Annotated in this window: 54 protein-coding genes (2 of these 54 running past the window's edge); 23 read left to right on the forward strand and 31 right to left on the reverse strand. The window is 64.8% G+C overall.

The window, feature by feature from the left end:
- The 3 genes from DL891_RS13580 to DL891_RS13590 all read left to right on the forward strand — a co-directional run.
- Positions 1–714 carry the 3' portion of an ROK family transcriptional regulator gene (locus tag DL891_RS13580; RefSeq protein WP_111720985.1) on the forward strand. 537 nt of this gene lie to the left of the window's left edge, so only the last 714 of its 1,251 coding nucleotides appear in the window; its start codon lies off the left edge, out of view; its stop codon occupies positions 712–714.
- A 112-nt stretch (positions 715–826) separates the two neighbouring features.
- Positions 827–1,666, forward strand: a complete 840-nt coding sequence (locus DL891_RS13585; RefSeq protein WP_304598469.1) for a FadR/GntR family transcriptional regulator — start codon at positions 827–829, stop codon at positions 1,664–1,666.
- Positions 1,659–3,113: an alpha-hydroxy acid oxidase gene (locus DL891_RS13590; RefSeq protein WP_304598470.1), complete on the forward strand. Its 1,455-nt coding sequence runs from the start codon at positions 1,659–1,661 to the stop codon at positions 3,111–3,113. The genes DL891_RS13585 and DL891_RS13590 overlap by 8 nt, the downstream gene beginning before the upstream one ends.
- Positions 3,114–3,148: 35 nt before the next feature.
- On the opposite strand, the gene DL891_RS13595 is transcribed toward DL891_RS13590, so the two are convergent.
- Both DL891_RS13595 and DL891_RS13600 read right to left on the reverse strand, forming a co-directional pair.
- Positions 3,149–4,003 carry a hypothetical protein gene (locus tag DL891_RS13595; protein WP_111720986.1) on the reverse strand — a complete coding sequence of 285 codons (855 nt, stop codon included), beginning with the start codon at positions 4,001–4,003 and terminating at the stop codon, positions 3,149–3,151.
- A complete protein-coding gene (locus DL891_RS13600) occupies positions 3,979–4,506 on the reverse strand; it encodes a hypothetical protein (protein WP_157962512.1) in 528 nt (175 codons plus the stop codon). Before DL891_RS13600 ends, DL891_RS13595 begins: the two co-directional genes overlap by 25 nt.
- A gap of 275 nt (positions 4,507–4,781) precedes the next feature.
- On the opposite strand from DL891_RS13600, the gene DL891_RS13605 reads away from it, so the two are divergent.
- A complete protein-coding gene (locus DL891_RS13605) occupies positions 4,782–6,512 on the forward strand; it encodes a DHA2 family efflux MFS transporter permease subunit (protein WP_111720988.1) in 1,731 nt (576 codons plus the stop codon).
- 9 nt (positions 6,513–6,521) lie between these two features.
- Positions 6,522–7,085 (forward strand): DUF2269 family protein, encoded by a 564-nt coding sequence (locus DL891_RS13610; protein ID WP_111720989.1) that lies wholly within the window; start codon positions 6,522–6,524, stop codon positions 7,083–7,085.
- 19 nt (positions 7,086–7,104) lie between these two features.
- Here DL891_RS13610 and DL891_RS13615 read toward each other — a convergent pair whose 3' ends face one another.
- The 3 genes from DL891_RS13615 to ddaH (DL891_RS13625) all read right to left on the reverse strand — a co-directional run bounded on the left by DL891_RS13615 (position 7,105) and on the right by ddaH (DL891_RS13625) (position 11,268).
- Positions 7,105–9,072: an AarF/ABC1/UbiB kinase family protein gene (locus DL891_RS13615; RefSeq protein ID WP_111720990.1), complete on the reverse strand. Its 1,968-nt coding sequence runs from the start codon at positions 9,070–9,072 to the stop codon at positions 7,105–7,107.
- Positions 9,073–9,148: 76 nt separating this feature from the next.
- Complete coding sequence (rocD, locus tag DL891_RS13620; RefSeq protein ID WP_111720991.1) at positions 9,149–10,411, reverse strand: ornithine--oxo-acid transaminase; 1,263 nt, start codon at positions 10,409–10,411, stop codon at positions 9,149–9,151.
- Positions 10,408–11,268: a dimethylargininase gene (gene ddaH, locus DL891_RS13625; protein ID WP_111720992.1), complete on the reverse strand. Its 861-nt coding sequence runs from the start codon at positions 11,266–11,268 to the stop codon at positions 10,408–10,410. Before ddaH (DL891_RS13625) ends, rocD begins: the two co-directional genes overlap by 4 nt.
- Positions 11,269–11,660: 392 nt before the next feature.
- Between ddaH (DL891_RS13625) and DL891_RS13630 the strand changes: the two genes are divergently transcribed.
- Together DL891_RS13630 and DL891_RS13635 are read left to right on the forward strand one after the other, a co-directional pair.
- Entirely contained in the window at positions 11,661–12,143 is a 483-nt protein-coding gene (locus tag DL891_RS13630) for a TlpA disulfide reductase family protein (protein ID WP_111720993.1), read from the forward strand.
- Entirely contained in the window at positions 12,140–13,114 is a 975-nt protein-coding gene (locus tag DL891_RS13635) for an NAD-dependent epimerase/dehydratase family protein (protein WP_111720994.1), read from the forward strand. Before DL891_RS13630 ends, DL891_RS13635 begins: the two co-directional genes overlap by 4 nt.
- Before the next feature lie 222 nt (positions 13,115–13,336).
- Here DL891_RS13635 and ddaH (DL891_RS13640) read toward each other — a convergent pair whose 3' ends face one another.
- Positions 13,337–14,176 carry a dimethylargininase gene (ddaH, locus tag DL891_RS13640; protein WP_232819188.1) on the reverse strand — a complete coding sequence of 280 codons (840 nt, stop codon included), beginning with the start codon at positions 14,174–14,176 and terminating at the stop codon, positions 13,337–13,339.
- 156 nt (positions 14,177–14,332) lie between these two features.
- Between ddaH (DL891_RS13640) and DL891_RS13645 the strand changes: the two genes are divergently transcribed.
- Positions 14,333–14,770: an Lrp/AsnC family transcriptional regulator gene (locus DL891_RS13645; protein WP_111720996.1), complete on the forward strand. Its 438-nt coding sequence runs from the start codon at positions 14,333–14,335 to the stop codon at positions 14,768–14,770.
- A gap of 130 nt (positions 14,771–14,900) precedes the next feature.
- On the opposite strand, the gene DL891_RS13650 is transcribed toward DL891_RS13645, so the two are convergent.
- The gene (locus tag DL891_RS13650) at positions 14,901–16,289 is read right to left on the reverse strand and encodes a DUF2252 domain-containing protein (RefSeq protein ID WP_111720997.1); all 1,389 of its coding nucleotides are present in this window, start codon (positions 16,287–16,289) and stop codon (positions 14,901–14,903) included.
- 180 nt (positions 16,290–16,469) lie between these two features.
- The gene (locus tag DL891_RS13655) at positions 16,470–20,096 is read right to left on the reverse strand and encodes a bifunctional proline dehydrogenase/L-glutamate gamma-semialdehyde dehydrogenase (RefSeq protein ID WP_111720998.1); all 3,627 of its coding nucleotides are present in this window, start codon (positions 20,094–20,096) and stop codon (positions 16,470–16,472) included.
- Between the two features lie 140 nt (positions 20,097–20,236).
- Here DL891_RS13655 and DL891_RS13660 point away from each other — a divergent pair, with 140 nt between their 5' ends.
- Both DL891_RS13660 and DL891_RS13665 read left to right on the forward strand, forming a co-directional pair.
- Positions 20,237–21,211 (forward strand): LysR substrate-binding domain-containing protein, encoded by a 975-nt coding sequence (locus tag DL891_RS13660; RefSeq protein ID WP_111720999.1) that lies wholly within the window; start codon positions 20,237–20,239, stop codon positions 21,209–21,211.
- A gap of 239 nt (positions 21,212–21,450) precedes the next feature.
- On the forward strand, positions 21,451–21,996 hold the full coding sequence (locus DL891_RS13665) for a DoxX family protein (RefSeq protein ID WP_111721000.1): 546 nt from the start codon (positions 21,451–21,453) through the stop codon (positions 21,994–21,996).
- A 77-nt stretch (positions 21,997–22,073) separates the two neighbouring features.
- On the opposite strand, the gene DL891_RS13670 is transcribed toward DL891_RS13665, so the two are convergent.
- The 6 genes from DL891_RS13670 to DL891_RS13695 are packed head-to-tail and all read right to left on the reverse strand — an operon-like array spanning position 22,074 to position 27,836.
- Complete coding sequence (locus tag DL891_RS13670) at positions 22,074–23,102, reverse strand: acetamidase/formamidase family protein (protein ID WP_111721001.1); 1,029 nt, start codon at positions 23,100–23,102, stop codon at positions 22,074–22,076.
- Between the two features lie 5 nt (positions 23,103–23,107).
- Entirely contained in the window at positions 23,108–24,181 is a 1,074-nt protein-coding gene (locus tag DL891_RS13675) for a branched-chain amino acid ABC transporter permease (RefSeq protein WP_111721002.1), read from the reverse strand.
- A complete protein-coding gene (locus DL891_RS13680; RefSeq protein WP_111721003.1) occupies positions 24,181–25,074 on the reverse strand; it encodes a branched-chain amino acid ABC transporter permease in 894 nt (297 codons plus the stop codon). The genes DL891_RS13675 and DL891_RS13680 overlap by 1 nt, the downstream gene beginning before the upstream one ends.
- A 1-nt stretch (position 25,075) precedes the next feature.
- On the reverse strand, positions 25,076–25,810 hold the full coding sequence (locus DL891_RS13685; RefSeq protein ID WP_111721004.1) for an ABC transporter ATP-binding protein: 735 nt from the start codon (positions 25,808–25,810) through the stop codon (positions 25,076–25,078).
- Complete coding sequence (locus tag DL891_RS13690; protein WP_198668910.1) at positions 25,807–26,622, reverse strand: ABC transporter ATP-binding protein; 816 nt, start codon at positions 26,620–26,622, stop codon at positions 25,807–25,809. Before DL891_RS13690 ends, DL891_RS13685 begins: the two co-directional genes overlap by 4 nt.
- Entirely contained in the window at positions 26,619–27,836 is a 1,218-nt protein-coding gene (locus DL891_RS13695; RefSeq protein WP_198668911.1) for an ABC transporter substrate-binding protein, read from the reverse strand. The genes DL891_RS13690 and DL891_RS13695 overlap by 4 nt, the downstream gene beginning before the upstream one ends.
- A 377-nt stretch (positions 27,837–28,213) precedes the next feature.
- Between DL891_RS13695 and DL891_RS13700 the strand changes: the two genes are divergently transcribed.
- The 3 genes from DL891_RS13700 to DL891_RS13710 are packed head-to-tail and all read left to right on the forward strand — an operon-like array spanning position 28,214 to position 31,940.
- Complete coding sequence (locus DL891_RS13700) at positions 28,214–28,897, forward strand: TetR/AcrR family transcriptional regulator (RefSeq protein ID WP_111721006.1); 684 nt, start codon at positions 28,214–28,216, stop codon at positions 28,895–28,897.
- Between the two features lie 9 nt (positions 28,898–28,906).
- On the forward strand, positions 28,907–30,511 hold the full coding sequence (locus DL891_RS13705) for an NAD(P)/FAD-dependent oxidoreductase (protein WP_111721007.1): 1,605 nt from the start codon (positions 28,907–28,909) through the stop codon (positions 30,509–30,511).
- 40 nt (positions 30,512–30,551) lie between these two features.
- Positions 30,552–31,940, forward strand: coding sequence for an FAD-binding oxidoreductase (locus DL891_RS13710; protein WP_111721008.1), 1,389 nt, complete (start codon positions 30,552–30,554; stop codon positions 31,938–31,940).
- Between the two features lie 110 nt (positions 31,941–32,050).
- Here DL891_RS13710 and DL891_RS13715 read toward each other — a convergent pair whose 3' ends face one another.
- Positions 32,051–32,980, reverse strand: a complete 930-nt coding sequence (locus DL891_RS13715; protein WP_111721084.1) for a DNA-3-methyladenine glycosylase — start codon at positions 32,978–32,980, stop codon at positions 32,051–32,053.
- 251 nt (positions 32,981–33,231) lie between these two features.
- Complete coding sequence (locus DL891_RS13720) at positions 33,232–33,789, reverse strand: thioesterase family protein (protein ID WP_111721009.1); 558 nt, start codon at positions 33,787–33,789, stop codon at positions 33,232–33,234.
- A 225-nt stretch (positions 33,790–34,014) separates the two neighbouring features.
- On the opposite strand from DL891_RS13720, the gene DL891_RS13725 reads away from it, so the two are divergent.
- The gene (locus DL891_RS13725; RefSeq protein ID WP_111721010.1) at positions 34,015–34,398 is read left to right on the forward strand and encodes an META domain-containing protein; all 384 of its coding nucleotides are present in this window, start codon (positions 34,015–34,017) and stop codon (positions 34,396–34,398) included.
- 95 nt (positions 34,399–34,493) lie between these two features.
- On the opposite strand, the gene DL891_RS13730 is transcribed toward DL891_RS13725, so the two are convergent.
- Both DL891_RS13730 and DL891_RS13735 read right to left on the reverse strand, forming a co-directional pair.
- Entirely contained in the window at positions 34,494–35,618 is a 1,125-nt protein-coding gene (locus DL891_RS13730) for a bifunctional 2-methylcitrate synthase/citrate synthase (RefSeq protein ID WP_111721011.1), read from the reverse strand.
- A gap of 134 nt (positions 35,619–35,752) precedes the next feature.
- Positions 35,753–37,297, reverse strand: coding sequence for an MmgE/PrpD family protein (locus tag DL891_RS13735; protein WP_111721012.1), 1,545 nt, complete (start codon positions 37,295–37,297; stop codon positions 35,753–35,755).
- A 185-nt stretch (positions 37,298–37,482) separates the two neighbouring features.
- On the opposite strand from DL891_RS13735, the gene DL891_RS13740 reads away from it, so the two are divergent.
- Positions 37,483–38,166: a hypothetical protein gene (locus DL891_RS13740; RefSeq protein WP_111721013.1), complete on the forward strand. Its 684-nt coding sequence runs from the start codon at positions 37,483–37,485 to the stop codon at positions 38,164–38,166.
- A gap of 43 nt (positions 38,167–38,209) precedes the next feature.
- Here the strand turns inward: DL891_RS13740 and DL891_RS13745 are convergent, their stop codons facing one another.
- Positions 38,210–38,770: a YbhB/YbcL family Raf kinase inhibitor-like protein gene (locus DL891_RS13745; RefSeq protein ID WP_111721014.1), complete on the reverse strand. Its 561-nt coding sequence runs from the start codon at positions 38,768–38,770 to the stop codon at positions 38,210–38,212.
- A 164-nt stretch (positions 38,771–38,934) separates the two neighbouring features.
- Between DL891_RS13745 and DL891_RS13750 the strand changes: the two genes are divergently transcribed.
- From DL891_RS13750 to DL891_RS13765, 4 genes are all read left to right on the forward strand, one after another.
- Positions 38,935–39,936 carry a rhodanese-related sulfurtransferase gene (locus tag DL891_RS13750; protein WP_111721015.1) on the forward strand — a complete coding sequence of 334 codons (1,002 nt, stop codon included), beginning with the start codon at positions 38,935–38,937 and terminating at the stop codon, positions 39,934–39,936.
- Between the two features lie 58 nt (positions 39,937–39,994).
- Positions 39,995–40,897: an ATP-binding cassette domain-containing protein gene (locus DL891_RS13755; protein ID WP_111721016.1), complete on the forward strand. Its 903-nt coding sequence runs from the start codon at positions 39,995–39,997 to the stop codon at positions 40,895–40,897.
- Positions 40,894–41,715, forward strand: coding sequence for an ABC transporter permease (locus tag DL891_RS13760; RefSeq protein WP_111721017.1), 822 nt, complete (start codon positions 40,894–40,896; stop codon positions 41,713–41,715). Before DL891_RS13755 ends, DL891_RS13760 begins: the two co-directional genes overlap by 4 nt.
- A gap of 159 nt (positions 41,716–41,874) precedes the next feature.
- Positions 41,875–42,795: an MDR family oxidoreductase gene (locus tag DL891_RS13765; RefSeq protein ID WP_198668919.1), complete on the forward strand. Its 921-nt coding sequence runs from the start codon at positions 41,875–41,877 to the stop codon at positions 42,793–42,795.
- A 43-nt stretch (positions 42,796–42,838) separates the two neighbouring features.
- Here the strand turns inward: DL891_RS13765 and DL891_RS13770 are convergent, their stop codons facing one another.
- From DL891_RS13770 to DL891_RS13785, 4 genes are all read right to left on the reverse strand, one after another.
- A complete protein-coding gene (locus DL891_RS13770) occupies positions 42,839–43,240 on the reverse strand; it encodes a hypothetical protein (RefSeq protein ID WP_111721018.1) in 402 nt (133 codons plus the stop codon).
- Between the two features lie 4 nt (positions 43,241–43,244).
- On the reverse strand, positions 43,245–45,452 hold the full coding sequence (locus DL891_RS13775; RefSeq protein WP_368665635.1) for an MMPL family transporter: 2,208 nt from the start codon (positions 45,450–45,452) through the stop codon (positions 43,245–43,247).
- 285 nt (positions 45,453–45,737) lie between these two features.
- The gene (locus DL891_RS13780) at positions 45,738–46,565 is read right to left on the reverse strand and encodes a uroporphyrinogen-III synthase (RefSeq protein WP_111721019.1); all 828 of its coding nucleotides are present in this window, start codon (positions 46,563–46,565) and stop codon (positions 45,738–45,740) included.
- Positions 46,552–47,577 carry a hydroxymethylbilane synthase gene (locus tag DL891_RS13785; RefSeq protein WP_157962513.1) on the reverse strand — a complete coding sequence of 342 codons (1,026 nt, stop codon included), beginning with the start codon at positions 47,575–47,577 and terminating at the stop codon, positions 46,552–46,554. Before DL891_RS13785 ends, DL891_RS13780 begins: the two co-directional genes overlap by 14 nt.
- Positions 47,578–47,864: 287 nt before the next feature.
- Between DL891_RS13785 and DL891_RS13790 the strand changes: the two genes are divergently transcribed.
- On the forward strand, positions 47,865–48,437 hold the full coding sequence (locus DL891_RS13790; protein ID WP_111721021.1) for a TetR/AcrR family transcriptional regulator: 573 nt from the start codon (positions 47,865–47,867) through the stop codon (positions 48,435–48,437).
- On the opposite strand, the gene DL891_RS13795 is transcribed toward DL891_RS13790, so the two are convergent.
- The 5 genes from DL891_RS13795 to DL891_RS13815 all read right to left on the reverse strand — a co-directional run bounded on the left by DL891_RS13795 (position 48,438) and on the right by DL891_RS13815 (position 52,625).
- A complete protein-coding gene (locus tag DL891_RS13795) occupies positions 48,438–49,424 on the reverse strand; it encodes a sigma-70 family RNA polymerase sigma factor (protein ID WP_232819180.1) in 987 nt (328 codons plus the stop codon). It lies immediately after the preceding gene.
- 344 nt (positions 49,425–49,768) lie between these two features.
- A complete protein-coding gene (locus DL891_RS13800; protein ID WP_111721022.1) occupies positions 49,769–50,182 on the reverse strand; it encodes a DUF3618 domain-containing protein in 414 nt (137 codons plus the stop codon).
- On the reverse strand, positions 50,172–50,585 hold the full coding sequence (locus DL891_RS13805; RefSeq protein WP_111721023.1) for a phage holin family protein: 414 nt from the start codon (positions 50,583–50,585) through the stop codon (positions 50,172–50,174). Before DL891_RS13805 ends, DL891_RS13800 begins: the two co-directional genes overlap by 11 nt.
- A gap of 49 nt (positions 50,586–50,634) precedes the next feature.
- A complete protein-coding gene (locus DL891_RS13810) occupies positions 50,635–50,925 on the reverse strand; it encodes a hypothetical protein (RefSeq protein ID WP_111721024.1) in 291 nt (96 codons plus the stop codon).
- Between the two features lie 98 nt (positions 50,926–51,023).
- The gene (locus tag DL891_RS13815; protein WP_198668912.1) at positions 51,024–52,625 is read right to left on the reverse strand and encodes an NAD(P)/FAD-dependent oxidoreductase; all 1,602 of its coding nucleotides are present in this window, start codon (positions 52,623–52,625) and stop codon (positions 51,024–51,026) included.
- A 111-nt stretch (positions 52,626–52,736) separates the two neighbouring features.
- Here DL891_RS13815 and DL891_RS13820 point away from each other — a divergent pair, with 111 nt between their 5' ends.
- The 3 genes from DL891_RS13820 to DL891_RS13830 all read left to right on the forward strand — a co-directional run bounded on the left by DL891_RS13820 (position 52,737) and on the right by DL891_RS13830 (position 54,262).
- Positions 52,737–53,360 (forward strand): GNAT family N-acetyltransferase, encoded by a 624-nt coding sequence (locus DL891_RS13820; protein WP_232819181.1) that lies wholly within the window; start codon positions 52,737–52,739, stop codon positions 53,358–53,360.
- Between the two features lie 17 nt (positions 53,361–53,377).
- Positions 53,378–53,878, forward strand: a complete 501-nt coding sequence (locus DL891_RS13825) for a glutathione peroxidase (RefSeq protein ID WP_111721026.1) — start codon at positions 53,378–53,380, stop codon at positions 53,876–53,878.
- Between the two features lie 120 nt (positions 53,879–53,998).
- Positions 53,999–54,262, forward strand: a complete 264-nt coding sequence (locus tag DL891_RS13830) for a DUF6458 family protein (protein WP_111721027.1) — start codon at positions 53,999–54,001, stop codon at positions 54,260–54,262.
- A 48-nt stretch (positions 54,263–54,310) separates the two neighbouring features.
- Here the strand turns inward: DL891_RS13830 and DL891_RS13835 are convergent, their stop codons facing one another.
- The 3 genes from DL891_RS13835 to DL891_RS13845 form a co-directional block, all read right to left on the reverse strand.
- The gene (locus DL891_RS13835) at positions 54,311–55,696 is read right to left on the reverse strand and encodes a glycine--tRNA ligase (RefSeq protein ID WP_111721028.1); all 1,386 of its coding nucleotides are present in this window, start codon (positions 55,694–55,696) and stop codon (positions 54,311–54,313) included.
- A 95-nt stretch (positions 55,697–55,791) separates the two neighbouring features.
- Positions 55,792–56,694, reverse strand: coding sequence for a serine hydrolase (locus DL891_RS13840; RefSeq protein ID WP_111721029.1), 903 nt, complete (start codon positions 56,692–56,694; stop codon positions 55,792–55,794).
- Positions 56,694–57,231: the 3' end of a M13 family metallopeptidase gene (locus DL891_RS13845; protein ID WP_111721030.1), read on the reverse strand. Its footprint extends 1,478 nt past the window's final position; only the last 538 of its 2,016 coding nucleotides appear in the window; the start codon falls outside the window, past its right edge — the gene reads right to left on this strand; it ends in the stop codon at positions 56,694–56,696. The genes DL891_RS13840 and DL891_RS13845 overlap by 1 nt, the downstream gene beginning before the upstream one ends.

The raw sequence follows: 57,231 nt of genomic DNA on the forward strand, positions 1-57,231 counted from the left end.
GGCACTGTCGCCTTCGCGCCCCACCTGGGCTGGCGCAACGAGGAGTTCGCCGACGCGCTCGAGAGCGCACTCGGCGTTGACGCAGCAGTCGGCAACGATGCCAATCTCGGTGCGATTGCCGAAGGTCTGTATGGTGCGGGGCGCGGAGCCGCTGACTTCGTTTACCTCAATGGCAGCACGAGCGGGATCGGCGGAGGTGTCTTCTCCGCCGGTCACCCACTGTTCGGTGCACACGGGTATGGTGCAGAGCTCGGTCACACCCGAGTCAACGCTTCGGGGCGGGCCTGCCACTGCGGCCGCACCGGATGCTTCGAGACCGAGGTGAACATCAGGCGCCTTCTCGCGCCGATCGAGCTTCGCTCAGTTGATCTTGACGAACTGGATGCCGTTCTCCGAGGTCCGCACAGCAGCCGCCTCCGCCCCGAGGTGACCAGACAGCTTGATGTCATCGCCGAGAAGATCGTTGACTTCATCAGTATCTTCGACCCCGAGCTGGTCATTCTCGGTGGCCACCTCGGCTCACTCTACGACGTCGCGGCCAGCTATCTGGATTCGTGGCACGCGTCGATGTCGTTCGCTTCACTCGAGCGAACGGTCACGATCAAACGTGCACAGTTGGGCCCAAATCTGCTGCTGATCGGGGCGGCCGAGATCGCGTTTGCCCGACTTCTGGCAGATCCGTCATCGATTGCTTCTCTGGAGATTTTGGCCTGAGGAGAATGCGTCAGGAGCGCGCGCGACCCTCCGACGCCGAAGGCACGTCCTTTCTTCGCAGCGTGGGATCGCATAGTATGTGGTCAGACCACATAGATCAGGACGGGCAGCAGTGACCGCAGACCAACGCGCATGGCGCATCGTGCTCGAGACGATCGAGCGCGATCTGCTGAGTGGCGCGCTGAAGCCAGGCGATCGCCTGCCCGGCGAACGTGCACTCGCCGCTGAACTCGGGGTCGGGCGTTCCAGCGTACGAGAGGCACTGCGCGTGCTCGAGGTGCTCGGGCTGGTCCGTACCAATACCGGCTCGGGGCCTCTCGCCGGCGCCATGATCGTCGCGACCCCCGCCGGTGGCATGTCGCAACTGATGCGCCTTCAGGTGGCCGCGACGGGATTTCCGGTCGCAGCCATCGTGCGAACCCGACTGGTGCTCGAGACCGCGGTGGTCGCCGAGTTGGCGCTGGCCGCGAAATCTGCGCCACTTGATGAAGCACAGCAACTGCTCGACGCGATGGGCTCGCCCGCGCTCACCCCGGCCGAATTTCTTGCTCTGGATGCCGCGTTTCATGTCGCCCTGGCCGAAGCATCCGCAAATCAGGTGATCACCGCGATGATGGCTGGGCTGCGAAATTCGATCGAGGGTTATGTGCTCGCGGGGGTCGCGCGGCTGCCCGATTGGGCTTCCTCCGTCGATCGGTTGCGGGCAGAACACAGTGGCATCCTCGCAGCGATTCGGGTGGGAGACGCTGACCTCGCCCGCACCCGGATGCACGACCACATCGCCGGCTATTACGCCGAGACCAAGCTCACCGATGATCACGTCGACCGTGACGATGACGACCTGACCGCCTTCGCCCGGCATCCCCGACGAATGCCGGCCCAAAAGACCCCGCTCCAACAGACCCCGCCCCAAAAGACCCCAGACCAAAAAAGAGAGCCCCACCATGGTTAAGCGCCAGTTTCCGAAACCCCGCGACCTCGCCCCACTGATGAAGTTCAAGAAGGTGGAGCTGAACGCGAAGAAGCGTCGACTCGCCTCGGCCCTGACGATCTACGACCTGCGCCGCATCGCCGCCCGCCGAACCCCGAAAGCCGCGTTCGATTACACCGAGGGCGCAGCCGAGGCAGAGCTCTCCCTCGCCCGCGCCCGTCAGGCGTTCGAGGACATCCAGTTCAATCCGGCCATCCTGCGCGATGTCTCCACCGTCGACACGAGCCGCACGGTACTCGGCGGGCCGGTCTCTATGCCGTTCGGTATCGCCCCCACCGGCTTCACCCGCATGATGCAGACCGAGGGCGAGATCGCCGGGGCGCGCGCCGCGTTCCGGGCGGGCATCCCATTCTCACTGTCGACCATGGGCACCGCGTCGATCGAAGACGTCAAGGCGGCGAACCCGGGCCGCAATTGGTTTCAGCTCTACATGTGGAAAGACCGTGACCGCTCGATGGCGCTCGTCGAACGTGCGGCGGCCGCAGGGTACGACACTCTGCTGGTGACCGTCGACGTTCCCGTGGCTGGCGCCCGACTGCGCGATACTCGAAACGGCATGTCGATCCCGCCTGCGCTCACACCGAAAACAATTGTCAACGCCATCCCTAGGCCCGAGTGGTGGATCAACTTTCTTACTACTGAACCGCTCGCGTTCGCGTCACTGAGTCGTTGGTCGGGCACCGTCGGCGAGATGCTCGACGCCATGTTCGATCCGACCGTCACTTTCGAAGACCTCGCCTGGATCAAAGACCAGTGGCCCGGCAAGCTCGTGGTCAAGGGCGTGCAGAATGTGGACGATGCCCGCAAGCTCGCGGCCATGGGCGTCGACGGAATCGTGCTCTCCAACCACGGCGGGCGCCAGCTCGACCGCGCGCCGATCCCATTCCACCTGCTGCCCGAGGTCGTGCGCGAAGTCGGTGGCGACACCGAGGTGCTGCTCGATACCGGCATCATGGCCGGGGCAGACATCGTGGCATCGATCGCGCTCGGTGCCCGCTTCACCCTCGTCGGCCGCGCCTACCTCTACGGGCTGATGGCCGGCGGTGAGGCGGGGGTTGACCGCATGATCCAGATTCTCTCGGAGCAGATCACCCGCACGATGCGGCTGCTCGGCGTCAATTCCCTCGACGAGCTCGAGCCTGGTCACGTCACCCAGCTGGCCCGGCTCACGCCGATTGCTCGCGAGCCAACGGATGCGGCCTCCACCGCCTCATCGAAGGCATCCTTACCGAAGACAGCGTCCGTCAAGACAGCCCCAGCGAAGACAGTTCCGGTTAAGACAGCCTCCGGCAAGACGGCCATTCGCAAAACTGCCTCATCCAAACCGGATGGGGCCAAGGCCGCGAAGCGCGAATCTTCGTCGGCCGAATCCAGCCCGACCAAGATCAAGGCAGAAGGCAAGAAGTAGGGTGTGGCTCGGCGGGTCTGGCTCGCAGTCGAGCATCAACAACCAGGTCCGCGCGGGTTCTCCAGACAGGTGCGGTCGACGAGGACGGTCTTCGCCTCGCCGGCCACAGCGGTGATGCGGTTGCCATCGGAAGTCACCGTGCCCGCGACCTGGAGCCAGTCGTAGCCGACGAAGCGATACTCGGCAGAATAGGCCAGCTGCACGTCGATCGAATACGTTCCACGGTCACGGTAGACGTGGCTGGTGGCGGTTGGTGAGAACTCCGATTGGCTCAACTGCGCCCAGGTCGCCCCACCCGTCGCTGTCGACGCGTAGGTGCTGTCGCCGTACGACCAATGAAAAGTATCGGGCGCATACCGCACCTCGATCGGCCAGCCCAGCAACTCCCCGGTGAGCGTGTGGGCGGATGCCTGCGCCACAAAGTTCGTGTCGAGGCCCACCAGGATCCAGCCCTCGGGCTCCATCGTGACGTCAGGGATCGCGGGCCGGAACGTGGCCAGGTCGCTCAAGGTCACTGTCGGCGGCTCCACAACCGGGTCTGGTTCTGCGGGCGTGGTGTCGCACGCAGCACCATCCGCGCAACCGACGTTGGGCAGCCCCGGACCAGCGGCGTCGGGCGCACTATCGCCGTGGGGCGCGGCGTTGTTTGTGCCGGATTCATCAGGTTGGTTCGGCCCGGGAGCAGGGTTGTCGATCGTCGCCCAGATGTCGGTCTCGCCGTCGTCACTCTCGGCGCCGGAGGATGGTGGTTCGCAACCCCCGATCTTGGCAAGCTCTTCAGAGCACTCTGAAGACGGCCCCGCGACAACCGCGCTCGGGCCGGAAACAATGCCGGCGGCAACACCGATTGCGACGAGTGTGACCGCTAGCAGAAGTTTTTGCCGGACCATACCTTGGACTCCGATAACAAGATTGGACCCTTTTGATTACTCTGCTGAAAGACGACCTGTAGCGGCAACCGCAACACACGATCCGGTTCGACGACCGACGCCCCAGTCGAATCCAAAACATCAGTTTCGGACACATCGAGACAGACTAAGGTTCGGATTTCATGCTCACCCGGCTGGACGAAACCAAAGGTTTGGATGGCCATAGAGTCGTGTGTTAATCGCCCAATGCTTGTCCATCCTTCAGAGTCATACAATTCAGCGACTTCCACTACTTGACGATGAAGCTCACCAATACTGAGGGCTTGATAGGCCGCTCGGGCCTCAATAGCTCCGTCGGCCGCTCGATCTGCGGCCGCAAGGTACGCCGTGTACGTCTTGTGGGCTGCGGCCAGCGCCTCTTCGTCTGACGCGAACCACGCACCATCAGGCACGGGCGGCACGGGGATCGGTGTCGGCGCCACGGCCTCGGGAGTGCATCCGCCGAGGAGCAACGTGGCGAGCATGGCCAGACCAACAGCCGCTGCGACGCACGGGGCCGCAGAATGCCTGCTCAGGCGGGGCAACGATGAGCGCACCATGCCCCTACGTTAGGCCAGATTCGAGTTTTGCCCCGTAAGTTATCCACATGACCCGGCGGTGGGGCCATCTGCGGTGACCCGCAGACCACCGCCCGTTGACCCACAAGTACAAACTTTTGGGGGATGACCCAGAAATCTCACTGAATACGCTCGAAAGTGAGGCACCCACAGGCGCCCACAACAGCAGGGATGAGACGAGAATGACTGCGTCCAAGATCAATGCCCAGGCCCGATCGGGCCTGCTGGCAGCACAGCAAGACCGCGGGAACATCGCACCCGGAAGCCAAGATCCCGCCCCGACATTCGGCCGACGACGCTGGGTCGGTCTCGGCGTTCTGGCTGCGGGCCTGTCGATGATCGTGCTCGACGGCACCATCGTCGGGGTCGCCCTACCCGTGTTGATCGACGACCTGCATCTTGACCTCAGCGACGCCCAATGGGTGAACGGCATCTACTCGGTCGTCTTCGCCGCCCTCCTGCTGACCGCCGGCCGACTCGGCGACCGGTTGGGCCGGCGCCGCATGTTCGTCATCGGCATCGTCGTCTTCGTCATCGGGAGTCTTCTCGCCGCCATCGCCACCGGCGCCGGCACCCTGATCCTCGCCCGCGTGGTGCAGGGCCTCGGCGGTGCGTTGATTCTGCCGGCCACCCTCTCCACGGTGAACGCCACGTTCCGCGGTCGCGACCGCGCCATCGCCTTCGGCATCTGGGGCGCAGTCATCGCCGGTATGGCTGCGTTCGGCCCGTTGCTCGGCGGTTGGCTGACCACATCCTTCAGCTGGCACTGGATCTTTCTGGTGAACCTCCCCTTCGGCATCCTCATCCTCATCGGAGCCCTCTTCGCCGTTGAGGAAACACGCAGCAGTGACACCACTCCGGGGTTCGACGCCGGAGGCCTGGTTCTCAGCGCTCTCGGATTCGGCGCCATCGTGTTCGCAATGATCGAGGGCCGCACCCTCGGCTGGTGGACTCCGGATGCCGCTCTCAACATCTTCGGCTTCACCTGGTCAACAGCCGCCCCGCTCTCACCGATCCCGGTGGTGGGCGCGGTCGGCCTCGCCGCACTTGTTCTCTTCGTGTTCTGGGAGCGCCGCCGGGCCCGAGTGAACCGCTCCGCCATCCTTGACCTGAACCTGTTCTCGATCAGTACCTTCACCTGGGGCAACCTCACCGCGCTCTGCGTCGCCATCGGCGAGTTCGGGCTGCTCTTCGTGCTTCCGCTGTTCATTGTCAACGCGATGGGCCTGACCACGCTCGGCGCCGGCCTCGTACTGGCCGCGATGGGTGCGGGTGCGTTCGCGTCGGGAACCGCCGCACGGGCACTCTCCGAGCGAATGGGCGCCCCTTCCGTCGTTCTGTTGGGCCTTGTCATCGAGATCGTCGGTGTGGTCGTGACCGCCTTCGTGATACGCCCCGGAATCTCGCCGTGGCTTCTCGCACTGGTGCTGGCCGGCTACGGTCTGGGGCTCGGTCTGGCTTCCGCCCAGCTCACCGGTACGGTGCTGCGCGACATTCCCACCGAACAGTCCGGGCAGGGCTCGGCGACCCAGTCGACCGTGCGCCAAGTGGGCGCCGCTCTGGGCACTGCTGTGATCGGCGCAGTGTTGGCTGCTGGCCTGGCGGGTGGGCTGGCGGCCCAACTCGACAACGTTCCGGGCATCGCACCGGCGGCCGCCCAGCAGTTGGTCAACAGCACCTCGCTGTCAGCCGGCGGCACCATTCCCGTCCTGCGAGCGCAGGGAGTGACAGGTGATCTTGGAGCAAACGGCCCGGTCGCGGCAGCGGCCCTCTCCGCCGGTTTCGCCGATGCAACCCGCATCTCGATGTTCACCGCTGCCGGCTTCCTCGGTGTGGGCCTGAGCTTTGCAGTGCGACTGCGCTCTCGAAGCGATTCGGCAGATCACGCAACGAAAAGCCGGGCCGGGGCCTAGGCTTGGGCCATGGATACGATCATGGTCACTCTGCACGTTGTCGCTGCCGTCTTCATCATCGGCCCGATGGCGATCCTGCCAATGACCGGAATGCGCGCGATCAAAGCCGGTCAGGGCGGCCAGGTCGCCGTTCTTGCCAAGTCGACGTTGATCTTCAGCCTGCTCTCCCTGCTGGTGATCATCTTCGGATTCGGCATCATCGGAATGCGCAGTATGCCAATCACCCTGTGGTGGATTCTGCTCTCACTGGTCCTCTACGCGATTGCCCTGATCCTGACCCTCGTCGTTGTCGTTCCAGCGTTGCGCCGCGCGTCACGCCGGTTGTCGCCTGCGCTGCCACCGGAGCGCCCGGCGGCATCTGCACGGGGCACCGGCCCCGCCACCGTTTCCGGCGGAACACCGGGTGCCCCTGCACCGGGCGCAGCGCCGGCGCCCAGCACGGCCCCGACCCCGGCCGCCACCGCCTCGGGCACCGAGAACAACGAATACACCCTGGTGGCCATGGGTTCAGGGATCTCATCGGTTCTGTTGCTGGTCACCGTCGTCCTGATGGTCGTCGGGGCGTCGTCGTAACCCCTGTCACCGACCGAGGTCAGGGCCTTCGGAAGATGTCGAGCACCGCCCGCATCACCAGCACAAGGGCGACGGCGCCCAGAGTGTAGGCGAACAGCTGGTACAGGCTGATGGTCGGCGTCACCTCGGGGCCGCCGCCGCTGACCAGCAGTATCGTGGCCACCACGGCCGCGATGCCGCCCAGAAAGACCAGCAGAACCTGCTGGATCAGTGATGTGATGTAACGCCGGTCACGCTCGTCGGCCAGAATGCGCATATTGAAACTCAGCCGTCCCGCCTCCAGCTGGGCGGTGATCTGGTCCAGGCGTCGAGGGAGCCGTCGCAGAATGGGCATCATCGTCGTCATCTCGTCGGTGACCGAATTCTTCATGGATGACGGCTTGAAGGCGTCAGCGAATCTGCTTCGGGCAAAGTCCTTGGCCCCGTTGAGTACGTCGAAATCACCGTCGAGCAACCGCAACGTGCCTTCCGCCACCGCAAAAGCGCGGAACGCCGCCGCTATCTCCCCGGGGATCGCCATGCCGTGCTCACCGAGTGTCTGCACCAGATCGCTGAACATCTGCATACTCACCGCAGCGCCAGGGCCGAGATTGAGGGCGACAAACCGGCCGAGCGCCCGCCTCAGGGCCGGTTCGTCGAAATTATCGGGCCGACTCATCAGCTCGAGCAGGCCGTCGGTCATCTGTTGGGCGTCGCCCCGATCGAACGAGAGCATCAACTCGCCGATGGCGCGCCGCATGGTCGAATCCAGTCGGCCGACCGAACCGAAGTCGACCAGGGCCAGCCGGTTTCCTGCAAGCAGCATGACGTTGCCGGGATGCAGGTCGGCGTGGAACACTCCGTCGACAGTGATCTGGCGAACAAGGGAGCGAAACAACTCGTCGGCGAGTTCGGTGCGTCTGGCCTGTGAGACCCCCGTCAGTGCATCCGGGTCGCTCAGCGTCTTACCGGTGAGCAGGGTCATCACCAACACGCGATCAGTGCACAAGTCGACCCGGTGGCGGGGGATGACCAATCGCTCATCTTCGGGGCGATTCGCCTGCACCGCGCGAAGCGCAGCCATGTTGGCGGTCTCGACCCGGTAGTCGAGTTCGCCGCGCAGGGCGTCGACAAAACCGGTCATTATCTCTATCACGCCGACCGAGCGCGCCCATGCGGTGGATTTCTCGAGAGTGCGAGCCAGACGCAGCAGAATGTCGAGGTCGCGGGTCACCACCGGCACGATCCCGGGCCGCTGCACCTTCACCGCGACAGCCTCACCGGAGTGCAGCCGCGCCCGGTGCACCTGCCCGATCGATGCTGCGGCTATGGGAACCGGGTCGAACTCGGCGAACACGTCGTCGATGGATGCCTGCATTTCGGCTTCGAGCACTACCTTGACATCAGCCCACTCGGCCGCGGGCACGCACTGCTGCAGCAACGAGAGTTCGGTAGTGAACTCGGCCGGCACCAGGTCGATCCGGGTCGACAGCAGCTGACCGAACTTGACGAAGGTCGGCCCTGCCTCTTCGAGCGCCACCCGGAGCGACCGGGCCTGTTTCGCACGCTGCCTGGACGCCTCACCGCCAGGCCCGTGCGCCGGTACCTTGATCGGCAGCAGGCCGTTGCGCATCGCGATCCGGGTGATCTGGGAGTACCGCCTGGCCCGCTGGAACTGGCGGCGGATGGCCGGCAGCCAATCGTTCGGCGGCGGTACGGTGCCGGTCGGAACAACCAACTCGGCCAGCACCAGGAAAGCCATAGCGACCAGCACGACGATGCCGATCTGCACCGGCACCAGCGCAAACATCGGGCCGGGCTGGTTCCAGACGAACCGGGCCTCGAAGAACAATTCGGCCACCAGTGCGATGACCCCGGCCAGAATGATTCGAATCAGGCCGACCGGCACCCCGAGCAGCCGGCGCACCACGGCCGCGAGAACAATGATGAAGACGATCGTGGCCGCCACATCGACGGCAACGCTCAGAAGAATCTGACCAGCGTTCACGTGTCCTCGCCTTCAGTCCGGGCCCTGTATCCGCAGCCCAACGCTATCGCTCACCGCCTGCAGGAGCACAGCCGTTTCAGGCTGAAAGTTGTGCGAGCACTTCCTCCAGCTGGTCGACGGCCCAGTCCAGGTCGCCTTGCTCGATCACGATCGGTGGCGCAAGGCGGATGGTCGACCCGTGGGTATCCTTCGCCAGCACCCCGCGCTCCATCAGCATCTCGCAGACGGTCCGGCCAGAGGCCAGCCCCGGGTCGATGTCGATTCCGGCCCACAGGCCCACGCAGCGCACCTCGAGCACACCTCGGCCACGGAGGGCATGGAGGCGGTCCGCGAGGCGATCTCCAAGCATCCGCGCCCGGTCGGTGAGGCACCCGTCAATCAACAGCCCGATGGTTGCGGCGCCGACGGCGGCGGCCAGCGGGTTGCCGCCGAACGTCGAGCCGTGCTGGCCCGGCTGCAACACACCGAGGATGTCGCGGTTTCCGACAACGGCGGACACCGGAACAATACCGCCGCCCAGGGCCTTGCCGAGCAGATAGAGGTCGGCGGTGACGCCGACCAGGTCGCAGGCGAACCGGGTGCCCGTGCGGCCGAGGCCCGACTGGATCTCGTCAGCAATGAGCAGCACGTTGTTCTCAGTGCACAGTTCTCTGACCGCCGGCAGGTACGACGCCGGCGGAATCAGGATGCCGGCCTCGCCCTGGATCGGCTCGACCAGCACGGCGACGGTATTCTCGTCGATCGCGGCAGCGAGTGCTTCGGCGTCACCGTAAGCGACCGTGCGGAAGCCGGGAGTGAACGGACCGAAATCGGCTCGGGCATCCTCGTCGTCGGAGAAGCTGACGATGGTGACGGTGCGACCGTGGAAGTTGCCGCCCATCACGATGATGTTGGCCTGATCGGCGGCGACACCCTTCACCCGGTAACCCCATGCGCGGGCGAGCTTGATCGCCGACTCCACCGCTTCGGCACCCGTGTTCATCGGCAGCACCATGTCTTTGCCGGCATACTCGGCGAGCGCAGTGACAAACGGTCCGAGTTGGTCGTTGTGGAAGGCGCGGCTGGTCAGAGTCAACGCGTCCAGCTGTTTCTTCGCGGTGGCGACCAGCGTCGGGTTGGAGTGACCGAAGTTCACCGCAGAATAAGCGGCCAAGCAGTCGAGGTAGCGCCGCCCGTCGATGTCGGTCAGCCAGGCACCTTCACCGTGGGCGATGACCACCGGCAGCGGGCTGTAGTTGCGGGCGGCGTGGTCGTTCTCGACCCGAATCGCTGCGGTCTGGGCATCCGTCACCGCCCCACCGATCACGGATACAGGGTGGTCGGTCACAGACAGGGTCATCGTCGAAGCTCCAGGGTGCAGCACTTGACGCCGCCTCCGCCGAGAAGCAGCTCGGAGAGGTCAACGCCGATGGGGTTGTAGCCGCGCTCGCGCAACTGCTTCTCGAAGCCGAGGGCACGCGAGGCGATCACCACATTGTATCCATCGGAGTAGGAGTTGAGACCGAGCACCGTGGCGTCCTCCTCGCTGACGAGGATCGCATCGGGATAGCGTTCGCGCAGGATCTTCAGGCTCGGCTCATCGAACGCGCTCTCCAGGTAGGCGATGTTCGCCTTCTCGCCCGGCGCCGGAGACGGGTCAAGCACCGCAACTGCGGTGTCGAGGTGATAGAAGCTGGGGTTGATCAGGTTGAGGGTGATGACCTCGCGCCCGAAAAGCTTGGCCACCTCCTGGTGGCTCTCGATATCGCTGCGAAACCCGGTGCCGGCCAGAATCACATCGCCCACCAGCAGGATGTCGCCCTCACCCTCGTTCGTGTGCTCGGGCTCGGCAACGGTGTAGCCCGCCTCACGGAACCAGTCCATGTAGGCCGGGCCCTCGGCTGCGCGCTGCTCATAGGTGAAGAGGGCACCGTAGGCGATACCGTCGAGCACGAAGCCGCCGTTGGCCGAGTAGACCATGTCGGGCAGACCGTCGATCGGGTCGATCAATTCGACCGTGAATCCCAGGTCGAGGTAGGTCTGGTAGAGAACCTCCCACTGCTTCACCGCGAGGGAGGTGTCGGTGGGGTTCTGCGGGTGCATCCACGGGTTGATCCGGTAGTTCACCGTGAAGAAGTCGGGCCGGCACATCAGCACGGTGCGCTTCGAGGGTGTGCGCACGGGCGCAACGGGCGTGGGATGAGTGAGAACAGACATTTTGCCTCCTGGTGGCTGGAGCAGTCATCCTGGGGATGAAAGCTCATTCGGTGGCGGACTCTGTCACTCGAAACTGAGCCCCGGGGGCATCCGTTCGGGTCGGAGGCCCCGTGACCAGTCAGCTGATCCGCTCGTGCGGAGATGATTGGCGGGACGCCGCATTCAGTCTGACACACAGTTATCTGCCATATTTCGCTATTCTGCGCAGGTTCATTGCGCAACCTCGAGGCAGAACGAACGTTCTCTTCGCGGTTAGGCCGAGCGATTGTCTCCGCGAGCGAAATAGCCGTGAGCAGTGCCGCTGCCCCAGGGCCGGTAGGAACAAAGCCGTACCCGATGACAACCTTGGGTCACCCTGCCGTCAGCCCGCTGCAACTCCTACTGTGGATGTCATGACCGACACCAGTGATCTAGCCCCTGAACTCGACGTCTCCGAGTGGGTGGGCGAGCCGTCACCGCTCGAATCACTCCGCGGCCGGGTAGTACTCATCGAAGCATTCCAGATGCTCTGCCCCGGATGCATCAACTACGGCTTGCCGCAGGCACAGAAGGTGCACCGCATGCTGGAGGGCGTGACGGTCATCGGCCTGCACACGGTGTTCGAGCATCACGCGGTCACCGGCCCAGATGCGCTGAAGGTGTTCCTGGCCGAATTCGGCATCCAGTTCCCTGTCGGCATCGACCGCCACGAGAATGATGCCATGCCGGTCACGATGAAGCGATACCAGTTGCAGGGCACACCGTCGACGTTGGTCATCGATCGCGCGGGTCGCCTTCGTCTGTCGCACTTCGGCAAGATCGACGACCTCGCGCTCGGCTCGATTCTCGGCCGACTGCTGGATGAGGACCACGACGCCAATCCTGACGCATCATGAGACGAACACTGATCCTCGGCGGCACCGCCTGGCTCGGTCGAGAAATCGCCACGCAGCTCCTCGCGAGCGGGAATGCAGTGACGTGCCTCGCACGGGGATCGTCGGGGTCTGCTCCTGTTGGCGCAACACTGGAAGCCATTGATCGCAGTGATCCAGAAGCTTATGACCGCGTCAAGCAGCAAGAGTGGGATGACGTGATCGAGTTGTCCTACGATCAGGGATTCGTCACCGGGGCCCTGCGGGCCCTGGCCTCACAGGCCGCGCATTGGACGCTGGTCTCGTCGGTTTCTGTCTACTCGTCGAATGCCGAGCCGCATGCTGACGAAACCGCAGAGGTTGTAGTGGCTGTGAACCTCTCCGACTACGGGCACGCGAAAGTGGCTGCAGAAAAAGTGTCGACGGAACTCGTTGGCGATCGGCTGCTCATTGCCCGCCCCGGACTCATTGGCGGCCCAGGCGACCCGAGCGACAGGTTCGGGTACTGGGTCGGTCGATTTGCTCTCGCCGATACCGAACCTGTGCTCTCCCCCACGACGAAGGGGCGCACCGTTCAGGTTGTCGATGTTCGGGACCTGGCATCGTGGGTCGCCTCCGCCGGACGCGGTCGGCTCACCGGCACGTTCAATGTGGTCGGCAACCAGCACGGTCTGCAGGAGACGCTGGATCGGGCGGCGACAATTGCCGGCTACTCTGGCCGCACAATTGAGGCACCCGACGAGTGGCTGATCGAACACGCCGTCAACTTCTGGGCGGGCCCCCGATCCCTGCCGCTGTGGCTGCCCGAAGTCGACCGCGGATTCACCAGACGAAGCAATGCCGCGTTCATTTCTGCCGGCGGCGTGCTGCGGAGCCTTGATGACACGCTGATAGGCTCGCTCGAGTACGAGCAACGGTGCGGCCTTGACCGTGAACGACGATCCGGCCTGAGCCGACACGACGAACTGGCCCTCCTCGAAATCCTGTCCCGCTGATGGGCCTGGCGCGGGGCTGAGCGCGGGGGTTGGGATCCCGCTGGCTGAGGGATTGCGCCAGCAATCGTCTCGAAGCCCCCGACGTCCGCGGTTCGAACGTGGGGGTTTCGAGACGATTTTTCGTTCCTCAAAATCCCTCAACCTGCGGGGGTGTTCCAAGGCTTCGAGCCGATCCTCCTCCGTCGGATCCCTCAACCTGCGCGGCTTGTGCACCGACGTCAGCTAGCGGCGCAGCTCCTGCGTGCAGCACTTGATGCCGCCGCCACCCTTCAGCAGTTCGGAGAGATCGAGCGGAACCGGCCGGTAGCCGTGCTCGGCCAGCTGCCGGATGTAGTCGTCGGCGCCGGCGGCGACCATCACGTTCAACCCGTCGGAGACCGAGTTGAGCGCGAGGATCTCGGCATCCTCATCGGTGACGATGATCGAATCGGGAAATCGCTCGGCGAGCAGGGCCCGGCTGGCGTCGTCGAACGCGTGTGGCAGATACGCGATGCGGCCGGGGCCGGCAGAACGCTCGGAGTCGAGCACGGTGAGCGCGACATCCAGGTGGTAGAAGCGCGGGTCGACCAGGGTGAGGCTGAGCACCTCGCGGTCAAACACCTTCTCCAGTTCGGCGTGGCTGCCCGCAGTGCTGCGGTAGCCGCGGCCGGCGAGGATCACGCCGCCGACGTATGCGAAGTCGCCCTCCCCCTCATTCACACTCTCGGGCTCGGTGATCTCGAAATCATTCTCGGCGAACCAGCGACGAAACGACTCGGCCTCCGGCTGACGCTGCGGGTAAGCGAAACTGGCGATGTACGCCTTGCCGTCGACGGCGAAACCGCCGTTTGCGCTGAAGACCATGTCGACCAGGCCAGCCACCGGCTCGAGCAGGTCGACGGTGTGCCCCAGGGCGAGATATGCGTCGCGCAAAGACTCCCACTGACGAACCGCCAGTGCCGTGTCGGTCGGCTGGTCGGGGTCCATCCACGGGTTGATCCGGTATTCGACCGTGAAATGATCGGGGCGACACATCAGGTAGTGCCGGGGCGTGGGCGTACGGGTCGGCCGGGTACCGGGCATTTCGGTTTCAAGCAGCACATCAGCGGGCATCGCGGGGTTCCTTCCGGGCTCAGATGATTTCAGCATCACACGTCATCCCAGAACTTTCCCGCCCTCCGGCGCATCATTCCTGCGCGGTTGCGCCCGGAACGCACGTTTTGGCTCTAGGCTGGCCGAATGGACAACCTGGATCGCCATATTCTCGATCTTCTCCGGCAGAATGCCCGCGCCAGTTACGGCGACATCGGGCAGACGGTGGGACTGTCGGCCTCCGCAGTGAAACGCCGCGTCGACAGGATGGTCGCCGAGAAGATCATCCGCTCCTTCACCATCCAGGTCGATCCCTTGGTCGACGGCATGGGAACAGAGGCGTTCGTCGAGGTGTTCTGTCGCGGCACGGTGTCCCCCGAAGAGTTGAAGCGCATGTTGCAGGCCATCCCCGAGGTGATCTATGCGGGGACGGTTTCGGGTTCGGCCGACGCGATCGTGCAGATCAGGTCTCGCGACATTCCAAGCCTCGAACACGCACTCGAACGGTTGCGCAAAGGCCCGAACATCGACCATACCGAGAGTGCCATCGTGTTGTCTCGCCTCGTGCAGCGCGCCAGCGACTGAAACAGGCACTCGTCGCCCTTCGCGCGTGCATTCCTCGTGCCGGCACCGTTCGCACAGGAGCTCCCCACGCAAGCACTCCCCACACAGGCACTCCCCACACAGGCACTCCCCACACAAGTACGGCGCGCCGTCACGGCACGGCGAGCGCCTCGATCTCGCCCGAATCCACGGCAGCCTTCAATATCCGGTAATCGGCGAGAGATTGGTCGGCGTACGCGAGGGCCCACTCCACCATTGCGCTGTCGAAAGACGGCGAGGTGCCCAGGTACCCGGCGATCATCGGTGAGTTCGAGCTCTGCACATGGCCGCGGGCGAGCAGCCGCGCACATGCCTGTCCGTATCGGCCATACTCAGCGGCAGTCAGGCGTGACGTATCGATCGATGACTTCATGTCGCGGAACTGGCGCACGTAGAAGTCCCGGCCGGCGACCTGGAGGTGCCCGAGGAACGGATCCGACACGGCCTGCAGAATGCGCTGGTTCGCCACCACACGGTGACCCTCGTGGATGCGCTCGTCGGGCTGAACCGGTTCGTGGTGACCGTACACCCGCAGAACGGAGGGCTGCGCCTCCTTGACCTGCAGCACGAGCGGCTCGTTGTTCGGGCCGGTGAGCAGCAAGATGTAGCAACGCGTTCCGACGCTGCCCACCCCGACCACTCGCATCGCCAGGTCGGTGAGCGTGAACTGCGATAACAGCAACGCGATATCCGCGGGCACGGTCGACCGGTATCTCTCGAAGAGAGCCGTGAGCCTCTCCTCGGCCATCTCCGGCACATGGGTGAGCACAGGCGGGTCTTCGATCAGTTCTCGGACGCCGGCAGAGTTCACCCGCGTCACCTTGCGCACGAAGGCCGCGGAAGTGCGCCGGTGCGCCTGTCGTTCCGCCTTGGCGACAACCTTTCGGGCGCGCGGGCTCAAGTCGCCGCTCGCGCTGCCCAGCATCAACCGGTGATAGTAACGGTCGAGCACCGAGAGCGACACGAGTTCACGCAGCTTGAGCCGGTACGCGGTCGCCGTCTGGAGCGCCGCGTCCACGGTGGTGGCCTCATCGAGCCCGGATTCACGGCTGCCGATCACCACGCTGGTGACCAATCGTTTGAGATCCCACTCCCAGGGCGCCAGGCTGGCCTCGTCGAAATCGTTCAGGTCGAACACGAGGTCTCGCTCGGGCGAGGCGAAGAAACCGAAATTGCTGAGGTGCGCGTCGCCGCAGGCAACGATCTCGATCCCGGTGGTGGGGGCGTGGGCAAGATCGGCGGCCATGATGGCGGCCGATCCCCGGTAGAAGGTGAACGGGCTCACGAGCATGCGCCCCATCCGCAGGGGGATCAGTGACTGTACGCGTCGCTCATTCTGCTCCTGCAGGATTGCCAGCGGGTCGCGGTCGTGCGCCACGTACCGGGCAAAGGTGGGCCGGGACACCTGTTTGCGAAGTGCCCGCCCGTCAGATTTCAGCTGATCGCGCGTCGTGACCTCGATCGGCCACAGGTCAGATCCATGGTGGATCTCGATCGCCATCGGATGCCTCTTTCTGCGGCGCGGCCAGCCACCACTGTGGGCTACAGATTAGCGCACGCACGGGGCACTCGGTACGCCGCGTGCCGCCCCACGCAACACCGGAAAAATGCTGGGGCCCTCGACCCATTTCTAGAGAAATGGCCCGAGGGCCCCGCGACGTTCTTCAGGCGTGCCGTCAGATCAGATGACGCCGTCAGAGAGCGTGCTCGGGTTGCCGAAGCGGTGGGCCGTGATCGAAATGGCCTGCTCGTGCAGGAACGGCAGCAACTCGATCCGACCGGCCGGCGTCACATCACCGGCATAGATCGCGACATCCGGGTTGCCACCGGTCGCAGCGGCCAGTTCGGTGGCGCCACCACCGATCAGGCGCACTCGACCGGTCAGCCCGGCGGAGGTCGCTCTCGAGAGCCACGCGGTATCCGTTTGAACGGTGACGGGGATCTCGCGCTGATCGAGAACCTGCTGCACACCGGCAGGCAGCGCCACAGCCGTCGAGACGCTGAACTCCGAGCGGCTCAGGCAACCCGCGATGATGACGCGCAACAGGTCGTGCATCGCGCCCGCCTCATTCAGACGCACGGTGACCGGCATGCGCCGGTAACGCAGGAGGTTGCGCTCGCCATGCAGGTTCGACGCGTCCTTCACCGCACCGAACTCACTCGCCCAGGCCACGGTGTCGCTGAGGGCGGCGCGTCGCAGGGTCTCGAACTGGTCGAACTCGAGCGAGGACTGGCTGGCCTCGATGATCTGGGTCACCAGCGGGTCGATTCCGCGCAGGTGCAGCGTGTTGCTGTGCGTGGAGTTATCCGCAACCCAGGATCCCAGACCGACGAGGTAGTTCGGTCCGCCGGCCTTGGTTCCGGCGCCCACGGCGGAGCGCTTCCAGCCGCCGAAGGGCTGGCGCTGAACGATGGCGCCGGTGATGCCACGGTTGACGTAGAGGTTTCCGCTCTGGATGGTGTCGAGCCATTCACCTAGCTCTTCGGAGTCAAGCGAGTGGAGCCCCGCGGTCAGACCGTAGTCGATCGCGTTCTGGAAGCGAATGGCCTCACTGAGGTCCTTGGCGTGCATGATGCCGAGAACCGGACCGAAGAACTCGGTCAGGTGGAAGTAGCTGCCCGGCTGCACGTGGTCGCGGATGCCCGGAGACCACAGCCGACCGGAGTCGTCCAGTTTGCGCGGCTTCACGACCCAGTCCTCGCCCGCACCGAGGGTGGTCAGCGCGTGCAGCAGTTTGTCCTTGGCGGGCTCGATGATCGGGCCCATCTGGGTGGTGGGGTCTTGCGGGTAGCCGACCTGCAGCGTGGTGGCGGCATCGATCAGCTGGTTGCGGAACCGGGCACTCTTGTTCACCGAACCAACCAGGATCACGAGGCTGGCCGCGGAGCATTTCTGGCCGGCGTGGCCGAAGGCGCTCTTCACGACATCGGCGGCGGCCAGGTCGAGGTCGGCGCTGGGCGTGACGATGATGGCATTCTTGCCACTCGTCTCCGCCAGCACGGGAAGGTCGGGCCGCCATGACTTGAACAGTTGCGCAGTCTCCCATCCACCGGTCAGGATGACCCGGTCGACACCATCGTGCGCAACCAGACGCTGCCCGAGAGAGCGATCGGCAAGGTCGACGTACGCAAGCAGTTCACGCGGGATACCGGCCTCCCAGAGGGCCTCCACCATCACGGCAGCGCTGCGCTTCGCCAAGCTGGCCGGCTTGATGATCACGCCGCTTCCTGCGGCGAGCGCGGCGAGCACCCCGCCGGCGGGGATCGCCACCGGGAAGTTCCACGGCGGCGTGACCACGGTCAGCTTGGAGGGCTGGAACGTCGCGCCCTGCACGGCATCGAGTTCGCGTGCCCGTGCCGCGTAGTAGTGGGCGAAGTCGACCGCCTCACTCACCTCGGGGTCGCCCTCGGCCAGCGTCTTACCGGTCTCGAACGCCATGATCTCAAGCAGACGGGCGCGGTTGGCCTCGAGGGCGATACCCGCGCGGTCGATGACTTCGGCGCGCTCGGCACCGGTCTTCTTTCCCCACTCGGTGCCGCTGCGAGTCACCGTGTCGATCACGCGATCCAAGATCCCAGCATCATCGATGCGCGACGCCTCAAGGGTCTCCAGCCCCAGCTGGGTGTCTTTGGAGCGCTCAAGGATCCCAATGCCCCACTCACGGTTCACGCCGATCGAGGGGTCGGTCTCGGCGGAGTTACGGAACCCGTCATCGTGCACCAGGGCCTCGGGGCTGGAACCGCGGCTGAGGCCGATCACCACTCCGGTGAGGTCGTCGGGGGCCTGGGCATCCACGACCTCGGCCTGCGGCCGGAAGCCGGAGTAACCGTCGGTCAGGCCGCCTGTGCGCTCTGCCGCACGGTCTTGCAACCGGTGCGACGCGGGGGCTTCATCGGCACCCGCGGTCTGCTCCCACCGGTCAAGCTCGGTCAGGGAGGCGAGGAAGCGGTTCTTCTCGCGCTCGAAGAGGGCGGGTGTATCGGCCAGCTCGAAAACGGCCGACATGAAGTTGTCCTGGCTGGCATTCTCTTCCAGACGGCGGATCAGGTACGAGATCGCCACGTCGAACTCGGAGGGGTTGACCACCGGCGTGTACAGCAGCAACTGGCCGACGTCGCGCTTGACAGCGGCGGCCTGTCCGGTCGCCATTCCCAGCAGCATCTCGTATTCGACGCCGTCGGTCACGCCGCGCTTCAACGCCAACAGGTGCGAGAACGCGACGTCGAACAGGTTGTGGCCGGCGACACCGATGCGCACAGCATCGATGTTCTCCGGGGTGAACGCCCAGTTCAGCACGCGCTTGTAGTTGGTGTCACTGTCTTGTTTGCGCGTGTAGGTGGCCTGTGGCCAACCGTGCAGCGAGGCGTCCACCTGCTCCATCGGCAGGTTCGCTCCCTTGACCACACGCACCTTCACCGGGGCTCCGCCCCGGGCACGGCGGGCCTTCGACCACGCGGTGATGCGCTGGAGGGCTCCGAGGGCGTTAGGGAGGTAGGCCTGCAACACGATGCCTGCCTCGAGATTGAGCAGTTCGGGCTTGTCGAGGATCCGCTCGAACACCTCGATGGTCAGGTCGAGGTCGTGGAACTCCTCCATGTCGAGGTTGATGAACTTGGAGTTGCCGGATGCACCGGTGCCCGAGGAAGCGGCGAGCTCGTAGAGCGGGGTCAGCTTCTCGACCACCCGCTCAAGGGTGTCTTCGAACGACCACATCGATATCTGGCTGACGATCGACGACACCTTGATCGACACGTAGTCGACGTCGTCACGGGCGAGCAGCTTGCGGGTGCCCTCGAGACGACGGTTCGCCTCCTTCTCGCCGAGAACGGCTTCGCCGAGCAGGTTGAGGTTGAGTCGGGCGCCGTCCTCGCGCAGCTTCGCAATTGCCGGGCCGAGTTTCTGCGGAGTGGCGTCAACGACCAGGTGGCCAACCATTTGGCGCAACACGAAGCGAGCCGCCGGTACGACGATCCAGGGGATGACCGGGCCGAGCACGCCGCCGACCTTGATCGCGGATCGCATGTACCAGGGGAGAAATTTCGGTGTCTTGTCGGTCAGGCCCTGCAGGGCATAGCCGGCCACGAACAGATCCTCGGGGCGGGCCACCCCATCGACGAACCCGACGGTGAAGTCCAGGCCATTGGGGTCTTTGAGCACACCCGCCAAGCGCTGGCCCGCGGCATCCACCGGGAACTCCGTGCTCTCTTTCAACCAGCGTTGCACGAGCGCTATGGTCTCGTCGGCGAGATCGATCGGGCGCACTGCGGCGCCGTCGGCCGGAGTGGCCTTGTCAGTGGAAACAGTCATGGAAATCGCCCTTTCGGCGCACAGGAACATCGGCGGCAGGCATGCCCGCCTACGGCAATCATGGCGGAGGTCTTCGATTAGATAAAGCGATGCTTTATGATGAGTATTGATTAGCTTCACCGATTGATTGGAATGGTCTCGTGCTCGATGTTCGCCGGCTGCGCCTGTTGCGCGAATTGGCGGTGCGCGGCACGCTTGCGGCGGTGGCCGAGGCCCTCTCCTATTCACCCTCCTCCGTCTCGCAACAACTCGCCCTGCTCGAGAAGGAGGCCGGGGTGAAACTGCTGGAGAAGGCGGGCCGGCGAGTGCAGTTGACGCCGCAGGCCGAGATTCTGGTGGCGCACACCCAGCGCATTCTCGACCGTCTGGAGCGGGCGGAGTCCGAGATGACAGCCTCGCTGCACGCGGTTTCGGGCACCGTACGCGTGGCCGTCTTCCAGTCGGCCGCGCACGCCGTGATTCCGCACGCGCTCACGCTACTGGCCGAAAAATACCCACAGTTGCGGGTGGAGATCGTCGAGCGCGAGCCCGAAGAAGGACTGTTCGCGGTTTCGGCGAGAGACTTCGATCTGGTACTGGCCGAGCAGTACCCGGGGCACACGAGGGCGTACCGGTCGGACCTCGACCGCGTGAACCTGGTCTCTGACACCCTGCGCCTTGCCGTTCCTGGGCAGCTCGGTGGTCGGCCTGCGCTGCCGAGCATCGCGGCCGCGGCAGGCACATTGCCGACGAACCCCCAGCGCCAGATCAGTTCCCTGGCCGACGCCGCCCACCTGCCGTGGGTGATGGAGCCCGCCGGAACCGCGAGCCGGGCCTGGGCCGCCCAACTGTGCCGGCAAGCCGGATTCGAACCGGATGTGCGATTCGAGACGGCCGACCTGGTGGCGCACATCCGGCTGATCGAATCGGGCAACGCTGTGGGCATCCTGCCCGACCTGGTCTGGTCGGGCGAGAAGCCGAGCGTGCGACTGGTGCCACTGCCGGATTCGCCCTGGCGCACAGTCTTCTCGGCCGCACGGCGTGCCAGCGCCAAGCGGCCCGGCGTGCTCGCTGTGCGCGATGCGCTCGCCCGCTCGGTCGCGATGATGCCGACACCCACTGACCTCGCCCGCTGACCTCGCCCGCTGACGTGCCCCCGTGTGCAGCCTCGCACCGCCCACTAAAAGTTCAGGAGCACAGTGCCGCGGAGCCACTCTGTCGCCGGGCTCCGCCCACGTCCTGGACTCGTGACCACTGAGCGAAGTGGAGCCGGGGGCAATTATCCTTCCGGACTCGTGAGACACTCACTCACAAATGCTCCTGTTCGCAGTCGACCCCGGAGCCTAGCGTGGAGGTGAGAGGTCAGGAGGCACCAATGGATCTGGGACGACTCGCGCTTCGCGTCACCATCGGCTCACTGTTCATCGGCCACGGAACGCAGAAACTGTTCGGCTGGTTCGGTGGCTCCGGGCTTGAAGGCACCGACACGATGATGGCTGCTGTCAACATGCGACCGGTGCGTCGCAACGCGATCATCGCGGGCGCGACCGAAGCCGGGTGTGGAGTTCTGCTGGTCCTCGGGCTTGCAACCCCCTTGGCCGCGGCGGGGTTGACCAGCGTGATGGTCACCGCCGTGCGCAAGGTGCATTGGAAGAACGGCCCGTGGAACTCGAACCGCGGGTGGGAATTGAACGCCGTGAACGTGGCCGGCCTGACCGCACTGGTCGACGCCGGGCCCGGGCGGCTTTCTCTGGATGCGGCCCGTGGGCGAATTCACGCCGGTGCTGGCTGGGCGCTGGCCGCCCTGACGGTGGGCATCGTCTCGTCGGCCGTAGCCATCAAACTGGGAGAACGCGCCCCGACGTCACCCGACAACCCCCCGGAGCCAGCGCCATCACCGAATCGGGGCCCCACGCCGTGATGGTGGGCGGCCAGATCTACCTGGCCGCCACCTGCCTCTCCCGTGTGGTTCGACGATGCTGCGTCCGGGGTGCGACGCTACTTCTGCGCGCTCCACTCGGCAGCCTTCTCGCGCAGCTTCTGGTGAGCTCCACCGAATGCCGCGGCCGCTGTTTCGCCGAGCAGCGCCTTGGGAACCTTGCAGACCATGGTGTAGACGGTATCCACAACGTTGGCCACCGGGCTCAAGCAGGTCTGAGAGACCAGCTGGTACGCATCCATGGTGCCGATCTCGAGAAGTTCGGAGACCCAGTTCACCATTTCGACATTCGCGATCCGGAAGGCGTCTTCGAGAGGCTTCGTCGAACCGGTGGTGATCAGGTACTCGTCGGTCTCGATCCGCGGCCAGGCCGGCGCCTGTCCCTTGATCAGTTCGACGATGAACACGGTGTCCATCGCACACTCCACCGCCACCCCACAGGTCTCACCCTCACCCTGGCGGGCGTGGCCGTCTCCCAGGCTGAACAGGGCGCCGGGAACGTTCACTCCCAGGTAGCAGGTGGTCTTCGCCCGCATCTCCGGTGTGTCCATGTTGCCGCCCCAGTTGCCCGGAGCCAGTGCGGAGCGCACCTCTCCGAGGGCGGGCGCAACCCCGACCGTGCCGTGCATGGGGTCCAAGGGCAGCGGCAGGCGGAGATCGCTGCCGAGAGCCTGGAAGTGCACCAGCCGCTTTTCGGTGTCGAGATCGTAGAACCAGGTGTTCTCGGGTAACGGGTCTTGGAGCAGGGCGGTGTCGTGGGTTCCGGTCAATGCCCCGAAGAACTCCACGGTGGTGCTCACCCCCCAGTCGAAGCGTGGTTCGATGCTGATGAAATGGATGGCGAGAGTGTCGCCCGGCTCTGCGCCCTCGATGTAGAACGGGCCGGTCTGCGGGTTGAGGTAGCGGGGGTCGATCAGCGCCGACGGTTTCACCCCGGCCTCGGTGATCATGCCCGCAAAGCAGTCCAGGGTCGACGTGGAGACCACGGTTCCCGGCTTCAGTTCGGCCTTCGCCTGGGCGCCACCGAATGTGTAGACCAGCTGTGCGGGGTCGACGTCTGCGGCCACCTCGAAATTAAGTGTTTTCATGTTTCTCATGCCTTTCTGCTGAGCTCGGCTTCTGAAGTGTCGATGGCTGCAGCTCGGACTCGGCGCCTGGCCCCCAGTTCGATGGTCTGCACCAGACCACCGGGGCGGAATGCGAGCATGAAGATCAGCAGGATCGCGAGCAGGATCTCCGTCATCCCGACGGTCTCGAACGGCAGAACGCCGCTCACGCTGAACGAGTTCTCCATCGCGCGGAGCCCTTCGGTGGCGATGGTCACCAACAGCACGCCGATTGCCGTTCCCGTGACGGTGCGCGGCCCGCCCACGATCAGCATGGTCAGCACGATGAACGTCTGGGTCATGTAGAAGGCGCCGGGCTGGAACGAAGTGATGAAATGCGCCCACAGCGCCCCGGACATCCCGCAGACGAACGCGGAGATCGTGAACGCGAGCCAGCGCGCCCGCACGACGTTGATGCCGATGGCGGATGCGGCGTGCACGTTGTCACGCGAGGCCCGGAGCTTCATGCCGAGCGACGACTCCTTGAACAGGAACGCCACGACGAGAATGATCAGCGCCCATGTGACGGCGGTCCAGAGGTCGGTGTACTTCAGCAGCCCGAACAGCGTGCGCGGACCGTTGGTGATGGCGCTCCACTGGGAGAGCACGACGTGCACGATCACCAGCAGTGCGAACGAGGCGATCGCCGACGCCGTGTCCGACAGTCGCATCAGCGGATAGCCCACGATCGCAGCGAACGCCGCCGCAATCAGCGCACCGCACATCATCGCCGGAAAGAAGCCCATCTCGATTCCGGCCAACGCCGGGTAGAGGGCGGGAAGCGACATCGCCTTCGCCGCGACCGGGATGGAGAACAGCGCCGACGCATACGCGCCGATCCCCATGAAGCCGACGTGGGCGAACGACAGGAGCCCCGAGTTGCCCATGAACATCTGCAATCCGAGCACCATGATCAGGTTGATGAACATGATCGTCATGATGCGGTCCAGCAACGGAATTCCGAGAATCGTGGTGATCACCGCGATCACGCCGAAGACGACGATGATTCCAATGAGGGGAAGCAGCTTTCGGCCGGTGACGGCGAAGGAAGGCATCTTCATCAGCCAATTCTCTCTGTCGCGAAGCGACCCTTGACAATGCCCTGTGGGCGAAAGACCAGAACCAGGATGACGACGGCGAAGATGACGGCGTCGCGGAATGCGAGCATGTCCTGGGGCAGGAGCAACTGCAGTGCGATCGTCAGGGTACCGAGGAAGAAGCCGCCGACAATGGCGCCCGAGAGGCTGTTCATGCCCCCCACCACGATCGCAATCAATGCGATCAGCAGCGGCGCCATGCCAACGGTCGGCGACACCGACCCGATTCGGCTGATCCAGAGGAAACCGGCGATCCCGGCCAGCACACCACTGATGGCGAAGGCCGACACGATCACCTGGTCGGCGCGCACCCCGAGCAGTTGGAGCATGCGGAAGTCATCGGCGGCCGCGCGCAGGGTGATCCCCAAACGGGTCTTCTGCATCAGCACGAGCAAACCGATGAGAGTCAACGTGCTGACCAGGATCACCACGACGTTGGAGACCGAGATCTGCACCCCACCCAGATTGATGTTGGTGTGGAAGAAGACCGGAACATCCACGGCGCGGGCACGCGGTGAGACGAAGACCAGGGCCGAGTTCTGCAGCAGGGTGCTGACGGCGAACGAGGTGATCAACATGGCATTCATCGAGTTCGATCGAACCGGTCGGAACGCCACGCGTTCCGTCACCACGCTGGTGAAAGCGGCGACCACAATGGCGACCAGCACGACGACCACCAGCGGCAACAGGGTGCCCTGCAGTACGAACCAGGTGTAACCGGCCACCATGATCAGCTCGCCGTAGGCGAAGTTGACCAGTTTGAGAATGCCGAAGACCATGATCAGGCCGAGGGCGAACAGCGCGTACACGCTGCCCAGGCTCAAGGAGTTCAGAATGAACTGAAGCACACCGTCCACGTCAGCCTTCCGTTCCGGCCACTTGCACGCCGCCCAGATACGCGGCGGTGATGTCGATTGAGTCCATGATCTCCTGTGGGGTTCCGCTGGCGGTCAGGCTGCCCGTGGTCAAGACGTAGGCCCGATTGGCGAGAGCCAGTGCGCGCGTCACGTTCTGCTCGACGAGAAGTATGGTGACTCCCTCTTCGTGGAGTTGTTGGATGATCTCGAACATCCGGTCGACCAGAGTCGGCGACAGCCCGAGCGACGGCTCGTCGAGCATCAGCAGTCGGGGCTGGGAGAGCAGCGCTCGCGCGATAGCCAGCTGCTGCTGCTCGCCTCCTGAGAGGGTGCCTGCACCCTGGCCGGCCCGTTCCTTCAGAATCGGGAAGCGGTCGAAGACGCGATCGAGCTCATCGGCAACGGTCTTCTTGTCGCGTACCAGGTACGATCCCAGGCGCAGGTTCTCCTCGATCGTCAGACTGGGAAAGATCCCGCGGTCCTCGGGTACGAGTGCGATGCCACGCCGGGCGATGTCGGCGCTTCGCTTCGCGTGAATCGGTTTGCCGTCGAAGACGATCGAGCCGGTCGATGCCTTGTGCACCCCAGCGATGGCCGAAAGTGTGGTGGTCTTGCCCGCACCGTTGGAGCCGACCAGCGCCACCAGCTCCCCCTGCTCGACCCGGAGGTCGAGACCCTTCAGGGCCGTGATCGCCCCGTATCGAACGTGGACGTTGCTCAGTTCGAGGAGACTCATGAACGCTCCGTTACTGTGTGGTTCGCTGCTGTGGGGTTCGCTGCTGTGGGGTTCGCTGCGGCGTCGGCACCCGCTGTCGCCTGGCTGCCGAGGTAGGCCTCGACGACCGTCGGGTTGGCACGAATCTCATCCGCCGTGCCCTCAGCGATCGTCTTCCCCTGGTTCAGCACATGCAGGCGGTGACACAGCCGCATGATCAGGTTCATGTCGTGATCGATGATCAACAGGCCGCAGCCGAATTTCTCGGGAATCGAGGTGAGCTGGCCCAGCAGGTGCTCGCTCTCCTCCTCGTTGAGGCCGGCGGCCGGCTCATCGAGCAACAAATATTTGCATCCGGTCGCCAGGGATCTGAGAATCTCGACGATTCGCTTCTGGCCGTACGAGAGCGCATCCGATGAGACGTCGCGGAGATCCTCGATCTCGAAGAGCTCGATGAGCTCGTTCGCAATGGTGGTTGCCTTGCTCCGGCGAAGACCGGCGCCGAGTGCGCCGAGCTGCACATTCTCGAAAACGCTCATCGTGCCGAACAGCCGCACCGTCTGAAAGGTGCGCACCAGCCCGTGCCGGGCGATCCGACGGGGAGGAAACGCCGTGACGTCCTCTCCGTCGATTCGTACACTGCCGGCGTTGGGCTTCAACGCTCCGGCAAGCACGTTGACCAGGGTCGTCTTTCCCGAACCGTTTGGTCCGATCAAGCCGACGATTTCGTGCCTGCCGAGCGAGAGGCTCACCTGGTCCAGCGCGCGGAGGCCGGCAAAGTTCATCACAATGCCGTCTGCGGCGAGCCTCTCGCTCATAAGGACTTCACTCATGCCGCGGGAACCCACTGCGGCATCAACCAACCGTTGAACTTCGGCTCACCCTTGTCGAGGGAGACCAGGACGGCTTCCTTCTGGGGCTCGTTTCCGGTCTCGGCCGACCAGGTCAGGTTTCCGGTGAGCAGCTCGAACTTCATCGAGGTCATCTTCGCGGCGACTGCAGCGCCGTCGGTCGAACCGGCGGCTTCCATTGCCTGCGCGAGCACGTTCACGGTGTCATAGCCGTTGGCGACCAGGGCGGTGTCGGGCTCTTCGCCGTGCGCCTTCTCGTACAGCGACAGGAAGTCCGGCACCAACGCGCTGGCCTCCTCGCTCAGGTAGGCGTGCGTCGCATAGGTGATGTCGTTGCCGAACTCCGCACCCAGCACCTTGGCGAGCTCGGGGTCGTCGTACGAATCGCCACCGAAGATCGGGGTGTCGATCCCCGCGGCACGGATGTCGCGAATGATCAGGCCCAGGTCAGGCATGTAACTCGAGACGAAGATGACGTCTGCGTCGCTGCCGGCAGTCTTGAGTCGCTGCAGCTGGGCCGAGAAGTTCTGGTCGCCCTGCGTGTAGGTGTCCTGTCCGACGATGGTGCCACCCTGGTGCTCCATCGATTCGATGAAGTACTCACTGAGCGACGTGGTGTAGTCGATGAACGAGTCGGTGACCACGTAGGCCTTCTTCAGCCCGCGCTCGTTGTACGCCCACTCGGCTGCAGCCGCACCCATCGTGGTGTTCCACATGGACAGGGTGAACTGCTTGTCGCCGAGCGTGGCAGCACCGAACAGCGGCGAGGAGGCGCCGGGAGAGATCCCGACGATCCCTGCGGCCTGGGCGGCGCGGCTGGCCGGGCCACCGAAGTCGAAGTCGGCCGGGGTGATGATCGCGGCCGCGCCCTGCGCGGTGAGCTGCTCACCGTTGTTGCCGACGACCACCGGGTCGCTCTTGCCGTCGAGGTTGACGAGCTTCAGCTGCTTGCCGAGCACTCCCCCGTTGGTGTTGATCTCGTCCACGGCCAGTTGGGCGCCGCGAAGGATCGGCTCGTCAAGCGGCGACTGGATTCCGGTGAGGCACAGCGAGGCACCGATGACGATCTCGGAGTCGCTTCCTGCTGCCGTGGCATCCGGGGCCGGTGCGGGATCGGCCGCCGGGTTCGCACCGCACGCGGTGAGACCCATCGCAAGAAGGGCGACGGTGGCGACGCCCAGAACTTTCTTTTTCATGACGCTCCTCGTTGAGGTCCCGCCGGCTCGGCCTGTCGCGCCGGGTGCGCGTGGAGCAGGGGGAGGGGAAGTGATTGTATCGGTACTCTGACAGAAGTCACCGTTGATGTCAACGCGTTGACATCAACGGTGACTAAAATGTGATGAGATGGGTGTTCGCCCGCGCACAGGCACCGTTTGCGAGTCTGCTGCTGTCGCCGAGGGAACGGCCGGTCACGGCGTCGTGACAGCAATCAGTGCCGCTCCACCGGCCTCAAAAATGTGCGGCGATCGGTCACGGAACCGTGCGCACGCACCGCCCGGCCGGCGCTGCGAACGCTCGCATGCGTTAAATGAGAGAGTAGTCAATAACTACTCCAACGAAGGAGGTGGACCGCATGGCCCCCGGGACAGAAGGTCGCCGACAGGTGCATCTCGACCGCGAAGTGATCCTCGAGACCTCACGAGAAATCTTTTATCAAGAGGGGCTGGGGGCCTTGACGCTCCGACGGCTGGGGAGCGAACTTGGGGTGGACGCCACCGCAATGTATCGACACTTCCGCAACAAGGGCGCCCTACTCTCCGCCCTCATCAACGAGTTGTTCGTCGCGATTCCCGAACCCGATCCCGCGCGGTCCTGGCGCGACAACCTGCGCGACCTCATGTCGGCCTGGTGGTGGATCTATCGGCGCAACGAAGGCCTCGCGCAAGCCATGGCCGGGCAACCAGACGACGAGCCTCAGCTGTTCCATCTGACCGAATGGACCGTCCGCGAGCTGATCCGTGCCGGCGTGCCCGATGCCGAGATCGGCCTGTTCCACCAGACGATCTACAACCACACCGTCGGCAACGGGTTGGTCGCCGCATTCTCCCCCTGGCTCACAACCGAGTCGCTGCGCGATGAGCAGCGGCGGATCTATGCGGCGCTGAGCCCAGAACAGTTCCCCAGCGCGGCTGCCGCAGCGCCGACCATCTATCCCGAGACGAACGCGGCATTCCTGTTCAGTGTCGAGCTGCTTCTCGACGCGATCGAGAGCCGCGCTTCGGCAGAGGACGACACCAAGCGGCAACCCACGACATAAGCTCAGAGCATGACCAAAACTTCCCCTGATGTCGTGATTGTGGGTGGCGGGCACAATGGCTTGGCCGCCGCCGCCTACCTCGCCCAGGCGGGCAAGAATGTGTTGCTCCTGGAACGAGACGACCACACCGGCGGTGCGGCGGTCTCGGCGTGGGCCTTCGAGGGCGTGGATGCCCGTCTCTCCCGATACTCCTACCTGGTCAGCCTGCTGCCGAAGCGCATCATCGAGGACTTGAAGCTCGACGTGGAGCTTGCGCGCAGGCGCTACTCGTCGTACACGCCCGACCCCGGGCATCCGGGCACCGGGCTGCTCGTCGACCACGGCGACGACGACGCCACCCAGGACTCCTTCATCCGGGTCGGCGCCGCCGAAGACATCGAGGCCTGGCACGCGTTCTACTCAGACACCGCCCGGGTCGCGCAAGCCCTGTTTCCGACGGTGCTCGAACCGTTGCCGACCCGCTCCGAGGTGAGGCGCCTGCTCGCAGACGACGCCCTGTTCGCGGCCCTGTTCGAACGCCCCCTGGGCGAGACAATCACCGCCCGATTCACAAACGACCTGGTGCGCGGCGTTGTGCTGACCGACGGCCTGATCGGCACGTTCACGTCGGCCGACGACCCCTCGCTCGACGCGAACAGATGCTTTCTGTACCACGTGATCGGCAACCAGACCGGCGACTGGGATGTTCCGGTCGGCGGCATGGGTGCGGTGACCGGCGCGCTGGCGAATGCCGCGACGGAGGCGGGCGCCACGCTGGTCACAGACGCCACCGTCACCCGGGTGACACCAGACGGCCACGTTCGTTACACGCTCGACGGAGTCGAACACGAGGTGACCGCCCGGCACGTACTGGCCAATGTTGCGCCCTACATTCTGGAGCAGCTGCTGGCCGAAGGGGCCGCCAACGAGCCATCCCCGGCCGAGGCCTCTGGCGCGGATGCTTCGGCAATCGTGCGCCCCGAGGGCGCGCAGGTAAAGGTGAACCTGATGCTGAAGCGGCTGCCTCGCCTGTTGGATACGACCGTCGCCCCCGAAGCGGCCTTCGGCGGAACCTTCCACATCAACGAGACCTACACCCAGCTGCAGACGGCCCACGATGAAGCAGAGGCGGGCGGTATCCCGCGTCTTCTGCCGTGCGAGATCTACTGCCACTCGCTGACCGATCCGTCCATCCTCTCCCCCGAGTTGGCCGCCAGCGGGGCACACACACTGACCGTGTTCGGTTTGCACGCTCCCGACCGGCTGCTCACAGCCGAGAACAACGATCACATGCGCGCCCGCTACCAGCAGGCAGTGCTCGATTCGCTGAATTCGGTTCTGGCAGAGCCGATCGAAGACGTTCTGATGACAGACGCCCACGGCGAGCTGTGCATCGAAACCAAGACCACCCTCGATATCGAAGAGGCGTTGAACATGCCGGGCGGCAATATCTTCCACGGCCCACTCGACTGGCCCTTTGCCGAGGACGACGCGAGGCTCGAGACCCCGGCCGAACGCTGGGGCGTGGCGACCAGGCATCCGCGCATCCTGCTCTGCGGCTCCGGCGCGGTGCGTGGCGGAGCGGTCAGCGCGATCGCAGGCCACAACGCGGCTATGGCGGTTCTCGAGAGCTGACCCCTGTTGCGGAGTAATCTGCAGGCGTAGCGTTCGGCACATGAGCACAATCCATGATTCTGCCCTCGACGAACTGCAGTCCACAGTTCGAGGGCCCGTCTTTCAGCGCGGTGACGACGGCCTGGCCGCCGAGGCTGCCGGCTTCAACGCCATCACCATGCACAATCCCGACTTCGTGGTTGGAGCCACAAACGAAGCCGATGTCCAAGCCGCGGTGCGTTTCGCCGCGGCTCGCAGCCTGCCTGTCTTCGCACAGGCGACCGGCCATGGGGCGGCCCAGGGGCTGACTCACGGCGTGCTGGTGCTCACGCATCGGATGAACTCCGTAACGATCGACCCCGTTGCACGCATTGCCACGATCGGCGCCGGCGCACGCTGGACCCCGGTGGTGGCGGCCGCAGCCGAGTACGGCCTCATGCCGATCTCCGGCTCCACTCCAGACGTCGGGGCAGTCGGCTTCACGATGGGTGGCGGACTCAGCCCGGTCGGCCGCACCTTTGGATTCGCCTGCGACTGGGTGCGTTCATTCCGGGTGGTGACCGCCGACGGCGAGGCGGTCGCGGCGAGCATCACCGAAAACCCGGATCTCTTCTGGGCGCTCAAAGGCGGCAAGTGGGGGCTCGGCGTCGTCACCGAGATGCGCACCGAACTCCTTCCACTGACCAGTGTGTACGGCGGGGGACTGTTCTTCGACACCGAGCACATCGAGGCGGCCTTCCGCGCCTGGGCCGACTGGACGAAAAATGTTTCGGACTCGGTCAGTTCATCAGTCGCCCTCATCCGGTTTCCGGACTTGGAGATGGCTCCGCCCCCATTGCGCGGAAAGTTTCTGCTGCACCTGCGGTTCGCCTACGTCGGCGAGGAGGGCACGGGTACCGACGAGCGGGCCGCGGAGGCCGAACGCATCCTGACCCCGCTGCGCCAGGCGGCACCCGTCTACCTCGACCTGGTCGGCGAATTGCCGACCTCCGAGCTGAAGCTGATTCACTCCGATCCCGATGGACCGCTGCCGGCGTGGGAGCGTGGCGTGCTGCTCGCTGACATCGACCAGGAGTTCGTCACTGCGTTGCTGAGCCAGGTCGGAGCAGGAACCGAGGTTCCGTTGCTGGTGGTCGAATGTCGCCATCTCGGTGGGGCAATGGCTCGTGCGCCGGAGGCTGGTGATGCGGCTGGCGGCCGTGGCGCCGCGTACACCTGCTACACCGTCGGTGCGCCGGTTCCGGAGTTGTTCGAGCACGTCATACCCGGGGTAGCAGCCGGAATGTTCGCCGCCGTCGAGCCGTGGACCAGTGTCGAGTCGAACGTGAACTTCGCCGGGCCAATGAGCATGGAGCGCCTTGCGAGCATCTGGCCACCCGCCACCTCGACGCGATTGGCGGGCGTTCGCAGCCAGTATGACCCCACGAGCGTGTTCGCGCTCCCGTTCTGATCCAGGTCACTTCTGCGCCGAGGGGCCAGAATCAGCGCCATACTGGTGCATTGTGGTGCCGAACCTGACCCTTCGCCGGGCGGTGGGAGCTTTGGCGGGGAACAGCGCGTTCAGTGGTGACGGTGGTCCTGAATGGTGAGGCGCGGGCCGAAGCGCGGCTTGCGAAAGCCGCTCGCCATGATCAGGCGCATCACGCGTTGGCGATGGCCCTCCCACGGCTCCAGGAGTTCGAGCATGCCGTCGTCGTCGACCGGCTCGCCGACCAGCGCCCAGCCGACGATCGCCGGGAGGTGAAAGTCGCCGACACTGACCTGGTCGGGATCTCCGTGAGCGCGTTGGCTCGTCTCTGCCGCGGTCCACACTCCGACCCCTGGGATCGATCTCAGCCGCGAATGCACCAGCGAACCTCCCCGCCCGAGCGCAGTCGTGCGTTCGAGCGACGGGGCCACTTTCGCTGCAAGCATCGCGGTGCGTGAGCGGCGCGGATCGACTCCGGCCCGGTGCCACTCCCAGCTCGGGATGCGGCTCCACGCGGCCGGCGACGGGCAGACCCGCATGCCCTCGGGCGCTGGGCCCGGTGCGGCCTCGCCGTGGGCCCTCACGAGGGTGCGCCATGCCCGCCATGCCTCGACCGTGGTCACCTTCTGCTCGATGACCGCCGCGGCCAGGCTGTCGAACACGCGGCCGGTACGCACGAGACGAAGCCCGGGGGTACGGCGACGGGCATCGGCGAGGAAAGGATTGTCGGACACATCGAACCCACTGTCGTCATCGCCGCTGCCCAACAGCTCCGGAACGGCCGCCAATGCGTGCTCGGCACCCTTCCCCCACGCGACGGCCGTGACGCCATCGCGCTGCTGCTGTAAGCGCAGAGTGGCCGCGCCTAGAGGCGTGTCTCGTGTGAGCCAGGCACCGGTCTGGTGCCATTGGAAGGTCGGATCGTACCGTCCGCGTGCCAGCGGTGCCAGCGTGATTCGCAGATCAACCCCGCGCGCCGGCCGATAGGCGCTGGTCAGGGGTGCCGAACTCTCCCCCGTCACGTCATTGTCGGGATACGCGGTTGCCCCCTCAGCGGTTCGTGCGGTCACCCCGGGCATGCGCGACTCCGTCTCGAATCCGGCCGTCTGGCCTTCGGCTGTGGGGTTCATCCCCGTCAGACTACGGCTTTCCGCTGACAGCACGAAAGCACCATCGTCTACAGCCGAGATCGCACCGATCGCTGCGCAACGGGTGTAACGAAATGACCCGAACCAGATCCTGTGTCGCCAGCTCGACTCCGGCCGGCCACAGATTACTTCCAGATACTAGGCGCCTCGGCACGCGTGGGTGGCAGCGCGACATCAGTGCCCCATCGCACCACCCACTCGGGCAGCTCTGGCCATTGGCCCGTGTCGCCCACAGCGTCGACGAGGTCGCCAATAGGGACCGTACCGCCACTCTTCTTCAGGAAACGCGCCCTGATGAGCGCCTGGGCATAGATCTCGCCGTTGCGCACGAAGCGCTGCTCCACATAAACCGCCTTGTCGTCGAAGCCGGTCAGGCGTGACTGAACGGTGAACGCCTGCCACAGCTCCAACGACTTGCGAAATGTGATTGTTTCTGACGCGATGACCGGGTACCAGCCGTGCTTGCGCAGGATCGCCCAGACACCGCTTCGCCGCAGCAAGTCGAATCGGCCGAGGTCGAGTATCGACAGGTAGACGCCGTTATTCATGTGCCGGAGCACATCGAGATCGGTCGGCAACACTCTGAAGCTCGTCTCACAGACATCGAAATGATCGAGCTTTCGGCCGCGGATGGGACGCACGAGGCGAAAGAGGGTTCGAAAGATCAAGTGCACGTGCGTCATGCTAGTCGCAGGCACAGCCTCGGGGCACTTCTGTTGTAGGTCGTGAACATCCGCCGGTCCGGCACCCGCGACACCACACGTGGGGTTTCGCACATCGGATTCGCAGGTTACCGGCATCGATTGCCGCGCTGAGCAGGGTATTGTCATTACCCACCGGTTCTCTGGCCGCGCGAGCCTCACGCGAGTGTCCGCACTCCCGACTTCCAACGAAGCAAGGACCACATCATGGGTAAACGTACGATCATCGGCATCGCAGCGGTCGCAGTCCTCTGCTTCGGGTTGACCGGCTGCGCCGCCTCGTCCGGCTCCGGAGCAGGCTCCCCCTCCCCCGTCGGCGCCTGGGGCTCACAGACTGAGGGCCAGCCGAACCTTGAGTTCGTCGACGACGGCACCGTACACGGCTCCGATGGCTGCAACCGCCTCACGGGCAGCTGGGAGCAAGACGGCGACACGGTGAAGATGCCGGCTCTCGCCTCGACGATGATGTTCTGCGAGGGAGTGGACGACTGGCTGAAGGGTGCCGCCTCAGCAACGATCTCCGGTACCACGATGACGATTTCCAATGCTGATGGCGCCACGATTGGAACCCTTGCGAGCGACGCCAAATAGTCACTTGAGCATGAGGTAGACGGCACTCCGATTGCGGCGCTGCGGGGGGGGGTGACAACCGCGCACACTGATCGGCCTGATTACACGACCCGGCGTTACAGGAGGTGACGCTCGTCGACGCCGGTATAGGCGCTGAGGGGCCGGATCAGCGCGTTCGACGCGTACTGCTCCATGATGTGCGCCGTCCAGCCGGTCACCCGTGCTGCTGCGAACAACGGGGTGAAGGTCTCGGTGTCGAAGCCCATCAGGTGGTAGGCCGGGCCCGACGGGTAGTCGAGGTTGGGCAAGATGTTCTTCCTCTCGAGCATCGCCGCCTCCAACGCGTCATACAGCTCGATCAGATCGGCCCGGTCGTGGTGCTCGGCCAGCGAGTCCAACGCGGCCTTCATCGTTGGAACTCTCGAGTCGCCGTTCTTGTACACCCGGTGGCCGAAGCCCATGATCTTGCGCTTGTCTGCGAGGGCGTCATCCAGCCAATCGGCAACCAGATCGGCCGTGCCGATCTCCTGGAACGTGTGCATGACCGCCTCGTTCGCGCCGCCGTGCAATGCCCCCTTGAGGGCACCGACCGCACCGGTCACTGCCGAGTACAGGTCACCAAGGGTTGAGGCGATCACACGGGCGGTGAAGGTCGACGCGTTGAACGAGTGCTCGGCGTAGAGCACGAGCGACACGCGGAACGCATCGACCACGTCGGCGGGCGGCACCTCGCCGAAGGTCATGTAAAGAAAGTTCTCGGCATAGTTCAAGTCGGAGCGCGGCTCGATCAGCTCGAACTCGTGGCGACGACGTTGGTCGTAGGCAACGATCGCCGGCAGTTGTGCCATCAGATAGGTCGACCGTTCCAGGTTCTTCGCCGGATCGAGGATACCGTCGGGTTCTTCCAAGCTGGAGTCGGTGCCGCCGATCACGCTGATCGCGGTGCGCACGACGTCCATCGGATGACCATCGAGGGGCAACTCGTCGATGATGCGCCTGGTGCGCGGGTCAAGCAGGCGCATCGATCGCTCGAGGGCTTCGAATTCGGCCAGCTGGGCATCGGTGGGCAGCTCACCGTGCCAGAGCAGATAGGCGACCTGTTCGAAGGAGCACTGCGCTGCCAGCTCTTGCACCGGGTAGCCGCGGTAGGTGAGCGAGTTGGTCTCGGGGTTCACCCGGGAGATCGCGGTCACATCGACGGTCACGCCCGCGAGTCCCTTGTGGATTGTTGCGTCGCTCATGAGGCTCCTTCGGTCGGTGCGGGCGGTGCGTTCAGCTGAGTTCGATTCAGTTCAGTTCAGTTCAGTTCAGTTCAGTTCAGTTCAGTTCAACACAGGTTGGATCAGGGGGGCGGCCCGGATCATCGCGCACAGCATCAGAACAGGCCGTTCAACTCCGGCCCCGAGGCCAGCAGGCCGGGGAGCGTGACAATGTTGAGTTCGCCGAGTTCAGCAGAGGAGAGTTCGGGCAAGCGCTGGGCCAGGTCGAGAAAACGCTCGATCTCCTCGGGCGCGAGCACATCTTCGGCCAGCATCCGGAACTTCTGGACGTAGTCGGCGCGAACGAACGGTCGGGCCCCGAGCGGGTGGGCATCGGCCACGGCGATCTCGTCGACGATCACGGTGCCGTCGGTCAGCGTGATCTCCACGCGACCACCAAATGCCTTCTCGGCAGGATCGGTCGAGTGATAGCGCCTCGTCCACTCCTCGTCTTCGGCCGTTGTGATCTTCTTCCACAACTCAACGGTGTCAGCACGATTCGCCCGTTCCGGTTTGTACGAGCGGCTGTGGTGCCAGGCGCCGTCCTGAAGAGCGACCGCGAAGATGTACGGAATCGAGTGGTCGAGGGTCTCCCTGGAGGCGCTCGGGTCGTACTTCTGCGGGTCGTTCGCGCCCGAGCCGATCACGTAGTGCGTGTGGTGGGAGGTGTGGATGACGATGCTCTCCACCAGTTCGGGCCCCTCGGGCTCGCCCAGAGCCGGATACTCGTTGTGCAGCTTGCGGGCCAGGTCGATCAGAGCCTGCGCCTGGTATTCGGCCGAGTGTTCCTTCGTATAGGTGTCGAGGATGCCGAGCTTTGCTTCACCGGGCTCGGGCAGGGGCACCTCGTACTGGGCGTCCGGGCCATCCAGCATCCACGCGATGACACCGTCTTCACCCTCGTAGATCGGGGTGGGGCTGGTTTCGCCGCGCATGGCCCGGTCGACTGCTTCGACCGCCATCTTGCCGGCGAAGGCGGGGGCGTGGGCCTTCCAACTGGAGATCTCGCCCTTGCGGGACTGGCGGGTGGCTGTCGTCGTGTGCAGCGCCTGGCCGACCGCCTGGAAGATGGTCTCGGTATCGAGCGCGAGCAGCGTGCCGAGGGCAGCGGCGGCAGACGGGCCGAGGTGTGCCACGTGGTCGATCTTGTGCTCGTGCAGGCAGATCGCCTTCACCAGGTCGACCTGGATCTCGTAACCGGTGGCGATCGCGCGCACTACGTCGCGCCCGGTGAGGCCGCGCTTGTCAGCCAGGTGTTGGGCCACGGCGATGACCGGCGGAATATTGTCGCCGGGGTGGGAATAGTCCGCGGCCAGGAATGTGTCGTGATAGTCGAGTTCGCGCACGGCCACACCGTTCGCCCACGCGGCCCATTCGGGCGAAACCCTGCGGGCCGAGTCCTTGCCGAAGACGGTGGCTCCGTCGCCACCGATTGAAACCGGGTGAGCCAAGGCCTGCGTTCGCGCTGAGACCACCGGGTGGCGGGTCAGGGATGCCGCGGCAACGGCCGCATTGTCGATCACGCGATTGATCACCATGTCGACGACCTCATCGGTCACCTCAACGGGATCGACGGCCACTTCGGCGATCTTCCACGCCAACTGGTCTTCGCGCTGGAGGTTCTCTTCACTACGGTGAACTCGTACATTATGTGTCTTCACACTCAATAACGTACCGGAAATGGGGCTCTGCGCCCCGTATCCGTTCGCCTGTCCCCGGCTTCTGTGGCCGGGTCGGAAACACGGGACCACGCATCCATTCGCACAATTCGGTGCAGTTCGCGCGAACGGCACAGCTTCGTGGGCTACGGTTTTTCGGGGCGAACCAGCCCCAAAGGAAAGGCAGCATGCGCGCACGAACCCGAATCGCCCTGGCGTTGATCGCCCCGGTCGCGCTGCTGGCGTTGGCCGGCTGCGAAGCAGCGCCGCCCACAGCCGGGGTCTCAGCGAGCGCGTCAGCCTCACCTTCGCCCTCTGACTCGCCGGCGACCGGGGAACAGCCGACGCTGCCGTTGGAAAACCTCACCTTCGAGGCCGGAAACAGTCTGCCGGCCGACAGCCTTCCCCAATTCGGCGAGAATCTCTCCGGAAACACGGATTGGCAGGTCTCCTCCCCCGATGACGGTACCGGCAGTTGGGCCTACACCAGCTCAGACGGACTCTGCCAGGCGCTGTTCAGCCAGCACCGCCTCGACGAGAGCGTGCCCACGATCGCCGATGACGACAGGGCAACGACGGATGCCCTACTCAAGCACCTGCTGAAGCTCAGCCCGGAGGAGCTCGCCACCGGTGTCATCGACGGCACGGTCGGCTACGGCGAGCTCGGCAATGGGTCCACCACGGATGTGCGTGCCGTGGCGGCATCCAACCCCGACTCCGGCCAGTGGTTGATGGCAGCCCGTGCGTTCGCCGCAGCAGGAATCGGACTGTCCGTCGATCTGGCCTGCAAGCCCGGCGCGGACTCCCCGCAGGTCTTCGGCGAAGTGCTCGCCGGAACGACCGTCGTGGTGCCGCCTGCTCCTGCGGGCTAGAGGGATCGCATCACAATCGCCTCGAAGGCTCCGCAGGCGTTCGTCAGTGGGCGCCGCCGAATTCACCGAGGCCGGTGAGCACGGCGCGGCCGACCGCGTGGAAGTTCAGGTTGAAGCTCAGCACGGTCGGCGTCGACTGGGGGTCGACGTCGAGGTGCGCCACATCGACCGCGTGCACCACAAAGATGTAGCGGTGCACCCCGGTGCCCTCGGGGGGACCGGCACCGTAGAAACTGGTCAGCCGGGCCTCATTCGGCAGGGTCACCGCCCCTTCGGGCAGCAAACCACTGTTCGGGCTGCCCGCGCCTGTCGGAAGCTCGGTGACGGATCTCGGGATGTTGAACACTGCCCAATGCCAGAAGCCAGCCCCTGTGGGGGCATCCGGATCGTAGCAGGTGACGGCAAAACTCTTAGTTTCGGCCGGGAACCCGCTCCAGCTCAAATGCGGCGAAATATCCGACCCACCCGACGAGGCACCGAACTGGGCCGCACCCAGTGGTTTGCCATCGGTCACATCGTTGCTTGTGACAGTGAATGACGGCACCGGGCGCAGGATCGCGAGCGGGTCGTGGCTGTGCGGGTCGTACGCGGTGTTCTGTGACATCGGGGCTCCTTGTGAATCCGTTATCAACTCAGGTTCTGGATGTATTGAAGTTCTGGGCCAGCTGAATGGCTGCATATGCTGCCCGGCTTCGCCATCCAGCCTAGCCAGCGCAGCAGAGTGAGCGCGTTGGGCATCCTTCCGGGAAGCCCCGGTAAAATCGGCAAGTGGCAATCTCCAAGATCCTGCTCTACTACGCATTCACCCCGCTGGCCGACCCCGAGGCGATCCGGCTCTGGCAGCGCGACCTCGCGTCCTCGCTCGGTCTTCGTGGTCGCATCCTGATCTCGAAAGACGGCATCAACGGAACCATCGGCGGTGAACTGAACGCCGTGAAGCGCTATCTGCGCTCGACGCGCGAGTACGGCCCGTTCCGTGACCTCGACGCGAAATTCAGCGATGGCAGCGGCCTCATCGAGGAGGCCTGGCGCGTCGCCGCCCAACCCACCGGCTCGGCAACATTGAGCCGTCTGGTCAGCACCGATTTTCCCCGGTTGAGCGTCAAGGTGCGCGAGGAGATCGTCAGCTTCGGCGCCCCGGACGAGCTCGAAGTGGATTCGGGCGGGGTGGTCGGCGGTGGCATCCGGCTCTCCCCAGAACAGGTGAACGAACTGGTCGACCAACGCCCAGATGCGGTCTTCTTCGACGGTCGCAACCGGTTCGAGGCCGAGATCGGCCGGTTCAAGAACGCCATCGTGCCCGACGTGGACAACACCCGCGAGTTCGTGGCCGAACTCGATAGCGGCGCCTTCGACCACCTCAAGGACAAACCGGTGATCACCTACTGCACCGGGGGCATCCGCTGTGAGGTGCTCTCTGCGCACATGAAAGCCCGCGGCTTCAGCGACGTGTACCAAATCGACGGCGGCATCGTGCGCTACGGTGAGGCCTTCGGCGACGCCGGGCTCTGGGAGGGGTCGTTGTACGTGTTCGACGAGCGGATGTCGCTCGACTTCGGTGAGAGCCCGGCTGTGCTCGGCACCTGCACCCGCTGCGAGGCGCCGACCAAGCACATGCAGAACTGCGTCGAAACCGCGTGCCGCACCCAACTGGTGGTCTGCGAGCGGTGTGCACGCACTTCTGTCGCCTGCGAGGATCACGCGGCCCGACCCAGCCCCGGCTCGCCCACACGTCGCGCTGAAGCGGGTCTGACCGGGACTACGCCCTAAACTGGCCGGGCGGCACCGTGCGTTCGATGCCGCGCATCCACGACGGATAAGGAGCCTGATGACCGCCGGAGTTCCCCTGCACTTCAACGCGCTGTCCAAGCGGTTCGGTGATGTGGCCGCCGTGAAAGATCTGACCTTCACCGTTGAGCCGGGCAGGGTGACCGGGTTCCTCGGGCCGAACGGTGCCGGCAAGACCACCACAATGCGGATGCTGCTCGGGTTGGTCACCCCCACGGCGGGCACCGCCACCTTCGACGGCATTGCCTACCGTGACCTGCCCTCGCCGATGACGACGGTCGGCGCCGCCCTGGAGGCCGCCAGTTTCCATCCCGGTCGCTCAGCTTTCAATCACCTGGCCGTGTACGCGCGTGCCGCCGCGATCCCGCTCGAGGCGGCCCGGGTTGCACTGGAACGCGTCGGCCTGGCCGAATACGGCTCGCGCCGGGTCGGCGGCTACTCGCTCGGTATGCGCCAACGCCTCGGCCTCGCCTTCGCCCTGCTCGGCGACCCCGGCGTGTTGGTACTCGATGAGCCGGTCAACGGCCTCGACCCGGAGGGCATCAAGTGGACGCGTGGGTTCCTCAGGCACATGGCCGATGAGGGCCGCACGGTCATGGTCTCCTCACATCTGCTCAGCGAGGTGGCACAATCCGTCGATGAGGTGGTCGTGATCACCCACGGTGAGCTCGCCCACACCGGGCCGCTGTCAAGCCTCGACATGACCGAGACTCGCGAGGTTCTGGTCGATGGGCCCGATCGGGGTTCGCTCCAGAATGCGCTCACCGAGGCCGGCTACCTTGTGAGCGAGCTTCGCAGCGGGTTGCTCGTCAGCGGCGCAGAGGCCAGCGACGTGGGCCACGTGGCCTTCGCCGCCGGTGTGGAGTTGAGCGCACTCAGTCAGAAGCGGTCGGGCCTCGAGGACTCCTTCCTCGCCCTGGTCGGCGAGGGGGGATCGCTGTGAAGAATCTCTCATCGGCCCTCGCGTCTGAGGTGGCCAAACTCGTCTCGGTTCGACTGTGGTGGGTGCTTGCCCTGATCATGGTCGGCTATGTCGCAGTTGTCGCTGGCGGCCTCGCCACCGTGTTCGCCGGCATCGAGACCGGCAAGATCCCCGGGGGCGAGGCCCACGGGCTGCCTCCAGGGTTCCCACTGACCACGACCGTCTACAGTTTCGCGACGTCCATCGGCTATGTCTTTCCGGTGCTGTTGGGCGCCCTGGCCGCCACGGCCGAGTTCCGCTACCAGACGCTGACCCCCACTTTTCTGGCCGATCCGCGCCGCGGCCGCGTGCTCGTCGCCAAGTCGCTCACCCTGACCGGTTTCGGTGCCGCCTACGGAGTGATCGCACTGGTCGGGTCGATGGCTGCCGGCGGGCTGGCAATCGCCCTCTTCGGCCTCGACCCGGCGTTCCTGTCAGACGAGGTGCTCACCCTCATTTGGCGCTCGATCATCGTGATGGCTCTCTGGGCGGCCATCGGTGTGGGCCTCGGCGTGCTCGTGCCGAGCCAGGTCGCCGCGATCGTGATCGTGCTGGCGTTCACCCAGTTCGTGGAACCCCTGCTGCGCACCGCGGCCGGCTTCATCGATTGGCTGGAACCCTATGGGAAGTTCCTGCCCGGTTCGGCCAGCGATGCCCTGGTCGGCTCCAGCGTGTTCACCATTATGGGTGGAAGCACCGCGCAACTGGAGTGGTGGCAGGGCGGCCTCGTTCTCCTCGGGTACGCCGTGCTCGCCACGGTCGGGGGCTTCTTCACGAGTTGGCGCCGCGACGTCACCTGACCCTCGACCCGCACCGGGCAAGTCTCGTAAGGTATGACCATGACAACGTCGACGAAGAGTTTTCGTGCAATTGTGGTGGATCGATCGCCTGACCGCCAGAAGGATGCGGGTTCAGAAGGCGGTGTCGCCGAGCTGCGCACCGTCAGCGACGACCTGTTGATGCCGGCATCCACCCCGGGGTCGGTCGCCATCGATGTGGAGTACTCGAGTCTCAACTACAAAGACGCCCTGGCCCTCACCGGCCGGCCAGGGATCGTCAGCTCGTTTCCGTTGATCGCCGGTATCGACCTTGTCGGCCGTGTCTACTCCTCCGACACCCACCACTGGAGCGCGGGCGACCTCGTCATCCTGAACGGCGCCGGCCTGGGTGAGCGCAGCCACGGTGGGTTCGCCGAGCACGCGCGTGTGGACGGCAAGTCACTGGTCCAGCTGCCGAGCGGCCTCACCTCCCGGCAGGCCGCGGCTATCGGCACCGCCGGACTGACCGCCCAGTTGAGTGTCCTGGCGCTCGAGCGGAATGGCGTGATCCCGGCCTCCGGGCCAGTTGTTGTCACCGGCGCCTCCGGAGGCGTGGGCAGCATCGCCGTGGCCCTGCTCGCACACCGCGGCTACCGGGTGATCGCCTCCACCGGACGCGTGGCGACCGAGACCGACTTCCTGCGTGGGCTCGGTGCCGACGAGGTGATTGACCGTGAGGAGCTGGGGGCGCCTGGCAAACCCCTGCAATCCGCTCGCTGGGCGGCCGGTGTCGACACGGTCGGCAGTCACACCCTCGCCAACGTGCTCGCCCAGACCAGATATGGCGGTGTGGTCACCTGCTGTGGGCTCGCCCAAGGCGCTGACCTGCCGGCCTCGGTACTGCCATTCATCCTGCGCGCGGTCAGCCTCGTGGGTGTCAATTCGGTGGATGCACCACTGAAGCTGCGTGAGAACGCCTGGCACCGGCTGGCCTCTGACCTCGACCACGATGCGCTCGACAGTGTGACGAGCGAAATCGGCTTGGGCGAGACCCTCGAGGCTGCAACACAGCTGCTGGCGGGCACGCTCCACGGTCGCACCGTGGTCGACGTCAACGGCTGAGTGGCTCGAACCTCACCCTCGGTGTTCGGGGATCGCGCGACCGTCAGTCGTTCGTGGAGCCGGTGTCGAAAACAGTCGCGTGGTCGGTCTGGTCGTCTCCGGCCAACCGCAACGCGTGTACCAGCTCGCCGGCAAGCGCGGTGCTGATGATCACGCGCTCGAATTCGCCGCCCTCGACATCGATCACCACTGAGGTTCGGGAACGCTTGACCAGCATGAAGTCTTTCCCACCGTGGAACTTCCAGGTGCCCACCGCCAGATTCAACGGCACATGGATGCCGGGAGCACGGATGCCCCGCAACCAGATCCACGGGTCCTGCGTGATCGTGGCCGCACGGATCCCCTTTCGGGTGATCACAATCGGTTCTCGCCTGAGCGCGAGCGCCTTCTCCATTTTCGACAACTGAATTTCCAGCTTGTCGGGGTGAACGCGCACGATTGCCATATCTCTAGTCTGCCCGACTGTTTCCGGTTCCGGAGAGTAGTTTCGTCACATTGCGCACTTCTGTGGCCGGAAGCTCAGTTTCAGCCAGTTTGCTCGGCCACCAGATCCGGCGGCCGATGTCATAGCTCAGCGCGGGCACCAGTAGCGAGCGCACCAAAAAGGTGTCCACGAGCACACCGAACGCGACGATGAAGGAGATCTGGGCCATGAACAGAACCGGAAGCACACCGAGTGCGGCAAAGGTGGCGGCAAGCACGAGCCCGGCCGACGTGATCACCCCGCCGGTTACCGAGAGTCCTCTCAAGATTCCGAGGCGTGTGCCGAACATCGTGGACTCCTCGCGCACGCGGGTCATCAGGAAGATGTTGTAGTCGATTCCGAGTGCCACCAGAAAGATGAAGCCGAACATCGGCACTGACGGGTCGGCGCCGGGAAACCCGAACAGGTGGTTGAACACCAGTGCAGACACTCCGAGCGCGGCCAGGTAAGAGATCACGACGGTGCTGATCAGGATCAACGGCGCCACGATCGACCTGAGGAGCAGCATCAGAACGGCCAGAATGACCACGAGAACCAGCGGAATGATCAGGTTGCGATCGTGCACGGATGCGGTATTCGTATCGAGCGCGACCGCCGTGACCCCGCCCACGAGCACGGTCGAATCAGCGCCGACCGACGACAGTTCGGTGCGCAGGTCGCGCACGGTCTGTTCAGCCTCGGCCGAGTCCGCGGCGGCATCAAGGGTCGCCTGCAGCAGCACCTGCCCGTTGACAACGGTGGGCTGGCTTGGAGGGCTGCCCGGCTTTCCGAGCTGCTTGATGCCCGCCTCATCGACCGGCAGTGTTCCCGACTTCGAATCGGAGGAGATCACGTTCACGCTCGTCACGCCTGCGGTGCCAAGCACAGTCTGCGCGATCTCATCGAAGTCAGCCTGCTGGCCGATCATGACCGCTGGGGTGCCGCTTCCCGCCGGGAAGTGCGCGGCGAGCACCGCCTGCCCGTCGCGCGCCTGAGACGCTCCCAGAACGAATTCGCTCGAGGGAACGCCATCTGCCTTCAATTGCAGCATGCCCAGCGATGCGACCAGGAGCACCAGCGTCGAGACGACCCAGATCAGGCGCGGCCGCCTGGAGATCATGGCCCCCAGCTTCGGCCAGACGCCCGCGGCCCGGCGCCCGACCGTGGCCGGATGATCGGAGCCGAACGCGGGTCGGATCGGCCAAAATGCGGCCCTCCCGGCCCACATCAGCAGGGCGGGCAACAGGGTGAGTGCACCGAGGAGCGCGAACGCTATCCCGATCGAGGCGACCGGGCCCAGGGCCTTATTGGAGTTGAGGTCGCTGAACAGCAGGCACATCAAGCCGATGATGACGGTTCCGCCGGACGCGAGAATGGGCTGCCATGACCCCTTGAGCGCCGCCCAAGTGGCCTGCCAGGTGCCTTCGTGGTCGCGCAGGGCCTCCCGGTACCGGGCAACGTAGAGCAGCGAATAGTCCGTCGCGGCACCGACCACCAGGATCAAAAGGATTCCCTGGGTCTGCCCGGTGAGCAGCACGATTTCGGCTTTGGCAAGCCACCAGACGGTCACGATCGCGGCCGTGAGCGCCGCCATGCTGGTGCCGAGCACGATGATGGGCAGTAACGGTGACCGGTAGACGACGATCAGGATGAGCAGCACAGCGGCCAGCGCGACCAGGAGCAGCATCCCGTCCAGCCCGCTGAAGGCTCCGCCGATGTCGGCGGAGAGACCGGCGGGCCCCGTGAGGTGGGCGGAGAGTCCCGCTGGGGTCGAGGAGGCAAGATGGGCGCGAACCTCGGCGACGGTGTCGCTGACTTTGACCGTGCTGTCCATCGGCACGAACACTTCGACGGCCTCGCCGTCGGTCGACCGGATCGGCGGCGAAACCGCGCCGGGGGCGACACCGGCAACCTCGCCGAAGACGGCGATCTGATCGTCGATCGCACTCATGTCGGTGTCAGTCAGGCCGCCGTCACGTTGATACACGACGATTCCGGGGATCAGGTCGCTCCCACGAAACTGGGTCTGCAGCTCCTGCACCTGGGTGGCCTCGGCACCGGCTGGGAGGTGCTGGGCCGCGTCGTTGCTGGACACCTCACTGATCTTGCCGAAGTAGGAACCTCCCATCGAGAAGGCCATGAACCAGACGAGGATCAACGCGGCGGGGATGATGATCCTCAGCCAGCGGGGCACGGTGTGTCGCGAGCCCGCCGTCGTCGAGGACGACGGGATGCGCCCATCGGGCAGGTGACGGTCTGGAGTATGCGGACGGTTGTGGGAGGGCGTGGCGGGTCGGTGCGGCATGTCACTCTCGGGGAAGGCGCCGAGCACACGAAACTGCCGCGGGCGTTCGGCGGCACGTCGGTACTAAGGGCTGGGCGAATGGGTGTCATTCCACGCTATTGGCACCCTGCCGAGCACAACACCATCGAAAGATTGAACCCCGGGGCGACCCCGCCCGGCAAGCACCGGCGACGTTCAGTCGCGCGTGGTTGCCGCCTCGATCACCGCGTCGATCAACGACGCGACACTGCGGCGAGCGGCCACGGTGTCGACCCGGAGACCCACGTTACGGGCATCCCTCGCGGTGCGCGGTCCGATGCATGCGATCAATGTCGATTCGGGGATGGGCGAGAGTTGTTCCAACACCTGTTCCGCGACGCTGCCCGATGTGACCAGGATGGCATGGATCCGCCCCGCCGCCACGTCGCTCAGCACCTGTGCCCCGACCGGCACCCCGATGGTGCGATAGGCGACGACCTGCTTCACGTCATGGCCGATTCGAATCAGGCCCGGCGTCAATACGGGCGTGGCGGCCTGCGAGCGCAGGGTGAGGATCTTCAGGGGAACCACACCGCCCGTGGCCTCTGTCCATTCGGCGAGAAGTGCTCGTGCGGTGTTGTCTTCGCTCGGCACCAGGTCGACCGTGTAACCGGCCGCGGTCAAGGCGCTCGCCGTGGTCTCTCCCACCGCAGCTATCTTGGTGCCCTCCGGGACCACCGCCCGATGAGACGACAGCACATCGACGGTCGTCGCACTGGTCACAGTGACCCAGTCGAACTCTCCGGCGGCCAGTTGAACCAGTGCGGCCTCCAGCGCCGGCGCATCATCGGTCTGCGCAAAATTGATCATCGGCGAGACCACCGGACTGGCCCCGTTGGCCCGCAACGCGGCCGCCACGGCATCGCCCCACGGGCCCCCGCGGGGTACCAGGACTCGCCAGCCCGACAGTCTTTTCGGCAACGAGATCGCGCCGGTGGCCGCCACTGCGAGCGCGGCCGCCTCAGCGGCATCAACCGAACTCATGAATCACTCCTGTCGACGTAAACTCCGCCGCGCCGTTGCGTATGAGGTCATTGGCCACGCTCGTTCCGAGCGCTTCGATCGCCACTTTGGTGGCCGCCGGACTCATCCCGTCCAGCACCACCCCGTGGGAACTGGTGATCTGCTTGCTGCCGGCCCCGTCGTACACGGTGGCGCTCAGCAACAGGAGGGATCCGTCGAGGATCGCGTACACGCCGAAGGCCGCATCCGTGTGCTCCTCAAGCCGTTCTTTCACATGACGCTCGGCGGTGGCCGTCGCCCGGGTTGGGCGGTGGTCGAGCCGGGCGAGCAGCGCCCGGATCAACGACACCTGAACGAAGTCGTGCTCGCGCACCTCGATTGCGAGCGCACCCTGGCCCGCGCCGGTCGGCCAATCGGGCAGCTCCAGAATCTCGCAGGCAACCTGGTCGAGCAACTCGAGCCGGGAGAGTTCAGCCACCGAGACCACGGCAGCATCCAGGCTGCCGGTGGCCACCATCTCCAGCAGCACGCCGGCGTCGTGTTCCGCATCGATGACTTTCAGATCATTTCGGATGGCCTCGAGTTGGGCGATGCGGCGGGCCGACTCCGCTCCCACCCGCGCCCCGGGCGGTAGCTCGGCGAGCGTCAACCCGTCACGGGCGCACACCGCATCTCGGGCGTCCAGACGCTGCACGATGGCACCCAGGCGAATCGCGCGTGCGGGCTCACTCGGAAGGTCGACCAACGCGTGCACGGCCAGCGTGAACTCGTTGTTTCGAAGAGCCTCACGGATCGCGGCAACGCACGCACGCGGAGAATGGGAATGCGCACCGGTCGCCTCTGGGCGCACCTGACGCGATGAATCTGCCGTGGGTTCCGCCTGGATCGTCACCAGTTCGATCCGGCCCCCGGTGATCCGACGAATCTGGTCACCGAGTGCGGTTGCGCGAGCCTGTGCGAGCTGCCCCCCACAGGTGCCGATGCTCAGCACCGGTTCGCTCGGCGCAGGGGTGATCTCGGTCTTATCGGTCACAGAACCGACCTCGTGCACGTGGCAGGCACACCGAGGATTCCAGAGAACCGGGCGTGTCACAAACACCCGCCGCCCCGAAGTGAATCGAGTATGTCATTTCTCCATCATCCGCTCTTGCTCCGGCCAAGACAAACGCAAACTGCTCCTCGCCCCCCGGATTGACGCAATGTTGTAAAAACGCAACCTGAACGACGCGGTGTCCGGCGCCAAAGATCCTCACTTAATTGATCTCGAGTTTTCTGTTGCGCTCTTGCCGGAAATCCAGTGCGTTGTACCCTGAATATGCGATGGCTTCTATTGCTCGATCGGCGGCCCGAGAGAGAATTCTCCACACCGCCGACCGCCTCTTTTCCGAACGCGGGATTCGTGACGTTGGCGTCGACGAACTCGTTGCCACATCGCGCGTCGCGAACGCGACGTTCTACCGCCACTTCCCGTCGAAAGACGAATTGGTCTTGGCGTTCTTGGTGCGATCGGGCGAGATTCGAATGCCCGGAACAATCGTGCAACAGGCGTTCTCGCTCGAGATGAACAAGCGCGAACAGTTTCTGAGCATCTTCGACGAGCTCGACTCGTGGTTTCGGGGCCCGGATTTCGGCGGAGACGCCACCATGAATGTGTTGATTGAAATGGGGCCGCAACACGCTCTCGGCAAGGCGAGTCTGACCCAGGTGGTCTGCCTCTTCCAAGTCCTGCGAGAGCAGGCCCGCAACGCAGGGTTCCATGATCCTGACGATTTCGCCTATTCATTCCAGATCTTGATGCGGGGGGCGATCATCGCCGCGCAGATCGGCGACATCGATGCGGCGAGGCGCAGCAAGGTTTTTGCGGGTTGGCTCCTCGATCATCAGAAGGTGTGATCAGTCGTCGAGCAATCCCTGAAGCTCGGGGCAACGAAGCATGACCAGGGCGCGGGCTTCAAGCTGCCTGATCCTCTCCCGGGAGACCCCGAAGATCTCGCCGACCTGACTGCACGTCATTGGCTCGGCGTTCAACCCATAGCGAAGTGTGATGATTCGTGACTCGCGTTCGGGCAATCCTTGAACCCGTCGCCGGATCTCCTGGTCGCGCAGCGTCACATTCACTTCTTCGTCGACACTGATCGCATCGGTGTCTTCGATCAGGTCACCGATCTCCGACACGGAGTCATCAGACGCCGACATGTGCAGCGACACCGGTTCACGGTTCGCCCCCAAGAGTCGAACGACTTCTTCGACCGAGAGGTCAGCCTCTTTCGCGATCTCCTGAACGGTCGCATCGCGGCCGAGAATGCCGGAGATGTCTCGTCCGATGCGTCCCAGCTTGTTGATCTTCTCCATGGTGTGCACGGGGATCCGGATCAGTCGGGCCGAGTCGGCCAGGCTCCGGGTGATGGACTGTCTAATCCACCACATTGCATACGTGGAGAACTTGAACCCCTGACGGTAGTCGAATTTCTTCACCGCCCGGTCAAGGCCGAGGTTTCCCTCCTGGATGATGTCCATGAAAGGAACCCCGCGCCCGGCATATCTCTTGGCGATGCTGACGACCAGTTTCAAGTTGCAACAGATGAAACGCTGGTGAGCCTCCACCCCCTCATGGGCGATCTGCCTCAACTCACGCAGGTAGACCGGCGGCAGATTTCGCTCCGTGGCGATCTTCTCCTCCGCCATCAGGCCGACTTCAATGGTCTGAGCGAGTTCGACTTCGTCCTCCGCGGTCAACAGCGGATATTGGCCGATCTGATGCAGGTAGTCGCGGACCGGGTCTGTGCTCGCGCCGACGATTGTCAGTCGCGGCCTGTCCGACCAATCGGTCTCGTATCGATCCTGCTGATTATTATTGGGTACTGAAACTGCGTTCGACATCTGCACACCTCGGGTAAATAGGTAGTTCGACGATTACGCACAGGCACGGCAACGGAGCTCTCAACCGACATTGAGAGTCGGGAGCGAAGGGCTAAACAACCGCGAATCAGATATCCCGACAGGTTCAACTTGGCCTGTGGCCGATTGTCACGCAGGGACCAGGCTCTGACAATCAAAGAAACACTCAAGCACACGACCCATCTTCAGATCATATGCACGGATTCAGGTCATATGCACGAATTCTGGAGCCAACCCGAAACCGAACTATCCCCACAGTAGCACCGAGAGAGAACGGTCGCTCTCTTTTTTTTGACGGCTCTTCACACACCCCGACAAGTGTGCGGCTACCTCCGGAAAGTGCGCACTCCCAACCAGACCAGCCCGGCGCCGAGTGCCGCCACACCGGCCGCTCCGGCGATCAGGTATTCGGGATGCCGGCGACGCAGGATCTTCAGGCGCCGCTGTCCGTCGTGAACCAGGCGCTTCGCCTGGGTGACCGGGTTCAGTCGGGCTTCGATCTCGTCCAGCGTGCGTGCCAACTCTCGCCTCGCCGACTCGGCATCCTGCGTCAATTGTGCTGGGCTGCGCGCGATCGTACGCGCGGCGGCCTTTGCCTCGGCATCGGTTCTGGTCTCCGTCGCGGCCCGCAGTTCTGCGGCCTCGCGATCGGCGGCCGCGGCCTGCAGCTTGGCCCGGTGAGCGTCGTCCAGCGACTGCTGCGACTTCTTCTTCGGGTTGATCGGGGATTCAGTACTCATAGCGGCCTTCACCCTTCAACGCGTGTACATCCTCTTTCAAGCCTTCTATGGCTGCAGTGGGCACCGGCGGCACGCCTTTCTTCAGCAACCGCACCCCCACCAGTCCGATTATCGCCGCCAGAACGAGCAACGCGACCCCGATGATCAGTGCCGCCAGCCAGGGCTGGAACACCAGTGTCAGGGCGAGAATCGCGGTGGCCACCAGAGTCGCGAACGCGAAGAAGGCCAGCATCGCGGCCAGCACCAGCATCCCCACGCCGATACCGGCGCTGATCGCCTTGGCCTTCAGCTCGATTTTGGCCTGCTCGACCTCGATCTTGACCAGGGCGATCAATTGCGCGGGAAGCCCTGCGACCAGTTGGAGCAACGAGGGTCTCTTACCCATCGAACGGTCAGGAGTCATGCGGTGGTCCTCCTCAGTCTTCACTAACGGTGTCGGCGATCAGGGCCGATCACATCGAGGGTTCGTTCGTGCCGGTCTGGCCAGTCGTCTTCGTCCCGGAAGCGTCTGTTTTGGAAACCACGGCGACAACTACTTTCTTGGCGCCCTCGTACATGCTGTCTGCGACGTCACCGACCCGCTCCTTCGCGAATTCCTGCGCCTGGTGCATCCCGCGCTGCACGGAATCCGTCTCCCACACGTTTCGCGCGGCCTTGCGGATCTGTTCGTAGCGCTTGCGGCCGGCACGAGCCCCCAAGACATACCCGACGGCGATTCCGGCGATAAAGACTAGCTTCTTCATTGGTCACTCCTCGTGGGTGGTCGCTGCCTCATCTGGCAGCCGCCTACGTGTGGCATTTACTACGGTACCGTCCAGCGTAGTCTCACCGGCCACTCACTTCACAGCGACGGATGAAAGCCGCTGCGCACCAGCACGCCACGAATTCCTGATGCCGCGGCCTCGGCGTGGGCCACTTTCGCATCCAGCCCTGTGCCAGACAGCCAGTCTCCGGATACCGCAATCCCTGGGTGAGCGTCGACGGCGACCTGGAAGGATTCGATCCGAGCCGTCTGCCCCTCGGCGGCGGGGGACGGCGGATGAAGCCGCCGCTCCGATATGGCACTGACCACGGAATCAGTCTGCAACTCGATTCCGAGGATACCCGCGACCCGGTCACACGCGGTCGCGGCCTCCGCGGCGTCCAACGCGCGGGCGGGCCGCGGCCAATGGACGTCGTCCGGGGTGATCTCACCCTGCACTTCATCAGCCTCGTCCGTTCGTGGCATGAAGGTGCGCGTGATCAGGCGGAGGCAGTGGCGGTTGCCGGCTCGCCGCGCTGTCAGATGGTGCAGCACCTGACTGGTTCGATCGGAGAGGGCAACGACCCCGCGGCCTCGGGGTGCGCCATCGAGTTCTGGAGCATCGACTACCAGCGTCGTCACCTCGTCTCGGTGCGATTCGGGCCAACCGCGCCACGCCGCACCGAGCAGGTCTCCTGCCAACGACCGCGCCCTGGCCCGGTCAACCGCGAGAATCACCGCCCGAGCCTCTATCTGGCTGCCGTCGGCGAGGTGCACCCGCCAGCGGTCGACGCCAGCGGAACCCGTGATTTCGTCGACTGCGACCACCCCGAGATCGGGGCGGAGTGAGCCGCCGAGAAACCGAACGCTTGAGGCCAGCGCGTCAGTGACCGGGAGCAGGCCGGCGTCCAGGACGGCGAGAAAGCGTGCGCCGGACGCGGCCGAGAGGATCTCCGTGACGCCACCGGAGAGTGAGCCCTGCCGTGTCATCGCTGCATTCAGCGCGGGCGAGGCCGCGCCCACCAGCACGGTCTCAGGATCATCGCCAAGTTCGGCCGCGACAATAGGAGCCACCAGTCGCTGCCAGACCTCCGGCCCCAGGCGCCCGCGCACCAGAGCCCCGAGATTCGTTTCCCGGCCGATCGTGAGGATCGGGCGCAGCCGGTCGAGGTAGGCACGAAGGGCACCCCTCCGACCCAATACCCGAGCCACATCGGTGGCGAGGGGGGAGGCAGGAATCCCAGCGAGGGTCGCCTGTGGAGCAGGCATGACATCGGACCCCGACTTCAACCACCACGTGTCCTCCGTCTGCGCCCTCATGAGGTCGCCCAGACCGAGGTCAGCCACGAGAGCCGCCATCGCGCCATCGCCCTCGAACTCCTCGGCGTGGAGATCGTCGGCTTCCGGCGGTACAACGGTGGCCGAAGTCGCGCTATCGGTGGCAGCGTCGGCGGGCGTCGGCGCCAACCCGTCGGACCCAACGTCGACGACGACCGGAGGAAGCCCGCTGGTCACGAGAACCCGAGCCCCGATCCGGGCGCACTCGCGTGCGGCGACGAGCCCGGCCAGTCCCGAGCCGACGATCACGACATCTGCCCTGAGCACGCCTGGCTCGGTTCCGGGCGAATCCTCAGCCAAGCGGATCTCTTCGTTGGCGGTCGTCTCTTCGTTGGCGATGGAGGCGTCGGGGTCAGAGTTCACCCTGCAATTGTCGCAAACTTCGAGATGGGCCCTGCCGGCTCCCCTCGGTGTGCTGCCAACGCTCGCGCGTCGGGCTGCGGGGCGGGTGCATACTGATTGCGGGAGGATTTTGTGACGAAGCCCAGCACCGACACGAAACGGCCCGCCGGATGGGCACATCTGCCCTTCGACGCAACCCCGATACGCACCGAGCGCTTTCTGCTCAGACCGCTGAGACCCCGCGATCTCGACGACGTGCACGCCTACCAGAAACGGGAGGACGTGGTTCGCTACCTGCTCTGGGAGACCAGGACGGTGGAGGAGTCTGAAGCGCACCTGGCCGAGCGCCGCACACGGGTACGCCTGGCGAGTGACGGCGACTGTCTCGTCTTCGCGGTGGAACTGCCCGACGAGGCCGGAGGCCACGAACGAGTGGTTGGCGACATGAGCGTCTTCCTCGACAGCGCCTCAAGTGCTCAGTTCGAGATCGGCTGGGTCTTCCATCCGGCCTTCCACCGGCGCGGGTACGCCACCGAGGCCGCCCGGGCGATCCTTGACCTCTGTTTCACAACGCTCGGCGCACACCGGGTCTTTGCCAGGCTCGACCCGCGGAACGAGGCATCCGTGCGGCTGTGCGACCGGCTGGGGATGCGCAGGGAAGCACACTTCAGACAGAATCTCTATTTCAAGGGCGAGTGGAGCGATACTCTTGTGTACGGTCTTCTCGCCCCGGAGTGGCGAAGCGCCGGCAGCTGAAGGAGAGTTGACGATTGATGACGTTTCCCAATTTCGACCTGACCACGATCGCCGGAGAGTCGACCACCCTCTCTGAAGTCTCCGACAGGGTGACAATGGTGGTGAACGTGGCCTCCAAGTGCGGATTCACCCCGCAGTACGAAGCGTTGCAAGAGTTGCAGAATACCTACCAGAAGCGCGGTTTCACCGTTCTGGGGTTCCCGTGCAACCTGTTCATGATGCAGGAGCCGGGTGGCGCGGAACAGATCGTTGAGTTCTGCTCTGCCACCTACGGGGTGGACTTCCCACTGTTCGAGAAGACGCATGTGAACGGTAGAGCACAGCATCCGCTCTATGCAGAGTTGGTGAAGACCCCGGATGCCAGCGGAAAAGCTGGCCGGGTGAAGTGGAACTTCGAGAAGTTCGTGATCGGCCCGGATGGTGATGTGCATCGCTTTCGCAGCCGCACCGCGCCCGACGACCCGGCAATCATCGCGTTGATCGAAGAGGGCGTGAACGCAAAGCTCGAGGTTGCCTGAACGGTTCGCACCACGCTGGATGCGGCGCGACCATTTCAGATATCCAAACGAAAATAGTCTTCGGCACGCCCGGCCTCCCCTAGGCTGTTCCCATCCAACCGAAACAAAAGGAGAAGCCCAATGAGTTTAGGTGCCGGAATTCTGCTCGTGGTGATCGGAGCGATCTTGACTTTCGCCCTGGACGTGCAGGTGGACTGGATCAATCTGGTGATGGTCGGTTATATCTTGATGGCTGCCGGATTGGTCGGCATCATCCTCGGAATCGTGTTGATCGCGCGGAGGCGCAGCTCGAGTGTCACGGTGCGGTCAAGCACTGACCCGGCCACGGGAGAACGGGTCGACAGAACAGAGCGAAACAGTTCGCCACCTCCACCCGCGATCTGAACTCACAAGGTTGCGCGTTGCGGCGGGCACACAGCGACCTGTTGCCCCCTACGCGCCCTTGAGCCGTTCAGCAAGGTAGCCGTAGAGGCTCTCGAGCGGGATCCGCTCCTGCTGCATCGTGTCACGATCGCGAACCGTCACGGCTTTGTCGTCGAGTGAGTCGAAGTCGACCGTGACACAGAACGGTGTGCCGATCTCGTCCTGCCGGCGATAGCGCCGGCCGATCGCTCCGGCGTCGTCGAAGTCGACGTTCCAGCTCTCGCGCAGGCTCGCAGCCAACTCCCGAGCCATCGGAGAGAGTGCCTCATTGCGGCTGAGCGGAAGCACGGCAACTTTCACGGGTGCCAGCCTGGGATCGAGCCGGAGCACTGTGCGCTTGTCGGTGCCACCCTTGGCGTTCGGCACCTCCTCCTCGTCGTACGCGTCGACCAGGAACGCCATCAGCGAGCGGGTGAGGCCGGCCGCCGGCTCGATAACATATGGGGTCCAGCGCTCCTCCTGCGGCTGGTCGAAGTAGGTCAGATCCTTGCCGCTGGCCTCAGAATGGGTCTTGAGATCGAAGTCGGTGCGATTGGCCACGCCTTCGAGTTCGCCGAACTCACTGCCTGAAAAACCGAACCGGTACTCGATGTCGACGGTGCGTTTGGCGTAGTGCGACAACTTGTCCTTCGGGTGCTCGTAGAATCGCAGGTTCTCCCGCTTGATTCCGAGCCCGGTGTACCAGTCCATGCGCTGCTCGAGCCAGTACTCGTGCCAGGTCTCATCGGTGCCCGGCTCGACGAAGAACTCGAGCTCCATCTGCTCGAACTCGCGCGTGCGAAAGATGAAGTTGCCCGGCGTGATCTCGTTGCGAAAGCTCTTGCCGATCTGGCCGATTCCAAACGGCGGTTTCATCCGTGCGGCCTGCACCACATTGGCGAAGTTCACAAAAATGCCCTGCGCTGTCTCCGGGCGCAGGTAGTGCATGCCGGCCTCGTCGTCGACAGGGCCGAGAAAGGTCTTGAGCAGGCCGGAGAATGCCCGCGGCTCGGTCCACGTGTGCCGGTTGCCGCAGTTCGGGCAGGGGATGTCATCGAGGCCGTTCTCCGGGGCACGGCCCTTCTTCTCCTCGAACTCCTCCTCCAGATGGTCGGCGCGAAAGCGCTTGTGGCAACTGGTGCACTCGACCAGGGGATCGCTGAACACCTCGACGTGCCCCGAGGCCTCCCACACCTTGCGAGGCAGAATGACCGACGAGTCGAGGCCGACCACATTGTCTCGGCTGGTCACCATGTTGCGCCACCACTGGCGCTTGATGTTCTCTTTCAGCTCGACACCGAGCGGCCCGTAGTCCCAGGCCGAGCGTGATCCGCCGTAGATTTCGCCCGCCTGAAAGACGAACCCGCGGTGACGGGCGAGTGCGATGACGGAATCAAGACGGGATGGCGCGGCCACGGTGGCTCCAATGGGGTGCTGGGGAATGAACCGGGACGGATCGCCCGGCACCCGTCTAGTTTACGGATGCCCGCGGCGGGGTGGAGTCACCCGGTTCAGTGCACGTATTCCAACAGGTCGAGACCGAGTTGACGCATCGCCTCGAGCACCGAGAGCCTGGCTGGGAGCGAGACCTCGGTGTATTGCATCGTGACGGCGTAGCTCACCCCATGGCGGGGCCCCCGGAGCACGCCTGCCTCCGAGCGGATTCCGTTGTCAGTCCCGGTCTTGTTCATCAACAGCACGCCATGGTTGCCCGCTCGGTGGGCCAGCGGATCCATCCCGAATGCGCTGGCCACCATGGACAGGTCGGTGTTGAGCGAGAGCCATCCGACAACGCGGCTGCTGGTCCTGGGGTCAACGACCTCCCCGCGTACGAGTGCCGAGAACAGCCAGGTGAGTTCCTTGGCCGAGCCGACCGCAAGGTGCGGGGCATCATCTGGCCCGCGGCTGTCACGTACTTGGTCGAGCAGCGCCGTTCGGGTGATCCCGAGCGAGTCGGCGCGAGTGCGCACGGCATCGAGTCCGATGTGGCGCAGAAGTACATTGGTGGCCAGGTTGTCGCTGGTCGCCCCGACCAGGGCCGCGAGGTCGGCGATGGGGAGCGCGGGCGCCTGCAGGTGCTGCCAGATGCCGGAATCGGCAACCGCATCACCCGGCGTGCGGTCAAGGATCTGGTAGCCGGATGCATCGGCCTCGGTCAGCCGGGCAGCGACCTCGATCAGCAGGAGCACCTTACCCACACTGGCGATCGGCATGGTGACGTGGTCATCGACGGAGAACAGCACCCTCTGCGAGTTCAGGTCGACCGCACGAGCTGATACTTGCACCCCTTCGAGCGCCAACTGACCGAGTGCCGCGAACCCGCGCGAGAAGTTCTCCGCGTTCATGCTCTCGCGGTGCTTGCCCTGCCGGAGCCGGTGCTGGCGGTCGCGGCGCTCTGATGCCCGGGCAGCCATCACCAGATGGTGACCCGTTGGGCCTCGTCAAGCCACAACTGGTCGGCGTCGGTCACTCCGAAGGCGTGGTAGAACTCGTCGATGTTGCGCACGATCTGGTTGCAACGGAATTCATTGGGCGCGTGCGGGTCGATCGCGATCAGCCGGATTGCCTCCTCGTCGCGCAACTTCATCTGCCACGCCTGCGCCCAGGAGAGGAAGAAGCGCTGCGCTCCGGTCAGAGAGTCCAGCACAGGCGGTTCTTTGCCGTCGAGCGAGATCAGGTAGGCCTTCCAGGCGATCGACAGCCCGCCCAGGTCTCCGATGTTCTCACCGATGGTCAGCGCCCCGTTGACGTGGTGGTCGGGAATCTGCCTGGGGGCCAGGCCGTTGAACTGCTCGATCAAAGCCGCGGTCAGGGATTCGAAGGCTTCGCGGTCGGCTGCGGTCCACCAGTCGGTGAGCCGACCGTCGCCATCGTACTTGGAACCCTGGTCATCGAAGCCGTGCCCGATCTCGTGCCCGATCACCGCTCCGATTGCACCGTAGTTCGCTGCC

This window comes from Homoserinimonas sp. OAct 916 (assembly GCF_003260275.1).
Classification (GTDB): Bacteria; Actinomycetota; Actinomycetes; order Actinomycetales; family Microbacteriaceae; genus OACT-916.

Coding starts and splice junctions, on each gene's coding strand:
- DL891_RS13590 (WP_304598470.1), top strand. CDS start 1,659: ATGGTTAAGCGCCAGTTTCCGAAACCCCGCGACCTCGCCCCACTGATG.
- DL891_RS13595 (WP_111720986.1), bottom strand. CDS start 4,003: ATGGTCCGGCAAAAACTTCTGCTAGCGGTCACACTCGTCGCAATCGGT.
- DL891_RS13600 (WP_157962512.1), bottom strand. CDS start 4,506: ATGCTCGCCACGTTGCTCCTCGGCGGATGCACTCCCGAGGCCGTGGCG.
- DL891_RS13605 (WP_111720988.1), top strand. CDS start 4,782: ATGACTGCGTCCAAGATCAATGCCCAGGCCCGATCGGGCCTGCTGGCA.
- DL891_RS13610 (WP_111720989.1), top strand. CDS start 6,522: ATGGATACGATCATGGTCACTCTGCACGTTGTCGCTGCCGTCTTCATC.
- rocD (WP_111720991.1), bottom strand. CDS start 10,411: ATGACCCTGTCTGTGACCGACCACCCTGTATCCGTGATCGGTGGGGCG.
- ddaH (WP_111720992.1), bottom strand. CDS start 11,268: ATGTCTGTTCTCACTCATCCCACGCCCGTTGCGCCCGTGCGCACACCC.
- DL891_RS13630 (WP_111720993.1), top strand. CDS start 11,661: ATGACCGACACCAGTGATCTAGCCCCTGAACTCGACGTCTCCGAGTGG.
- DL891_RS13635 (WP_111720994.1), top strand. CDS start 12,140: ATGAGACGAACACTGATCCTCGGCGGCACCGCCTGGCTCGGTCGAGAA.
- ddaH (WP_232819188.1), bottom strand. CDS start 14,176: ATGCCCGGTACCCGGCCGACCCGTACGCCCACGCCCCGGCACTACCTG.
- DL891_RS13645 (WP_111720996.1), top strand. CDS start 14,333: ATGGACAACCTGGATCGCCATATTCTCGATCTTCTCCGGCAGAATGCC.
- DL891_RS13650 (WP_111720997.1), bottom strand. CDS start 16,289: ATGGCGATCGAGATCCACCATGGATCTGACCTGTGGCCGATCGAGGTC.
- DL891_RS13655 (WP_111720998.1), bottom strand. CDS start 20,096: ATGACTGTTTCCACTGACAAGGCCACTCCGGCCGACGGCGCCGCAGTG.
- DL891_RS13665 (WP_111721000.1), top strand. CDS start 21,451: ATGGATCTGGGACGACTCGCGCTTCGCGTCACCATCGGCTCACTGTTC.
- DL891_RS13670 (WP_111721001.1), bottom strand. CDS start 23,102: ATGAAAACACTTAATTTCGAGGTGGCCGCAGACGTCGACCCCGCACAG.
- DL891_RS13675 (WP_111721002.1), bottom strand. CDS start 24,181: ATGAAGATGCCTTCCTTCGCCGTCACCGGCCGAAAGCTGCTTCCCCTC.
- DL891_RS13685 (WP_111721004.1), bottom strand. CDS start 25,810: ATGAGTCTCCTCGAACTGAGCAACGTCCACGTTCGATACGGGGCGATC.
- DL891_RS13690 (WP_198668910.1), bottom strand. CDS start 26,622: ATGAGTGAAGTCCTTATGAGCGAGAGGCTCGCCGCAGACGGCATTGTG.
- DL891_RS13695 (WP_198668911.1), bottom strand. CDS start 27,836: ATGAAAAAGAAAGTTCTGGGCGTCGCCACCGTCGCCCTTCTTGCGATG.
- DL891_RS13700 (WP_111721006.1), top strand. CDS start 28,214: ATGGCCCCCGGGACAGAAGGTCGCCGACAGGTGCATCTCGACCGCGAA.
- DL891_RS13705 (WP_111721007.1), top strand. CDS start 28,907: ATGACCAAAACTTCCCCTGATGTCGTGATTGTGGGTGGCGGGCACAAT.
- DL891_RS13710 (WP_111721008.1), top strand. CDS start 30,552: ATGAGCACAATCCATGATTCTGCCCTCGACGAACTGCAGTCCACAGTT.
- DL891_RS13720 (WP_111721009.1), bottom strand. CDS start 33,789: ATGACGCACGTGCACTTGATCTTTCGAACCCTCTTTCGCCTCGTGCGT.
- DL891_RS13725 (WP_111721010.1), top strand. CDS start 34,015: ATGGGTAAACGTACGATCATCGGCATCGCAGCGGTCGCAGTCCTCTGC.
- DL891_RS13730 (WP_111721011.1), bottom strand. CDS start 35,618: ATGAGCGACGCAACAATCCACAAGGGACTCGCGGGCGTGACCGTCGAT.
- DL891_RS13740 (WP_111721013.1), top strand. CDS start 37,483: ATGCGCGCACGAACCCGAATCGCCCTGGCGTTGATCGCCCCGGTCGCG.
- DL891_RS13745 (WP_111721014.1), bottom strand. CDS start 38,770: ATGTCACAGAACACCGCGTACGACCCGCACAGCCACGACCCGCTCGCG.
- DL891_RS13755 (WP_111721016.1), top strand. CDS start 39,995: ATGACCGCCGGAGTTCCCCTGCACTTCAACGCGCTGTCCAAGCGGTTC.
- DL891_RS13765 (WP_198668919.1), top strand. CDS start 41,875: ATGCCGGCATCCACCCCGGGGTCGGTCGCCATCGATGTGGAGTACTCG.
- DL891_RS13770 (WP_111721018.1), bottom strand. CDS start 43,240: ATGGCAATCGTGCGCGTTCACCCCGACAAGCTGGAAATTCAGTTGTCG.
- DL891_RS13780 (WP_111721019.1), bottom strand. CDS start 46,565: ATGAGTTCGGTTGATGCCGCTGAGGCGGCCGCGCTCGCAGTGGCGGCC.
- DL891_RS13790 (WP_111721021.1), top strand. CDS start 47,865: ATGGCTTCTATTGCTCGATCGGCGGCCCGAGAGAGAATTCTCCACACC.
- DL891_RS13795 (WP_232819180.1), bottom strand. CDS start 49,424: ATGTCGAACGCAGTTTCAGTACCCAATAATAATCAGCAGGATCGATAC.
- DL891_RS13800 (WP_111721022.1), bottom strand. CDS start 50,182: ATGAGTACTGAATCCCCGATCAACCCGAAGAAGAAGTCGCAGCAGTCG.
- DL891_RS13805 (WP_111721023.1), bottom strand. CDS start 50,585: ATGACTCCTGACCGTTCGATGGGTAAGAGACCCTCGTTGCTCCAACTG.
- DL891_RS13810 (WP_111721024.1), bottom strand. CDS start 50,925: ATGAAGAAGCTAGTCTTTATCGCCGGAATCGCCGTCGGGTATGTCTTG.
- DL891_RS13825 (WP_111721026.1), top strand. CDS start 53,378: ATGACGTTTCCCAATTTCGACCTGACCACGATCGCCGGAGAGTCGACC.
- DL891_RS13830 (WP_111721027.1), top strand. CDS start 53,999: ATGAGTTTAGGTGCCGGAATTCTGCTCGTGGTGATCGGAGCGATCTTG.
- DL891_RS13840 (WP_111721029.1), bottom strand. CDS start 56,694: ATGGCTGCCCGGGCATCAGAGCGCCGCGACCGCCAGCACCGGCTCCGG.